We start from the raw sequence: 57,671 nt of genomic DNA on the forward strand, positions 1-57,671 counted from the left end.
AGGATAATTGATACCTATATTAAAAACTGTTTTAGAAAGGTTCATATCTTTCAGCCATCTTTGTGCATATTCTTTAGCTGGATTGTAGGCCTTGAAACCGAAGTCGCCACGAATTACAAAGAACCCGAAATCATATCTAAGCCCAAAACCAGTACCTAAAGCAAGCTCTTGAATGGATTTTGTTCCTTTAAATTTTAATTTTTCATCTTCTACGTTATCTGAAACATTCCAAATATTTCCGGCATCTGTAAATAAAGCCCCGTTTAAACTATTAAAAATATTAAATCGGTATTCTAAATTTAGAGAAAGTTTTAAATTGGCTTCATTAAAATCATTTACACTTAAACTAGATCCGGGACCTAATGAATACGCTTGCCATCCTCTATTATCATTACTTCCACCAGCAAAATAACTTCTTGAAAAAGGCACCGAATTTGAATTTCCATAAGGAACGGCTACTCCTCCAAAAAACCTAAATGCTAGGGAACTTTTCTTATATAAATGTAAATGTTTGATGTATTCAAATTCCGTTTTAAGATATTGGGCATATTCAACTCCAAAAACAGTTTGATTGTCATTACTATTTAATGCTTCTTTTTTTTGTTTAGAAATGATACTTAAAAGATTTCCCGAACTTTCAATTTTGGCTTTAATATTATAAAACTGTACGTCATTAACGCTTCTTTTGGTACTTAAATTATAAGAAAAACTTGATGATAAAATTAAGTTATTTTCAATCAATCTTTTTCTTCTTTCACCAATGGTATTGATGGCTTTAAAATCGATTTCATCTGCTACAGGGATACCGCCACTAGTAACTTGATTAATAAAATCTACTGCTCCTGAAAAAGTTAAATTTCCAGCTGCATCTTCAAAACTAGAATTTGTATTATACACTTGTGCTAAATTATTTAACGTATTGTATGAATAATTATACACGTTAAAATAATTGTCAATATTTAAATTTTTAACAAATTGTAAGTTAAATAAATCCAATTTAAACTTTTTAGTTTCATCTTTATTTAAACCCCAATCGTAATAAAAACTTCCATAATAATTTTCTTTATCCAAACCAATATTTGTTTGTTTAGATAAACCTAAAGTGATAGAAGTACTAGGTAACGATTTTTTTCTAATAATTTTACTCGTATTAATAGGAAAGAAAATTCTTGGAAAACTTAATTTTACATCAGCACCATATTCAAGTATGTTAAAAAAAGCATCCGTACTATTTTTTATGCTGGCATCTTTAGAGGAACCCAAATTACCTCGTAACGAAAAATCTAAAATTTCGGCCCCTTTAAATAAATTCCTAAATGTAATTCCTGTAAAACCTGAAATACCAAAAAGCTGAATGTTAGACTGTGTAAAATCGCCTTTAATGTTGAACTCGTATTTTTTTAATGGTGTTAAAACGATATTAGCAATTAATCCATTTCCAGTAGCATCTTCAACATATTGAATTCGAGGATATGCAAATACTTTTAAGTTAGATAAAGCCCTAGTTGTTAATGTTTTATCTTGATCGCTAAATAATTTTCCTTCTTCAATAAATATAGCATTTACTAATGCTTTAGGTTTATATTTTAGTTTTCCTGAACTATAAAAATTAAATTTTTTATAAGAAATACTATCAATTCCGATAGCTTTTTCCTTTACTTGTTTGTCTGTAAAAATATTTACTTTGTTAATTTTATATAACTTAAATGGCTCCGTATACGTAGAATCTGCATTTTTAACAATTCTATTTCCAATGTTAAAGGTAATATTTAATTTGTTTTTTTTGCCAATCGTATCTATATCTGGTCTTTTAATGTAATTTTCTTGAAAATGATACAAGCCTCTGTTTCTAAATTCTGTTGCAATTCGTTTTTTCTCATTGCTGATATTTTCTGCAGTATAAGCTTCACCAGATTTTAGTAACGAATTTCCAGAAATATTTTGATATAACGAATCCACAATTGGCGTTTCAATATTTCTAAAAATACTATCAATAATATAGGGTTTTCCTGTGTTTATTTGATATGTAACTTTTACTTTTTTATTTTTTAATGAATCGATTTTAGAAGCCACTTTCACATCAAAAAAACCTCTATTAAATTGATACGAATACAATCTTATTATTGATTTTCTAACCCTAGCCGTATCTAGTATAGCAGGTGCTTCTCCAACTTTCTTAAAGAAATCACTATAACCAGAAACCAAAAACGATTTACCCAAACGATTTACTTGCTTTTTAGAATACAATTTTATCAGTCTATCTAATCGGTTTGGTTTTTTTTGCAACCAGGCTTGGTAAGTAGAATCTGCATTTTTTTTACTCAAATTGTACAATTGCAAACGGGGTTTAAAACCTAATAATTTACTGTTGGGTTTTTGATACAATTGATTTTGCAAATCTTCAGAGTTAACAGCGTTGTTATTCACTATAATTTCGTTGTCTTGAATAAGCAATTGTTTCTTTTGGAGCTTCCTTACTTCAGAACAGGAGTAAAAAAGTAGTCCTAAAAGAAAAAATAGTACTATTTTTGGAGTGAGATTCTTCAAACGCTTAATTTTTATCAAAAATACAATTTTTTATGGTTAGCAAAAACCAAATTAAACTAATTAATAGTTTACAACAAAAAAAGTACCGTAAGTTACACAATCTTTTCATAGCAGAAGGGAAAAAAGTGATTCAAGAACTTATTGACGCTAATTTTAGTTTGGTACATTTATTTGTAACCCAAACAGATTTGTTTGATAAAAAACACGCAGCTACGCTTATTTCAGATAGTGAACTTAAAAAAATATCAGCTTTAACTTCTGCAAATGATTGTTTAGCGGTTTTTAAAATTAAAGAATATAGTTCCAGTGCTAATTCTGGTTTAGAATTGGCTTTAGACAATATAAAAGACCCAGGAAATATGGGAACTATTATTAGATTATGCGATTGGTTTGGTATTTCTAAAATAGTTTGTTCTGAAGAAACTGTAGATCTGTATAATCCAAAAGTAGTTCAGGCTACTATGGGAAGTTTGGCTAGAGTAGAAGTAGAATATACCAATTTAGCCGCTTATTTAAAAGCTACTGATTTGGAAATTTTTGGAACATTTATGGAAGGCGAAAACATCTATAAAAAGGTAGTACCCGACAGTGGTATACTTGTAATGGGAAATGAAGCCAATGGCATTTCATCAGAAATTGAGAAATTAATTACTCAAAAAATTGCTATCCCCAGATTTGGAAATTTACAACAAACCGAAAGTTTAAACGTAGCTACAGCCACCGCCATATTTTTATCGGAATTCAAAAGAAGTGAATAAAAAATAAATTTTTGACTTTTGACATTTGACTTAATGAAACGTGAAGTTTACAAAAACAGCTCTTGTTTGCATCGATTTAATATTTCCGGTCCAAGCTGAATTTGGATCCAAATCGCGAATTAATTCATCACCCGTTCCAAAAACACCACGAATGGATGGAGAAAATTTAAAATATTCCAAATATAAATCCAATCCAAAACCAACTTCGTAATTTTGCGTCCAGGTTTTTACTCGGAATCTATTTGCTGAATTATCGTCTGTTGCTTTTTCATTACTTCCTAAATTTAAAGTAGAGGAAACGCCTCCAACCAAAAACGGTCTCACATTTCCAGTTCGTAATGCAGAATATTTTAACAGCAATGGAAAATGTAGGTTTGACGCTTTTACTTCTCTTAATCGATCTACACGATCTTCAATATTTGGGTAAATTAAATTACGTTGTGTGGCGTAAAAACCGGGTTCAAATCGTAAATCAAAAAAATCTATTAATCTTAAGTTTACCACCAAACCAACGTTAAAACCAATGGCTGGCTTTAACTCGATATCTTTTCCAACGGTTTTGTAATTAAATTGATAATTATAACTACTAAATCCTAAATAATACCCAAAATGAATTTTTTGTTTTTCAAAATTTTGATCATTTATAATTGGATTTTTACCAAAGATACCACCCTGAGCAAATGATTTCAGCGCGAATAATAAAATAAAAATAAGATATCTAACTTGCATATTTACTTTTTTGATGCTTTATAAATTGTAGCCACACCCATGGTTTGTGGTTCGTGCTTTACCTCTATAAACCCAATTTTTCGTAAAATATTGTTTAACGCTTCTCCAAAAGGGAAATTTTGTGCAGAAGTAGACAAATATTTGTACGCGGCTTTATCTTTAGAAAACAGTTTTCCAATGGTAGGCATAATAAAATTGGTGTACACATAATAGCCCTGTTTAAAAGGAAATGTTGTTGGCACAGAAGTTTCTAAAATTATAAAAGTTCCATTTGGTTTCAATACACGAAGTATTTCAGAAAGTCCTTTTTCTAAATTTTCAAAATTTCTTACACCGTATGCCACGGTTATTACATCAAAATAATTATCCGTGTAGGGAATTTTTTCTCCATCACCTAAAACCATTTGAATTTTTGAATCTAAGTTTTTGTCTGAAATTTTTTTCTTACCCATGTCAAGCATGCCTTGTGAAATATCTAAACCGATAATTTCTGTGGCTGTGGTTTCTGCAAACAATATGGCTAAATCTCCTGTTCCGGTAGCAATATCTAAAATAGAGGTTGGTTGTTGAAGTTTTACCATTTGTAAAATCTTCTTTTTCCAAGTAGCATCTGTTCCTAACGAAATTATTTTATTTAATCCATCATAATTTTCGGAAATGGTATCAAACATTTGAGCTACTTGCTCTTTTTTACCTGTTTCGGAATCTTGATACGGTTTTATGGTTTCAGACATTGTTTTGATTTTGAAGTACAAAAGTAATTGAAAATTATGAATTACAATTTACGAATTACGATTTGCTTTAATAAAAGTTTGAAACGTAAAATCAAAGGCGTGTTTTTCATCTTTTGGATGCAGTTCTTCAAAAATAAGATTCCAATGTGTCGGATTTATTTCCGGGAAAAAAGTATCCGCTTCAACAGTTGTATGAACACGAGTAAGTTCAACTTTATCAGCCCTATCGATAGCTTGTTTGTAAATTTCGCCACCGCCAATAATAAAAACTTCTTCGTTTTTTGGACAAACTTTTATAGCTTCTTCTATACTTGAAACCACTATACATCCTTCTGGTGCTATATAATCCTTTTGACGAGTAATAATCACGTGTGTTCTGTTTGGTAAGGGTTTTGGAAAACTTTCAAAGGTTTTTCTTCCCATAATGATATAATGCTCTGAAGTTAACGCTTTAAATCGTTTAAAATCATCTGGTAAATGCCAAACCAATTGGTTGTCTTTACCCAAAGCATAGTTTGTAGATGTTGCGGCGATTAGTGTGAGCATAAAAAATAATTTGAAGGGCTAAGTTAAGAAATTTGAGTGAAATTAAATTTAATGCGTTTCTAAACCGAAACCGCTCCTTTAATATGTTCGTGTGGGTCGTAGCCTTCCAACGTGAAATCGTCAAAAGTGAAATCGAAAATATTGGTTACATTTGGGTTCAATTTCATTATTGGTAATTTTCTTGGCTCACGGCTCAATTGTAAATTTACTTGTTCTATATGATTATTATAAATATGTGCATCCCCAAAAGTATGGATAAATTCACCCGCTTCTAATCCGCAAACTTGTGCTACCATCATGGTAAATAAGGCATACGAAGCAATATTAAAAGGCACGCCCAAGAAAATATCAGCACTACGTTGGTACAACTGACACGATAATTTTCCATCTGAAACATAGAACTGAAAAAACGCGTGACATGGCGGTAAAGCGGCTTTTCCATTAGCCACATTTTCCGAAAAAGAAACAGTAGTATCCGGTAATACCGATGGATTCCAAGCCGAAATTAACATTCTACGACTATTTGGATTGGTTTTTAAGGTTTCAATTAATTCGGTTATTTGATCGATTTCTTCGCTATTCCAATTTCTCCATTGGTGCCCATATACGGGTCCTAAATTTCCATTTTCATCTGCCCAAGCATCCCAAATTTTTACGCCATTTTCTTGCAAATAGGCAATATTAGTTTCGCCTTTTAAAAACCAAAGCAATTCGTGAATAATCGATTTTAAATGTAATTTTTTGGTGGTTACCATTGGAAATCCTTCACTTAAATCAAATCGCATTTGGTAACCAAAAACACTAATGGTTCCTGTTCCTGTTCGGTCTCCTTTTTGAGTGCCGTTTGCTAATACGTGCTTTACTAAATCGTGATATTGTTTCATATAAAGTTTGTTTCAAACCTGACAGGTTTTAGAAACCTGTCAGGTTATTATTTAATGACTAAATGATTCTACGTCTTTTGGATTGTGTTTGTGTTTAAATAATATTGCAAATGCAACAGTAATAATTAAAGCATAAACTGCAAATGTTAGCCAGATGTTGTGCCAGTCTTTTCCGTTTGCAGTGGTAAAATAGGTATCAATTAAAAATCCGCTTCCTAAACTTCCTAAAATGGCACCAAATCCGTTGGTCATCATCATAAATAATCCTTGTGCAGAAGATCGAATTTTAGAATCGGTTGTAGTTTCTACAAATAAAGAACCCGAAATATTAAAGAAGTCAAACGCCAATCCGTACACGATATTCGACATAATAATCATCCATAAACTTCCAATTGGATCGCCATAAGCGAAAAATCCAAAACGCAATACCCAAGCAATTAAACTAAAAAGCATTACTTTTTTAATTCCATATCGTCTTAAGAAAAACGGAATGGCTAAAATGAAAATCGTTTCAGAAATTTGAGAAATAGACAATACAATATTTGCCGATTTTACTACAAAAGTTTCTGCATATTTGGGTATGTTTTCAAAATCTTTAATATACGTTTCGCCATACATATTTGTCAATTGTAAAGCGGCTCCTAAAAACATACTAAAGATAAAAAACATAGCCATTTTAGATTCTTTAAAAAGCATAAAAGCATCTAACCCAAAAATTTGAGAGAATGTTTTGTTTTTACTTTCGTCTTTTATTGGTTCAATTTTAGGCAGAGTAAAAGAGAAAATTCCTAATAGAATTGCGAAAAAAGACGCCATATAAAACTGATTGCATTCTACAGGCATATTGGTTATTGAAGCAATAGCTTTTCCAACTCCAATCCCGAAAGAAAACGGCGGATTTACATTACTAAACAAATTGGTACACCACATAGCTACTATAAAACCAATGGTGCCCCAAACTCGAATGGGCGGAAAATCTTTAATGATATTAAAATTGAATTTTTTCAAAACGGCAAAAGTCAGAGAACTCGACAAAGATAATGTTGGCATATAAAAAATCATACCTAAAAGTAACACCCAAAAGAAAGTTGAAGGACTATCAATGATAGGTAAGAAAAGTAATATAATCCCATATAAAATATGATGAACACCGTATAATTTTTCTAAATTCAAATATTTATCTGCGATAATTCCTGAAATAGGAGGCATAATAATGGAACCTAAACCTAAAGTTGAAAACACAATTCCAAACTCGGCACCAGACCATTGTTTAAAACCAAATCCATAACTTGCCAAAGTAGTTAACCAGGCACCCCAAACAAATAATTGTAAAAAACTTACAATTGTTAATCTTAATTTTATGCTCATTTTTTGTAGTTAGATTGGTAATTTTATTTTTTATCCATTTCCTCTTTTATTTGAGCGGCTTTCTCGTACTCTTCATTTTGTATGGCTTCTTCTAACATGTCAAGTAACTCTTGATTGGAAAATTTTGAATATATGTTTTGCGTTTCTTCTTCGCCAAATACTTCAGGTTCAGAAAGTATATTGTCGTCATCTATTTCTTCTTCTGAATGTAATTCTTGCTTGTTTTTATTTAAGTAAATTCCGGCTTTATCTAATATATTTTTATAGGTAAATATAGGTGCATTAAATCGTAAGGCTAACGCTATTGCATCAGAAGTTCTCGCATCAATTACTTCTTCTTTTGCTTCTTTTTCACAAATAATACTGGAATAAAACACGCCATCAACTAATTTATGAATAATCACTTGGGTAATTACAATTTCATATTTATCCGCAATAGTTTTAAACAAATCGTGCGTTAAAGGACGAGGCGGTGTTATTTCTTTTTCCAATGCTATAGCAATAGATTGTGCTTCAAAAGCACCGATAACTATCGGTAATTGCCTGTTACCATCTACTTCATTCAAAATTAAAGCATAGGCCCCATTTTGTGTTTGACTGTACGATATTCCTTTAATGGTTAATTTAACTAAACTCATTTTGTACTTAAACTTTATTCAAATGTACTATAAAAATATTTTCTATAAAAAAAAGGCCCTCTAAATTGGATATTTCTATCGTATTTAGATAGCCTTTTTAGGAGGCACAATATATAAAAAATTATGCGTTTGCCGCTTTAAAAGCTTTTAATTTTTCAATCAACTTTGGTACTACATCAAAAGCATCTCCTACAATACCATAATCGGCTACTTTAAAGAAAGGTGCTTCGGCATCTGTATTAATTACCACTTTTACTTTAGAGGAATTGATTCCTGCAATATGCTGAATAGCACCAGATATTCCAACTGCAATATATAAATTAGCTGCAACTGGTTTTCCAGTTTGCCCTACGTGTTCCCCATGAGGGCGCCATCCAATATCCGAAACAGGTTTAGAACAAGCAGTTGCTGCACCAAGTACAGTGGCTAATTCTTCAATCATACCCCAATTTTCAGGACCTTTTAATCCACGACCTGCAGACACCACAATTTCAGCATCAGCAATGGTAACTTTACCTGTTGTTTTTTCAGAATTGATTACTTTTACAACAAAATCTGCATCTGATAAAGCGGGTGAAAAATCTTCTTCCGTAACTGAAGTTGCATTTTCAATCAATCCGAATGAATTTTTTGAAATTCCTAAAACTTTTACGTCTGTTGCAATCTCTGATATATTGAATGCTTTGTTTGAAAAAGCGCTTCTTTTTACTTGAAATGGAGTCACGCTTACAGGCGCCTCAATTACATTTGAAACAAAACCTGCATTTAAATTTACGGCAACTAATGGCGCAATGTGTAAACTATCTGTAGTTGAAGCTAAAATTACAACTTTAGCTCCTTCTTTTTCAGCAGCTTGCTTTATTACATCTGCGTAAGCTTTTGCATTAAATGACGTTAATTTATCATTTGTTACTTTTAATACTTTACTAACTCCGTAAGCTGATAAAGCATTATTTTCTGTAGCATTAATTGAAACCGCAGTAACAGTTGTTCCAAGCATATCGGCTACTTTTTTTGCATATGAAGCAATTTCAAAAGCTACTTTTTTGAATTTACCTTCGTTTGATTCTGTATATATTAAAACTGACATATCTTTTTATTTACGATTTACGTTTTGCGATTTACAATTATATTACTTTAGCTTCGTTGTGTAATAAATTAATTAATTCATCTAAATTATCTGCGCTAATTAATTTTACTGCTGATTTTGCTGCGGGTTTTTCAAATTTTATGGAAGACGTAGCATTAGCATCTGAAGTTGGTTCTACAATATTCAATACTTTTGTTCTCGCAGTCATAATGCCTCTCATGTTTGGAATTCTTAAATCTTTTTCTTCCACCAAGCCTTTTTTACCAGCAATAATTAATGGTAAATTTGATGTAGCTGTTTCTTTACCTCCATCAATTTCTCTAATTGTAGTGGCTTCAGTTCCAGAAATTTCAATTCCGATACAAGCATTTACAAAATTAAATCCTAATAATCCGGCTAACATTCCAGGTACCATTCCGCCATTATAATCAATAGATTCTGTACCGGCAATAATTAAATCGTAACCCCCTTGCTTCACCACGTTTGCCAATTGTTTCGCAACAAATAAACCATCTTTTGGTTGTACATTTACACGAATGGCTTCATCTGCACCAATGGCAAGCGCTTTTCTTAAGGTAGCTTCAGCATCAACACCGCCTACATTAACCACAGTTACATGAGCACCATTTTGTTCTTTTAAAACAATGGCTTTGGTTAAACCAAATTCATCATTTGGATTAATAACATATTGTACACCATTTGTATCAAATTCGGTATCGTTATTAACAAAATTAATTTTTGAAGTAGTATCAGGGACATGACTGATGCAAACTAATATTTTCATTTTTATACTTATTTATATTGATGGTACGAAATTACAAAAAATGTTTTAAAAAAATATTATGCACGCATATAAAATGTTGTTTTTTCGCAAAAATTAAATATATTTTATGAATTGTTGAATTTATGTAGCTAAAAATAAGAATTTGATAAGATATTATTAAAGAAATCGATTGAGTAAAAATATTAAATAATAATGAGCGTACTCATTAAAATTTATTATTTTTGCCATTCACTAAGTTTTAGAATTAATTTTATGAGAACAATACAGTTTAGAGAAGCTATTTGTGAAGCAATGAGCGAAGAAATGCGTCGTGATGAAACGGTGTACTTAATGGGAGAAGAAGTTGCAGAATATAATGGAGCCTATAAAGCTTCAAAAGGTATGCTAGATGAATTTGGACCAAAACGAGTTATTGATACACCAATTGCAGAATTAGGTTTTGCAGGTATTGCAGTAGGTTCAGCCATGAACGGATGCCGCCCAATTGTAGAATACATGACCTTCAATTTTTCATTAGTAGGAATTGATCAAATAATAAATAATGCAGCAAAAATGCGTCAAATGTCAGCTGGACAATTTCCTATGCCGATGGTTTTTCGAGGACCAACAGCATCTGCAGGGCAATTAGGCGCTACACACTCACAAGCTTTTGAAAACTGGTTTGCCAATACTCCAGGTTTGAAAGTAGTGGTTCCAAGTACCGTTTATGACGCAAAAGGTTTGTTAAAAGCTGCTATTCGTGATAACGACCCTGTTATTTTCATGGAATCAGAACAAATGTACGGTGATAAAGGGGAAGTCCCTGAAGGTGATTATATCATTCCACTTGGTGTAGCAGATATTAAACGCGAAGGAACTGATGTAACTATCGTTTCATTTGGTAAAATTATCAAAGAGGCATTTATTGCAGCTGAAGAATTAGCCGAAGCAGGTATTTCTTGTGAAATTATCGATTTAAGAACCGTTCGTCCAATGGATTACGACTGTATTATTAATTCGGTTAAAAAAACAAATAGATTAGTCGTTTTAGAAGAAGCATGGCCATTTGCCTCTGTAGCTTCAGAAATTACTTATATGGTTCAAGAACGTGCTTTTGATTATTTAGACGCACCAATTCAACGTATTACAACCGCTGACACACCTGCACCTTACTCACCTACACTATTAAAAGAGTGGTTACCAAATAGTAATGATGTAGTAAAAGCAGTTAAAAAAGTAATGTATAAATAAAAAATAATTTAGGCACAAATTGTAATTTGTGAAGCAATTAAAATACTATTGTTTTTTTAATATCAATAGTATTCCATTTGCCTACTACTTTAAAATAAAGTATATTTGAATCCCGATTTTGTCGGGATTTTTTTATGAAATAACCGAATGAAAAACCTATTAATACTCGTTATACTAATTTCATCGCTTGCTTTTTCCCAAACAAAAGTTAGCGGTATTGTTTTAGACGATGCCAAACAACCCGTTTCTTACGCAACGGTTGCGTTTAAAAATTCTGCAGAAGGCGTAATTGCCGATGAAAACGGTAAATTTTATCTGGAATCAAAAAAAACATATCCTACATTAATAGTTTCATTTGTAGGGTATAAAGACAAAGAAATAGCTCTTTCTGGCACGTTTAATTACGATTTAAAAATTAGTTTAGAAAACGCAAACGAAATTGCCGAAGTGAAAGTGTATGGCGGAAAAACTTCAAAAAAAAACAATCCTGCTATAGATATTCTTAGAAAAATTTGGGAAAGAAAAAAGAAAAATGGATTGCGTCAATTCAATCAGTATGAGTACGATAAGTATGAAAAAATTGAATTTGACATTAATTCTATAGATAGTACCTTTATGAAAAATAAAATCTTCAAAAATGTAGAATTTATTTTTCAACATGTGGACACTTCTGCCATTACAGGTAAAAATTTCTTGCCAATTTTTATAAATGAAACCAAAAGTAAAGTATATGGCGACAATATAAAAAACAAAACAAAAGATGTTTTAGAAGCCAATAAATACTCAGGATTTGGTAACGCAAATAATGATGGTGTAAATGCCTTTTTAAAAGATTTATACGCCGATTATGATATTTATAATAATTACCTGAAATTTTTCGATAAAGATTTTGTAAGCCCGTTATCTCGAACTGGAATTCAAGTATATAATTATGTTTTAGCAGACAGTACATTTATTGATAAAAAATGGTGCTACAATATTGTATACTATCCACGAAGAAAAAACGAGTTGACTTTTAAAGGGGATTTTTGGGTAAACGATTCCACTTTTGCCATAAAAAGCATTAATATGGAAGCTAGCAAAAGTGCTAATATTAATTGGGTTCGGGATATATATATTGAACAAGAATTTGATGTGTTAAATGATTCCGTTTTTTTATTGAAGCGCGATCACATGATGACGGATTTTGCCTTAACCAAAAAAGAAGGTTCAAATGGAATGTACGGAAAACGAACAACCATGTTTAAAAATCATGAATTCAACCGAAAAAAAGACGAAAAATTTTATCGTGAAGAAGTCAACAACTTCAATAAAGAAGCATTTACTAAAACAGAGGAATATTGGGAAGAAAATCGGTTTGAAAGTCTAAATTCTAACGAAAAAGGAATTTATGAAATGCTCGATACCCTAAAAACAGTTCCTAAAATTAAACGATTTTACAATTTAGTTTCTATTCTAGGAAGTGGTTATATACAAGTTGGAAAATTTGATATAGGACCTATTTTCTCTACTTTTGGATACAATGATGTAGAAGGGCAACGTATTAGATTAGGTGGAAGAACGTATTTCGGACCTAACGACCCATGGCGTATTCAAGGATACACTGCTTATGGATTTAAAGACCAAAAAATAAAATACGGGATCAATGCCCGCCTAATGCTGGATAAGAAAAATCGATTTATTGTATCTTTTGGTAACCGCAGAGATGTAGAACAAATTGGGGTAAGTTTAACCACTTCGAATGATGTTTTAGGTAGAAGTTTTGCATCTTCTTCTTTTTTTTCCAGTGGTACAAACAATAAACTAACGAATGTAAATTTAACTAACTTAGGTTTTGAGATAGAACCAGTTAAAAATTTGGTTTTCGAAAGTAGTTTTTCATACAGAACGCTATCTTCTGCCTATCCAGAATTTAAATTGGATTATTTTACTGATGATACTTTTAGTCAAACTTCCAACAAAATAACCCAATCTGAAGTCAATTTCTTAATCAACTATACACCAAATAGAAAAATGATTGGCTATGGGGTGGATCGAATGGAAGTAGATTTAAATTATCCCAGAATTTTTATGAGTTATTCTCAAGGATTAAAAGGCGTTTTAAATAGCGATTTCAATTATTCTAAATTACAGTTTTTTTATCGTCAACCTTTATTAATTGGCGGTTTTGGCCGATTATTTTCGACTTTAGAAGTTGGGAAAACTTTCGGGACAGTTCCACTATCTTTAATGGGAATTATTCCTGGTAATCAGTCGTATTTTATTATTGATAATACCTATAACTTATTAAACTATTACGATTTTGTAGCCGACCAATATACATCCCTTCATTTGGAACATAATTTCAATGGAAAATTATTTTCCAGAGTGCCTTTACTTAGAAAACTAAATTGGCGTGAAATCATAGGTGTAAAAGCCGTTTATGGTTCCGTTTCAAATAAAAACAAAGATATAAATGCTTCTGGGCAAGTCTATCAAGCACCTATAAATGGGTATTACGAATATGCTGCCGGAATAGGTAATATTTTTAAAGTAATGCGAGTAGATGCCTCTTGGCGAGGCAGTTATTTTAATATTCCGGATGCACGTAAATTTACAATCCGAGTGGGTTTTGGGTTTTATTTTTAAATTGATAGGCAAAAGTGAATTTCATTAATTTATTTATGTTAGTTAAAAATCTATAAAAAAAATACAGGCCTCACTAGCTTCTATCTTTATTCTTACTTTTCCGTCGAAAAAAACACATAAACCGGCATGAACGCTTCTTTAAAGTATTTAAAGATTTGGTAAATAAAATAGAGGATGTAAAAGGCTATTGAGATGTAAATGAAGTCCGTACTATCTCAAAAGAATGCACAAAACGTTTTGAAAAAATTGAAAATAAACCAGAAGGATTATTTAATATAAAATAAAAAAAAATCTAATTTTAGTAAAAAAGGCAATTATCGTTAGAATAATTGTCTTTTTTGTTTATTTTTGCTCGATTAAAATAAAATAAACTATTTACAAGAAACTATGAATAATTTTATGATTTACTTGCCAATTGTTATGGCAGTTATTGGTTTGCTTTTTATGGCAATGAAACGTGCATGGGTATTAAAACAAGATGCTGGAGACGGTAAAATGAAGGAAATTTCAGATTACATTTATGAAGGTGCATTGGCTTTCCTAAAAGCCGAATACAGATTATTAACTGTATTTGTAATTCTAGCTAGCATTGTATTAGCGGGAATTACTTTTATTCCAGGAGTAAAAACACATTTATTTATTGTTGTAGCATTTATTTTCGGAGCTTTCTTTTCAGCATTAGCAGGAAATATGGGTATGAAAATTGCTACAAAAACAAACGTAAGAACTACACAAGCCGCTCGTACTAGTTTACCTCAAGCATTAAAAGTATCTTTTAGTGGAGGAACAGTGATGGGCTTAGGAGTAGCAGGTTTAGCTGTATTGGGTTTAACCGGTTTCTTCATATTATTATTTAGATATTTTATGCCAGGTGGTATTTGGACTAACACCGAAGACATGACAATTGTTCTAGAAACCTTAGCTGGTTTCTCTTTAGGTGCTGAATCTATTGCATTATTTGCACGTGTAGGTGGTGGTATTTATACCAAAGCTGCAGACGTAGGTGCTGATTTAGTAGGTAAAGTGGAAGCGGGTATTCCAGAAGACGATCCAAGAAATCCAGCAACTATTGCGGATAATGTGGGTGATAACGTAGGAGATGTGGCTGGTATGGGTGCCGATTTATTTGGTTCTTATGTAGCAACGGTTTTAGCAGCTATGGTTTTAGGAAATTATGTAATTAAAGATATGGGTGGTAAAATCGAAGACGCTTTTGGCGGAATCGGACCTATTTTATTACCAATGGCAATTGCTGGTTTTGGAATTTTATTTTCTATCATCGGAACAATGTTAGTTAAAATTTCAAGCGATGACGCTAAAGAAGCACAAGTACAAAAAGCATTAAATATTGGAAACTGGGTTTCTATTCTTTTAACTTTAGTAGCGTGTTACTTTTTAGTAGAATATATGTTACCAACTACAATGAAAATGGAATTTTACGGAGAAGGATTGAAAGATATTTCTTCTATGCGTGTTTTCTATGCTACAATTGTAGGATTAATTGTTGGTGGAGCCATTTCATCAGTTACTGAATATTATACAGGATTAGGTACAAAACCAGTTTTGGCAATTGTACAAAAATCATCAACTGGGGCAGGAACTAACGTAATCGCTGGTTTAGCTACTGGTATGATTTCAACTTTCCCAACAGTAATTTTATTTGCTGCCGCAATTTGGGCTTCTTATGCTTTTGCAGGATTTTATGGTGTGGCTTTAGCTGCTTCTGCTATGATGGCTACAACAGCTATGCAGTTAGCCATTGATGCTTTCGGACCTATTTCTGATAACGCAGGAGGTATTGCTGAAATGAGTGAATTACCAAAAGAAGTGCGTACACGTACCGATATTTTAGATTCAGTTGGTAACACAACTGCTGCAACTGGAAAAGGATTTGCCATCGCTTCTGCAGCGTTAACTTCATTAGCTTTATTTGCTGCTTATGTAACATTTACAGGAATTGATGGAATTAATATTTTCAAAGCGCCAGTATTAGCGATGTTATTTATTGGAGGAATGATTCCTGTAGTATTCTCTGCATTAGCCATGAATTCTGTAGGAAAAGCAGCCATGGATATGGTATATGAAGTACGTCGTCAGTTCAAAGAAATTCCAGGAATTATGGAAGGAACAGGTAAACCAGAATATGGAAAATGTGTGGAAATTTCAACTAAAGCCGCTTTACGCGAAATGATGTTACCAGGTATTTTAACGATTGGTTTTCCAATTGCAATTGTACTTTTAGGAAAATTAGTTTATGCAGATAACAACCAATTAATCGCTGAAATGTTAGGTGGTTATATGGCAGGAGTTACAGTTTCGGGTGTACTTTGGGCTGTATTCCAAAATAACGCTGGTGGTGCTTGGGATAATGCTAAAAAATCTTTTGAAGCAGGAGTTATGATTAATGGAGAAATGACATACAAAGGTTCTGATGCGCACAAAGCAGCTGTAACTGGAGATACTGTTGGAGATCCATTTAAAGATACCTCTGGTCCTTCAATGAACATCTTAATTAAATTAACGTGTTTAATTGGATTGGTAATAGCACCAATTTTAGGAGGTCATTCAGAAGGGACTAAAAAAGAAATGAAATACACAATTATCAAAATGAATGGTGATAGTATTTCAGAAATGGGTAAATGCGATATGACAAAATGCGCAACTATGACAAAAGATGAATGTGCGAAAATGTGTGATTCTTTAGGTTGTACAGCAGAAGAAAAAGAAATATGTATGTCTCATTATGATGCTAATGGTAAATTCGTTGCAAAAGAAGGAGAAAAATCTTGCTGCGCTAAAGACGCTGATAAAAAGGTTAAAGTAGAAATTAAAAATATAAACGGAAAAGCAAAAGCAACAGTTACAACTTCTATTAACAAAAGTGTAAATGTTCAAACTTTTGAAGGTTCATTAGAAGATGTTAAGGCTAAAGTTGAAGCTTTGAAATAAAAGATTCTTTATTAAATAGAAAACCGCACAGCACTGTGCGGTTTTTTTTATGCATTTATTTTGTATATTTATCCTGTACATAAATATTTACTTATGAAAACTACCCATACATTTCTATTATTTTTATTAATCTCGTTGAGTTTTTCTCAAAACAATAATGCAATTATACCAAAACCACAAAACACTTTAGTAGGAAAAGGTAGTTTTTATATTAACACAAAAACGTATATTCAAGCCAATGAAAATTCATTTGAAGCTAATTATTTAAAAGAAGCTATACAAATTCAAACAGGATTACATCTAAAAATAACTTCAAAAAATAATCCTAAAAACATCCATTTGGTTTTACTAGAACCTAAAATTGCAACTTTCAACAAAGAGCAATATGAAATAGTTGTATCTGATTCGAAAATAATTATTTCAGCCTTCACTAATCAAGGACTTTTTTATGGTATTCATACATTATTACAAATGGTTCCGTTCGAGAATAAAAACGAAATTGCGATCCCTTGTATAAAAATATCAGATGCCCCAAAATACGCTTGGCGTGGAATGCATCTTGATGTTTGCAGACACTACTTCCCTATTAGCTTTATAAAAAAATACATTGATTATTTAGTACATTATAAAATGAATACTTTTCATTGGCACTTAACCGAAGATCAAGGTTGGCGTATTGAAATCAAAAAATATCCAAAATTAACAGAGGTTGGAGCGTGGAGAAATGGTTCAATGGTTGGACGATATGATGACAAAAAATTTGATGACATAAAATATGGTGGCTTTTACACGCAAGAAGAAATTAAAGAAGTAGTTGCTTATGCATTACAACGCCATGTAACTATTATTCCAGAAATCGAAATGCCAGGACATTCACTTGCTGCGTTAGCTGCTTATCCAGAATTATCTTGTACGGGCGGTCCATTTGAAGTAGGCAAAAAATGGGGCGTTTTCGATGATGTATATTGCCCTAAAGAAGAAACTTTTACATTTTTAGAAAATGTGCTTTCTGAAGTACTGGCTTTATTTCCATCCGAATACATTCATATTGGTGGTGATGAATGCCCAAAAACTAGATGGAAATCTTGTTCGCATTGTCAAAAATTGATTAAAGAAAAAGGATTAAAAGACGAACACGAATTACAAAGTTATTTTATCCAACGCATTGAAAAATTTGTAAATAGTAAAGGGCGAAAAATCATTGGCTGGGATGAAATTCTAGAAGGCGGATTAGCACCAAATGCAGCTGTTATGAGTTGGCGCGGAACTGAAGGCGGAATTGCAGCAGCCAAGCAAAAACATTATGTAGTCATGTCACCGGGTTCACATTGTTACTTTGATCATTACCAAGGAAAACCTGAAAACGAACCGTTAGCCATTGGTGGATTTACTTCTTTAGAAAAAGTATATAATTTTAATCCAATGCCAAAAGAACTTGATTTAGAAGAACAAAAATATATTTTAGGTGCGCAAGCTAATGTTTGGACGGAATACATTCTGACTCCAGAACAGGTAGAATATATGATTATGCCAAGAATGTCTGCGCTGGCTGAAGTTTTATGGGGAACCGCAAATCCAGAAAATTATCTTGATTTTAAAACTCGTATACAAGCACAAGAAAATTGGCTGAAAAGCAACAACATCAATTATAGAAAAACTTCTTTCACTGAATAAAATAATATGACGAACAGACGAAATTTTTTAAAAAAAACCGCTTTAGCCACTGCTGGATTGGCGCTTGCAAGTTTCAAAAACGCGACTGAAACGGCTGAAAATAAAATTGAATTAAAACCTTCACAAAAACCAATTGTTCTTTCTACATGGAATTTTGGAATTAAAGCAAATGAAGCCGCATGGGAAGTTTTAAGCAAAAATGGTCGTGCATTAGATGCCGTAGAAGCTGGCGTCAAAATACCTGAAGGCGATCCTACAGAACGCAGCGTAGGTTATGGCGGTCGTCCTGACAGAGACGGAAAAGTAACCCTTGACGCTTGTATTATGGACGAGTTTTCAAATATTGGTTCAGTCGCTTGTTTAGAACACATCAAACATCCTATTTCTGTAGCTCGCGCGGTTATGGAAAAAACACCACACGTAATGTTGGTAGGAAAAGGAGCATTACAATTTGCGCTTTCACAAGGATTTAAAAAAGAAAATTTATTAGTTGAAGAATCTGAAAAAGAATGGAAAGAATGGTTAAAAACAAGTCAATACAAACCCATTGCTAATATCGAAAATCATGACACCATTGGCATGATTGCTTTAGATGCGAATGGAAATTTATCAGGCGCGTGTACAACCAGCGGCATGGCATTTAAAATGCACGGTCGTGTAGGCGATTCCCCAATCATTGGCGCAGGGTTATACGTAGATAACGAAATAGGTGCCGCTACAGCAACAGGCCATGGCGAAGAAGTCATCCGAATCTCTGGATGCCATTTGGTAGTAGAATTGATGCGACAAGGTTTATCTCCTCAAAAAGCTTGTGAAGAAGCCGTAATGCGAATTGTAAAACTAACTCAAAATCGAGGTAAAGAATTAAAAGACATTCAAGTTGGATTTATTGCTTTGAATAAAAAAGGAGAATATGGTTCGTATTGCATTCAAGGTGGTTTCAATTATGCCGTTTATGATGCAACTGGAAACAAATTAATAGATGCCAATTACTTTTTGAAATAATGAAAAAATTCGAAATCGCTTGTTTCAATCTCGAATCAGCAATACTAGCTCAAAAAGCAGGTGCGGATAGAGTCGAATTATGTGCTAATCTTTCGGTTGGTGGCACAACACCTTCTGTTGAAATGATTCAAAAAGCTAGAGAGCATTTGACAATCGATTTATATATTATGATTCGTCCAAGAGGTGGGAATTTTGTTTATTCAGAAGCCGAATTTAATCAAATGAAATCGGAAATCGAGAGCATCAAAGAACTTGGCGTCAACGGATTTGTTTTCGGAATTTTATATGAAGATGACACCATAAATATCGAACAAAACAAAAAGTTAGTAGCTGAAGCTTATCCTTTTCCTTGTACATTTCATCGTGCTTTTGATGCTGTTTCTAATTATGAACAAGCTTTGGAAGCTGTTATTTCTTGCGGTTTTTCTACGATTCTTACATCTGGAGCATTTTCCAATGTTATGGAAGGCAATGAAGTATTAAAAAAATTAGTCTATCAAGCCAAAAATAGAATCGAAATTATGCCAGGTGGCGGTTTGCGATCAACTTTTATTTCTGAATTGAATAAAATCATTGGTGCAAATTGGTATCATTCATCTGCAATTACCGATGGAAGTGAAATCGCGGATCCAAAGGAAATTATCCAACTAAAGGAAAAGTTGCAATCATAAATGAGTTGCTATGTATAAAAAAATAACATTATTTCTAATTTTTATCTGCTATTCCGTTTTGGGACAAACTTCTTATCGGAATTTGTCATCAGAAAATTGGACATTCAATAAACAAAATGAAATTAAAAAACACAAAGCTACCATTCCTGGAACCGTTCATACCGATTTATTTGACAATCAATTAATTCCTGATCCTTTTTTTGGAGACAATGAAAGACAATTGCAATGGATTGAAAATGAAAACTGGGAATATGAAACCACCTTTTTATTATCGGAAAAAGAAATTTCCAATGAAAATATCGAATTAGAATTTGAGGGTTTAGACACTTATGCAACTGTTTACTTGAACGGGAAAATAGTTTTAGAAGCAGATAATATGTTCCGAAAATGGATAATTTCAGCAAAAAATCAGCTAAAAAAAGGAAAAAATCATCTAAAAATTGTATTTCAATCGGCAGTTCAAAAAGGAAAGGAAGAAGTCGAAAAATTATTGTATACGTTACCTGAAAAAGAACGTGTTTTTGTTCGAAAAGCACAATATCAATTTGGTTGGGATTGGGGACCACGATTTGTAACTGCCGGTATTTGGAAAAAAGTGCAATTTAAATTTTGGAATTCGGCTACATTCGAAAATATAAAATACAGTCAAGTTGAATTGAATGACCTTAAAGCAATTTTAGAATTTACAACTGAAATTCGTGTTTCGGAAGTAAAAACAATTCAACTAAAAATTAATGAAAAATCAGAAACATTTAATCTTAAAAAAGGAACGAATAAAGTAAAAATGCATTATGAAATTTCGAACCCAAAACGCTGGTGGTGTAATGGTTTAGGATTTCCTCATCAATATGAATTTCATTTTTCATTGGAACAAAATCGTAAAATCTTAGATAACAAAGAACTAAATATAGGCCTTCGAACCATTGAATTAGTTCAAGATAAAGATACTTTTGGCACAAGCTTTTGTTTCAAATTAAACGGAAAACCTGTTTTTATGAAAGGAGCAAATTATATTCCGCAAGATAGTTTTATTCCAAAACAAACGCCATCAAGCCATTATGAATTAGTTCAAAACGCTAGAAAAGCCAATATGAATATGTTACGAGTTTGGGGTGGTGGCATATATGCCGATGACCAATTTTACAATATTTGTGATGCTAATGGGATTTTAGTTTGGCAAGATTTTATGTTTGCTTGCGCGATGTATCCCGGAGATGAAAAATTTGTAGAAAATATAAAACAAGAAGTAATTGACAACGTAAATCGTTTGCAAAATCATCCAAGTATTGCACTTTGGTGTGGCAATAACGAAAATGATGAAGGTTGGCACAATTGGGGTTGGCAAAAGCAATTTAAGTATTCAAAAGCCGATTCAACAAAAATTTGGAACGACTATAAAAAAGTATTTCATGAAGTCATTCCTCAAACATTAGATAGTCTTTTATCCAAAGAAAAAAATCTGTATTGGCCTTCTTCGCCTTCTATAGGTTGGGGAAGAAAAGAAAGTTTAACCCAAGGCGATTCGCATTATTGGGGCGTTTGGTGGGGCAAAGAACCTTTTGAAATGTATAAGAAAAAAGTAGGCCGATTTATGAGTGAATATGGTTTTCAAGGAATGCCAAATTTGGAAACTCTAGAAAAAGTAATACCTAAAGAAGATTTTAATTTTACTTCCGAAGCATTTAAAAATCATCAAAAACATCCTACTGGGTTTGAAACCATAAATGAATATATGGCACGAGATTTTGCGGTACCTAATTCATTAGAAAAATACAATTATGTTTCGCAATTGTTGCAAGCGTATGGTATGAAAACCGCCATTGAAGCGCACCGATTAGCAAAACCCTATTGTATGGGCTCTTTGTATTGGCAATTAAACGATTGCTGGCCTGTAACTTCTTGGAGCACTTTGGATTACTATGGAAATTGGAAAGCCGCACATTACCAAGTAAAAGAAAGTTTTGCTCAGATACTTTTAGCGGTTACAGAACATGCTAACGGACTTTCCATAATAGGAAGTAACGATAATCTAAAAGCAATCTCTGGAACTTTAGCTATTAAATTGATTGATTTTTCTGGAAATGAACTTTGGTCTACTACAAAAGAATGTACTTTGGACGTAGAAAAAAATACAACTTGTATGCAGATTTCTAATGCCGAATTACCAAAATTTGAAAAAGAAAAAACGGTATTAATTATAGCATTTACTAGCAACCAGAAAAAAGTTGTTACGCATCATTACTTTGTAAAACCAAAAGAGTTGCAACTAAAAAAACCAACTATTGAAATTAAAATTGTAGGTGAAACACTTATCGAACTTAAAACAAATACGCTTGCAAAAAATCTGTATTTACAAGCAAATAATGCTTTTTTTGAAGAAAACTATTTTGATTTAATTCCAGGTTTTCCAAAAATAATTAAAACACAAAAACCTACTCAAGAAACTAAGGTAATGTCTTTATTTGATGCAATGAATAAATAAAGCATAAAAAAACGCCTTGGATGAGGCGTTTAAATTTTTAAAATAATCCGTTTAATTCGGCATCTATTCGGTTAATGATGTTTCCTAAATCTTCAGGGTTGTTTACAAAATCAATATCGTCCACATCAATAATTAATAACTTCCCTTTTGTGTAAGTTGTAACCCAAGCTTCATAACGTTCATTTAATCTACTTAAATAATCAATAGAAATAGAATTTTCATATTCCCTTCCACGCTTATGAATTTGCCCTACTAAATTTGGGATGGAACTTCTTAAATAAATAAGCAAATCCGGCGCACCAACTAAACCTTCCATTAAATCAAATAGTAATTTATAATTGGTATAATCTCTATTTGACATTAAGCCCATGGCATGTAAATTTGGTGCAAAAATAAAAGCATCTTCATAGATGGTTCTATCTTGTATCGTTTTTTTACCTAATTTTCTTATTTCTAAAATTTGTCTAAAACGACTATTTAAAAAATAAATTTGCAGGTTAAAACTCCAACGTTCCATGGAATGATAAAAATCATCCAAATACGGATTATCATCTACATCTTCAAAATGAGCCTCCCATTTAAAATGTTTAGATAATAATCTAGTAAGAGAGGTTTTTCCTGCGCCAATATTTCCAGCAATTGCTATATGCATATATTATTTTTTAATTTGATAGGTGACTAATTGATAGCCCGTAAAAATAGAAAAAAATCCATCGGAATAACAAAAATTTTCTATCAATTTTTCATTAATATTTATTCTAGTCGATAACTCATTTTTAAAGGTATAATAATACATTTTATTTTCAAAAAGATAAAACAATTCGTTTGGACTTAAAAAAAATACTTTTTCATAAGGTGCTATTTTTCCTAAACTTATTATTTTTCCAAATTTAGAAATTGAATAACAATTGTTTTCACTATCTATCCAATATAAATAATTATAATCGGACTGAGAATACTTAATATTTTTGATGGGGTTAGCCAGAAACCTAGATTTTTTCGAATTCAAATTAAACAACCCTATTTGCTGGCTTATACTATCATAAAACCACAATTCATTTTGTGAAGCAGGTTTTAAAAATTCGCAATTAATTTCTGAAAAAATAGTAGTCTTTATTTCGTTAAGCTGAGTATCTAACAAAACAAAAGCGTTATTTTCTTTATAAAAAACAAGCGTTTGTAACATATTAAACGTTTCTACACTTGAAATTTTTCCAAAGTTATTATTTGCGTAGTTTAACGTGTCAATTTTATTAATTTTATACAAGTTATTACTTGTAGAAAAATAGGTGTTCCCAGATAAATCATTTCCCAAAAAAGAATTATATTTACATGGCTTTGCGCCTACTCTTTCCGCATCAATATTTTGAGCAGAAGAACAACAAACCATTAAAAGAAATAAAAGAAAAATTCGCATAAAATGAATATTAACACAAAAATAACAAATAATAATGTAACTAATAGCTATTTTTAGAGTCTAATCTTTTTTAAAATTAACTAATATATGAAAAAAATATTTTTAGCCGTACTGAGTTTAACTGCATTTATGGCCACTGCACAGAAAGATTTCCAAGGAATGGCGGTTTACGAATCTAAAACGTCTACATCAGAATTTGCTAAAAATTTTGACGGAAACAAAGACATGACTCCAGAAATGAAAAATCAAATTATGGAAAGAATGAAAAAAATGTTTGAAAAAACATACGTTCTGAATTTTGACAAGTCAGCTTCAATTTATAAAGAAGAAGAAAAACTTGATGCGCCAGGTCAACAAGGCGGCGGAAGAATGATGGCGTCTTTTATGGGCGGTGGAGGAACGTATTTTAAAAACGTTAAAGAAAAACTATATACTGTTGATAAAGAAGTTTTTGGAAAAGAATTCTTAATTAAAGATTCTTTACCAAATTTAAAATGGGTACTAAGTGACGAATCTAAAAAAATTGGAGATTATACTTGTTTTAAGGCTACAGCTGTAAAAGAAGCCAGTAAAACTGACTTTAGAAATTATAGAAGAAAAAAAGAAGAGCCAAAAAAAGAAACAGAGGAAGGAAAAGTTGACGAAAAAGCAATCGAAGTGAAAAAAACAGAAAATAAAACCAACTTTTTTGCCGAAATAGATATGCCAAAAGAAGTTACTGTAACTGCTTGGTATTGTCCAGAAATTCCTGTAAACCAAGGACCTGATGAATATTGGGGTTTACCAGGATTAATTATGGAAGTTAACGATGGTAAAACCGTAATTATGTGTTCGAAATTAGTATTGAATGTAAAAGAAAAAATTGAGATTAAAGCCCCAACAGGCGGAGACAAAGTAACTCAAAAAGAATACGACGATATTATGATGAAAAAAATGAAAGAAATGAGTGAAATGGGCGGCGGACCTGGATCAAGAGGTGGTATGCAAATGAGATTTTCTAGATAAGATAAAAGCCTAAATGAAAAAAATAATTTTAGTATTAAGCTTATTTCTTGTTGGGATAAGTTACTCGCAATCAGTAAAGGTTTCAGGAATTCTTAAAGATAGTGACAATCTGGTTATAGAAACAGCCAATGTAATGGCTATTAACCAAGTCACAAAAGCCATGGATGCCTATAACATTACCAGTGAAAAAGGGGAATTTTCATTAAACTTAAAACCCAATACAGAATATATTATAAAAGCTGGTTATATTGGGTATGCACCATTTGAACAAAAAATTACGACTACAAAAGAAAATCAAATTTTTAATATTGTATTATCAAGTTCTAACACTATTGAAACGGTTGAAATTGTTCGAGAAATGCCTGTCAGAATTAGTGGTGATACGATTATTTACAATTCCGATTCATTTACCAACGGAACCGAAAAAAAGTTAGAAGATGTTCTAAAAAAACTACCTGGCGTATCTGTAAACAAAGATGGTGAAATTTCTGTAGAAGGTAAAACAGCACAAAAATTAATGGTTAATGGAAAAGATTTTTTTGATGGAGATACTAAATTAGGTGTAAAAAATATACCTGCAGATGCCATTGATAAAGTACAAGTTTTAAGAAATTATAATGAAGTTTCTAATTTGAAAGGATTGGAAAATAACGAAGAAAATATTGCCATTAATATAAAATTAAAACAAGGAAAAACAAACTTTTGGTTTGGAGACGTACTTGCTGGTGAAGGCATTATCGATTCGAAAAATAGAAGTATTGTTAATCCAAAACTATTTTATTACAGTCCTAAATACAGTGTAAATTTAATAGGAAACTTAAATAATATTGGTGAGTTACCGCTTACCACGCAAGACTATTTTAAATTTACAGGTGGATTTAGAAATATGATGCGGAAAGGAGGTTCTAGTTTCAATGTTTCTTCAAACGATTTAGGAATTGGTGGATTGAGAAACAATCGTGCAAAAAATATAGATACGAAATTTGGAGCGGCAAACTTCTCTTATAATCCATCAAAAGTATGGACAATTAGTGGATTTGGGATTTATTCGTACAACAAAACCGATTTACAAACCGATAATATTTACAATCGTGTAGATAGATTGCCAAATGGATCAACCGATATTATTACAGAAACACGTCAAGACATTTCTAGACAGAGAAACAATTTAGGATTGTTTAAATTAAGTAGTAGCTACGTCCCTTCTACTAAAATGCACCTGGATTACGATGCGTTACTAAAAACATCTGATCAAATGGAAAATCAGAATGTGATATCCAGTTTACAAGGAACTATTTATACACAAAAAAACCAACAACCTATTTCATTAAATCAAAACTTAAACTACTATTATACGCTAAATGATAAAAATGTATTTGCTTTTGAAATGCAAAATTTATTTCAACAAGAAGACCCACTTTATCAAGCTAATCTAGCAAAGTTTAATGGACAAGGAATTCCCGTTTTTTCTATTTTTCAACAATTAAATGGATATAATACAACCCAAACACGTAATGATGGCAACCAAAACCGATTTATAAAAACAAATAAAACGGATACAAAATTTGATTACTATTATATGGTAACTCCAAAAAACAATATAAACATTACTATTGGAAACACGTATTCGTATCAAAATTTTAACTCAAACATGTTTCAAATTTTAGATAATGGGTCTCAAAATAATTTATCCGATAGTCAAAACACCAATAGAGTAAATTATGTATTTAACGATGCTTTTGTTGGCTTACATTATAAAATGTTGGTTGGAAAATTTACTTTTAATCCAGGAGTTACTTTACATCAATTTAATACCAGTGACACCCAATTGAACAGCGTAAATAAAATGAGTTTCAATAGAGTTTTACCTGATTTCTTTGCATTATGGCAAATGAAAAAATCACAAACATTATCTTACAATTTCTCATTAACCAATAATTTTACAGATGTCGTAAAATTGGCACAAGGGTATGTGTTTTCAAATTATAACAGTTTATTTAGCGGAAATAGATTCTTAGAAAATTCAATTTCACAAGTACACTCTTTACGTTTCTTTAAATTTAGTATGTTTAATATGGAAAATATTTCTGCCTTTATTACCTATACAAAACAAACTGAAATTATTACCAACCGTGCTTTATTAACAGGTATTAATCAAGTTTCAAGTTCGGTAAATATTAATTCAAATTTTCCAAATGAATCACTCACAGGATTTTTTAGGTATGAAAAATCATTTGCTCGTTATTTCAAGGCGAATGGAAGTACTAACATTAGCTGGAGTACAAATAACAATATTCGTGTAAATCCAGATAATTCTGAGTTTATTCAGAACACTGAATCATTTACACAAAATTATAAAATTGGATTTTCAACTAATTTAAAAAAATTACCAAATATAGAATTGGCATATGATTATACGGTTAATGATTTTCAAAATCAGATAAATTACGTAGATAGTCCTTCAGTATCATTAGAATATTTCTTTTTAGATGCCTTTTCATTTACATCTGAATACAGTTTCTTTCACAACAGAGACAAAGCGAAAACTTTTGATACTGAGTATGATTTCTTAACCGCATCATTATCATATCAAAAAAGAGATAGTAAATTTGAGTATAAAGTTAGCGCTACCAACTTATTAAACACAACTGCATTAAACGATAACAGCTTTAATGCATTAGGTGGTTCTACAAGTTTTACGAGTTTTTATGTACAACCTCGTTTTGTAGTGTTTAGCTTGAAATATGTATTATAATTTCATTTAAATATTTAAGCACAAAAAAGCCGATTTGAAATTCAAATCGGCTTTTTTATTTATATTTATTATTACATTCCTGTACGAATGGCTTCTACTGGATCTAATTTGGAAGCAGAAATAGCAGGCAAAATTCCAGAAATTAATCCTATAAGTATTGATAAACTTGAACCCAATAAAATATTAAACGAACTCAAAACAAACTCAAAATCTAATACGTTTGTTAAAATTAAAGCAATTAACCAAACCAAAACAATCCCAATTAATCCGCCAAACATAGCTAAAATAACCGCTTCAAACAAAAACTGAAACAAGATAAATCGATTTTTCGCTCCCAATGCTTTCTGAATTCCAATTAAATTGGTACGTTCTTTTACAGAAACAAACATAATATTTGCAATTCCAAATCCACCTACTAAAAGTGAAAAAATACTAATTCCCCAACCTGCAAGATTCATTTTACCAATGATATCATCAATAAAATTGGTAAAACCAGACAAAATATTTACAAAAAAACTATTAATTTCTCCCGCTCGTAAACCTCTAAAACTTCTCATTTTATTGGTTAATTCTGCTTTAAACTCTTCAATATCAACTCCTTCTTTTGGTTTTATTAATATGGCTGGTGTAAAAATAGTGCTGTTATCGCCATATAATTTTCTTAAATTATTTACTGGTAAAAAAACCGCTACATCATTAGAATCGCCAAAGGCGTTTTGACCCATTTTTTTTAATACGCCAATAACAGTATATCGTTGCCCGTATAACCTAATTTGTTTTCCAATAGGTTCGTTGCCTTTAAATAAACCATCCGCAACCTCACTTCCAATTACAATTACTGAGGTTCCAGAATTGGATTCGGATTCATTAAACATCCTGCCTTTATCGACTTTAAACGGTTCAATTTCAAAAAATTCATTAGTAGAAGGTTTCACTCTAATAGAATTTACGGTATTGTCGTCATATTTTATACTTTGATTATTCGTGAAAAAATTAAATGAAATTTTATCAATATCAGCCATGCTTTTTTGCAAATACTGATATTCATCATATTTTACATGTGGGAATTGATCTCGTTTCCATTCTTCCACATCTGTTGGACCAAATGAGTATTTAAACAAATAAATGGTATTTTTATCCATGCCATCTAAACTATCTACTATATTTTTTTTCAAAGAATCTACAGCTGCTAAAACGGCAATAATGGAAAAAATACCCACCGTTACCCCAAGTAAAGAAAGTAATGTTCTTAATTTATTACTTCTCAAGGCATTAAAGGCAAAAGCAAAACTTTCTTTTAGTAAACGTACGTATAGTATCATAAAATTAATATCTAAAATATTTGTAGCATTAAACCTATTTTTGTTACAATTTTTATAGATAATTAATAATAAAAAGGCTTTCGATTAAAGTAGTGACTTTTGGATTTTCTTAATCAAATTGTTACTTTTGCAGTTCAAAACAAACATCAACATAATGACTCACACAAAACAAATCAAATCGGCATTAATTTCTGTATTTGACAAAACCGGTTTAGAACCAATTATTAAAGCACTTCATCAAAATAATGTAACTATTTTTTCTACAGGTGGAACCGAAGATTTTATTAAAAGTTTAGAAGTTCCTGTTGTGGCTGTGGAAGATGTAACTTCTTATCCTTCTATTTTAGGCGGAAGGGTAAAAACATTACACCCAAAGATATTCGGTGGAATTTTAAACCGTCAGGATCATGAAGGCGATGTGGCACAAATGACAGAATTTAATATTCCGCAAATTGATTTAGTAATTGTTGATTTGTATCCGTTTGAAAAAACAGTTGCTTCAGGAGCTAGTGAAACAGAAAGTATTGAAAAAATTGATATTGGTGGAATTTCATTAATCCGCGCTGCAGCCAAAAATTTTAAAGATACCGTTATTGTTGCTTCTGTAGATGAATATGCTACTTTCTTAAATTTTTATACTGAAAATCAAGGGGCTACTACTATTGAACAAAGAAAACATTTAGCAACAAAAGCCTTTCATACTTCATCAAATTACGATACTGCTATTTTTAATTATTTTAATACCGAAGAAACGTATTTAAAAATTAGCGAAGAAAAAGGACAAGTATTACGATATGGTGAAAACCCTCATCAAAAAGGATTTTTCTTTGGAGATTTTGATAAAATGTTTACAAAATTACACGGAAAAGAATTATCCTACAATAATCTATTAGATGTTGACGCGTCGGTTAATTTAATAAATGAATTTAAAAATAATGAACCTACTTTTGCAATTTTAAAACACAATAACGCTTGTGGTTTAGCTACTAGAGCTACTATGAAAGAAGCCTATCTAGATGCTTTAGCAGGCGATCCAACTTCTGCTTTCGGTGGTGTTTTGATTGCAAATGGAAACATTGATGTTGCTACAGCTGAAGAAATAAATAAGCTATTTTGTGAAGTGGTAATTGCTCCTTCTTATGACCCAGAAGCTATTGAAATTTTAGAAGAAAAAAAGAATCGAATCATATTGATAATAAACGATGTTGCTTTACCAAACAAAAACATTCGTACTTGTTTGAATGGAATATTAGTACAAGAAAAAGACAATATTACAGATTCAGCTGAATTATTAAAAATAGTTACAAAAACAGCACCAACAGCAGAAGAAATTGAAGACTTATTATTTGCTTCAAAAATTTGTAAACATACCAAATCGAACACAATAGTTTTTGCCAAAAACCGCCAATTATGTGCATCTGGAACAGGACAAACCTCTAGAGTAGACGCCTTAAACCAAGCCATTGAAAAAGCAAAGACTTTTGATTTTGATTTGACCGGAGCTGTTATGGCAAGTGATGCCTTTTTTCCATTTCCGGATTGTGTAGAAATTGCAAATAAAGCTGGAATCACTGCTGTAATTCAGCCCGGTGGTTCTATTAAAGACGAATTAAGCATTAACTATTGCAATGTTAATAATATGGCTATGGTAATGACTGGAGTGCGTCATTTTAAACACTAGAAATAACATAAAAATATTGCTATTTTATAACGCATTAAAGAATATTTTTTTAATGCGTTTTTATTATAAATAATTCCAATTTATTTTTATACTTTTGTTAGTTGAATAGATTTACACAAAATACTAAACCCTTCAAATAAATATGGGATTTTTTGACTTTATGACTGAGGACATTGCAATTGACCTTGGAACCGCAAATACTTTAATAATTCACAACGATAAAGTTGTTGTAGACTGCCCTTCAATTGTTGCTAGGGACCGAATAACTGGAAAAATAATTGCAGTTGGCAAAGAAGCCAATTTGATGCAAGGAAAAACCCACGAAAATATAAAAACAATTCGTCCTCTAAAAGATGGCGTAATTGCTGATTTTGATGCCTCTGAAAAAATGCTTCAAATGCTAATTAAAAGTATTCCTGCATTAAAGAAAAAACTTTTTACTCCCGCACTTCGTTTAGTAATTTGTATTCCTTCTGGAATTACTGAAGTAGAAATGCGAGCCGTTAAAGAATCTGCAGAACGTGTTAACGGAAAAGAAGTATATTTAATTCATGAACCAATGGCTGCTGCAATTGGAATTGGAATCGATATTATGCAACCCAAAGGAAATATGATTGTAGATATAGGTGGTGGAACTACAGAAATTGCCGTAATTGCATTAGCAGGTATCGTATGCGATAAATCTGTAAAAATTGCTGGAGACGTATTTACCAACGATATCATTTACTACATGAGAACACAACACAACTTATTTGTGGGGGAAACTACGGCTGAAAAAATTAAAATACAAATTGGCGCCGCAATAGAAGACTTAGAAAGTCCACCGGAAGATATGTCAGTTCAAGGACGTGATTTATTAACTGGAAAACCAAAACAAGTGGATGTTTCTTACAGAGAAATAGCTAAAGCTTTAGACAAATCAATACAAAGAATTGAAGACGCTATTATGGAAACGTTGTCTCAAACGCCACCAGAATTAGCTGCAGATATCTATAACACTGGTATTTATTTAGCCGGAGGAGGATCAATGCTTAGAGGCTTAGATAGACGTATTTCATTAAAAACAGATTTACCGGTATACATCGCTGAAGATCCATTAAGAGCTGTTGTGAGAGGAACTGGAATGACGCTTAAAGACTTAGCAAAGTATAAAAATATTTTAATTAAATAAGCACGTAATACATGCAGCAAATAATAATTTTCCTAATTAAAAACAGCTATAAATTGCTGTTTTTGCTGCTTTTGGGTATTTCATTAACACTTACAATTAAATCCCATTCCTACCATAGGAGCCAGTATATTAATTCATCAAACGCTTTTTCAGGTTATACCTATAGTAAAATAAATAATGTAAAAGAGTACTTTGGCCTTCAACAAAAAAATGAAGATTTAGCGAGAGAAAATGCAAGATTAAAAGAAATTTTATTCAATAAAAAAGATACTATTTTAGAAAGTAAAATTATAGTTCCAAATATTTTATCAGATTTTGTAGTAAGACAAGCTAAAGTGACTAAAAATTCTTATACAAAACAAGAAAACTTTTTAACATTAAATAAAGGTTCGTTTGAAGGACTAAAAACCGATATGGCTGTGATTAGTGATAAAGGCGTGGTTGGAATTATAGAGAAAACATCTAAAAATTACGCCACAGTTATTAGTATTCTTCACACGAAAAACCCATTAAACGGAAAGATTAAAAATTCAGATCATTTCGGTTCAATAACTTGGGATGGTAAAAATGCTGGTTATGTACAACTAATTGATGTACCCAAATTAGCAACATTAAAAAAAGGCGATACTATTGTAACTGGTGCACAATCTGCAATATTTCCTGAGAACATTCCAATTGGAAAAATTGAACAAATTTTTGCAGAAAAAACAAGTAATAAATTTGTAATAAATGTGAGACTTTTTAATGACATGACAGCACTTGGTTATGTGTATATAATTGAAAATAAAAAGAAAAAAGAGAGAGAAACTCTAGAAGCAGAAACAGAAAAAGATCCAACAAAAGAATAATGAATAGTAACTTCATTTTAAATTTTATTCGATTTATTGTTTTACTAGCAATACAAATTGTAGTGCTTGAACAGGTAAAATTTGGAGGTTGGATTAATCCTTATTTGTATATACTTTTTATTATTTTATATCCAATTAACTCCAACAAATCTGGTTTTATTGCTGCAAGTTTTTGTTTGGGTTTAATCATGGATTTATTTTGTGATAGCGGCGGTGTTCATGCAACTGCCTCATTACTTTTAGCCTATTTTAGACCTTTTTTCTTAAAATTTGCATTTGGATTAAGTTATGAATACCAAACCATCAGAATAGCTGATAAATTATCTGTAGACCGGTTTACCTTAATCATGTCTGCAATAGTATTTCATCACTTAATACTCTTTTGTCTAGAATTATACCGTTTCGATTTGTTTTTTGAAATTATCTCGCGTACGTTTTTAAGCACCATTTTCACATTTACATTATGTGTAATTAGTATTTACTTGATTAAACCAAATAAACGATGAGAAAGACATTATTACCAACCCTTATCATTATATCATCTATCCTGTTATTGGTTCGTCTTTTTTATTTACAAATTATTGATGATACATTTAAAATAAAATCGGAAAATAATGCCATCAAAATAAAATTCGATTTCCCCGAAAGAGGTTATATTTATGATAGAAACGGAAAGCTTTTAGTTGCCAATCAACCCTCATATGATATCATGGTTGTTCCTAATGAAGTAAAAGAAATTGACACGCTTGAATTTTGTAACATTCTTCAAATTACGAAAGAAGAATTTACAGAAAAAATAGAAAAGGCAAAAATATATAGCCCAAGATTGCCTTCGCTTTTTCTGCCGCAATTAAATAAAATGGAATTTGCTGGTTTTCAAGAAAAAATTAGAAAATACAGTGGTTTTTATATTCAAAAACGATCTTTAAGAGAATATCAAACAAAACATGGTGCCAATATTTTTGGATTTATTACGCAAGTAAATGATGCTATTATTAAAGATAATGCTTATTATAAAAGTGGTGATTTAATTGGCAGACAAGGTGTCGAAGAAGCTTATGAAGAAATATTACGAGGTGTAAAAGGAGTAAAATACATTTTAAAAGATAAACACAATAAAGAAATTGGTTCTTACAAAGATGGTAAATTTGATACCATAGCAAAACAAGGTAGCGATGTAACTTTGTCTATAGATGGTGAACTACAAAAATACGGAGAAGAATTAATGATTAATAAGCGTGGCGGAATTGTAGCTATTGAACCGAGTACAGGAGAAATTCTAGCTTTAGTAACTGCACCATCTTATGATCCAGCTTTATTGGTGGGTAGACAACGTTCGAAAAATTACACAAAATTATATAATGATTCTATTGCAAAACCTTTATTTGACAGAGGATTATTGGGTGAATTTCCTCCTGGTTCTCCATTTAAAATTCTTACAGGTTTAGTTGGATTGCAAGAAGGTGTAATTACTACGCAAACATCATTTACTTGTAGCCATGGATTTTCTTATGGGCGAGGCGCATTTATGCGATGTCACTGTCCTGGAGGAGTCGTGCAATTAAATTTTGGTATTTATAAATCTTGTAATACTTATTTTGCAAATGTATATAAACGAACCATAGAAAAATACAAAAGACCTAAAGATGGAGTTGATGCCTGGGCTAATCATTTAAAAAGTTTTGGTTTAGGAAAATTTATGGGATACGATTTGCCTCCAGGTCGAAAAGGACACATTCCTACATCAAAATTCTATGAACATTTTTATCCCAATGGCGGATGGCGTTCTACTACCATAATTTCAAATTCAATTGGTCAAGGTGAGGTTTCCATGACGCCTATACAATTAGCAAATATGATGGCTACTATTGCAAATAGAGGTTATTACTACACCCCTCACATCATAAAAACAATAAAAGGTAAAAAAATTGATTCAAAATATACCACAAAACATGTTACTACGATTGACAGAAGACACTTCGATCCTGTTGTAAATGGTTTATTTGATGTATACAACAAAGGAACTGCTTTTGGTTTAGGTGTTGAAGGTTTAGAAATTTGTGGAAAAACTGGTACTGCCGAAAATTTTGCTAAAATAAACGGAAAACGAGTGCAATTAGAAGATCATTCTGAATTTGTAGCGTTTGCACCAAGAATTCGTCCCAAAATTGCCATTGCAGTAATTGTAGAAAATGGGCATTTTGGAAACACATGGGCTGGACCGATTGCCACACTTATGATTGAAAAATATTTAAATAAGAAAATTACTCGAACCGATTTAGAAAAGCGAATGTTAGAAGGAAATTTAAATTATCAATATCGAAAATTATATCCAAGTAAAGATTCCATTCACAAGCCTAAGTTAGACAAAGCAGATTCGCTTCGAATGAAATTAAAATCGAAAAAAGAAACGGACGCAGAAAAAAAGAAAAAAGAAGCAGAAAAGAAAATATAATTTTTTATTTTTAACATCCTAGTCGTTCCAAATAAAGAGGAAAATTAAGTCAAATGAAAAACCAAGATATAAGTAATTCCATCGATTGGATAAGCATTTTGTTGTACTTCATACTCGTTGTTTTTGGATGGATGACTATATATTCTGTTACGGTTCCTGCAAATCAAGAATATTCTTTTGATTTTAGTTTGAATTATGGAAGGCAAATGATTTTTATGCTAATTTCTATACCCATAATATTTTCTATACTATTTATAGATTCAAAAATTTTTGAACGATTTTCTTCTGTATTTTATGGCATTGGAATTGCCTTACTTTTAGGGTTGTTTGTGTTTGGAGTAAGCAAAAAAGGACAAACTAACTGGTACCAATTTGGCGGATTTGGATTTCAACCTTCAGAATTTGTAAAAACTGCTGTTGCTTTGCTTTTATCAAAATATTTGAGTGATGCTCAGGTAAATTTAGCGGAAAAGAAATTTCAATATATTGCGTTTATAATTATTGGATTTCCTGTTTTACTAATTTTATTACAACCGGATACAGGTAGTGCCATGATTTTTTTATCCTTGATATTTGTCTTATTTAGAGAAGGATTACCTGGATGGTATTTATGGACTGGAGCCATAGCAATTGCTACTTTTCTTTTAGCGCTAGTAATAAAACCCATTTATTTAATTTCATTTATTGGAATTTTTATGGTAATTCATTTTATTTTTAATCGCCTAATTTCTAGAAATCCTATTGTGTATGGTATGATTTTTATTCTAATTTCAGTTTTTTCCTTTTCTGTTAGTTATATGTATGATAAAGTATTAGAACCGCATCAAAAAGATCGTATTAATGTACTTTTGGGAAAAGATGTAAATATGAAAGCGGAAGGATACAATTTAAATCAATCAATGATAGCCATTGGTTCTGGCGGATTTTTCGGTAAAGGGTATTTAGAAGGCACACAAACAAAAGGTGGTTTCGTACCTGAGCAACATACCGATTATATTTTTACAACAGTTGGAGAAGAATGGGGATTTGTAGGAAATGTAATAGTTATTGGATTATTTGTAAGTTTATTTTTACGAATATTATTCCTAGCAGAACGACAAAAAACCCGATTTAGCAGAGTATATGGGTATTGTGTAGCCACCTATTTATTTACGCACTTTTTTGTAAACATTGCTATGTTAATTCGACTATTTCCAACAATTGGAGTGCCATTACCTTTTTTCTCTTATGGTGGTTCTAGTTTATGGGCATTTACTATTATGCTTTTTATTTTTATTAAATTAGATGCGAATAAAGTTAATGAATGGTAAGAAATATTTAAAACATAATAAGAAAGCCATTCAAAATTTGAATGGCTTTCTTATTATAAATATTAAACTATTTTGATGCTAATTTTTCTTTTACCTTCTTTTTTTTCTTACTTTTAATTGAAGTGGTATTTATATCATCTGAAGTTAAATCTGTTAAAACATTTAATGTTTCAGTCATGTAAACATCTTTCACTAATTCGGCATGCCATCTTTCACGTTTTTCTTTTAATAATTCATCTTTTGCCATTAATTCTAATTCGTATGGCAAAGAAGTAAATAATAAATTACTTTTATACTTTTCAAGACTCTTAAACTTTTTTGTTTGCTCTTCAATTTCAGACAACTCTTTTTTGTAAGCATCGTAATTTAAACTTATTGTATTGTCCTCTTTTCTTCCGTTAATCCACTTTGCATTTTCAGAAATTAGATTAAAATTATCATTTATGGCAATTCTTTTCTTACTATTTGCAATTACTTTTTCAAAGTTTAGATCTAAAGGCGTATAAATTGCTGGCTCAATTTTATCCCAAGGTAAAGCACTTTTTTCATCTTTCTCACCTGTTTGCATAAAGCTAAAACGATCTGGCATTACAATATCACTTTTTACGCCTTCTAATTGCGTAGAACCACCATTTACTCTATAAAATTTTTGAGTGGTAGTTTTTAAAGCACCCAAATCGCCATATTGATTTCCACGTACAAACTCGTTTAATTCAAATACATTCTGAACCGTTCCTTTTCCGTAAGATTGCTTGCTTCCAATTATAATTCCTCTATTATAATCTTGAATAGCAGCAGCAAAAATCTCTGAAGCGGAAGCTGAATAATTATTGATCATTACTACTAAAGGACCATCCCATTGTACTTTAGGATCCGAATCTGGTAAAACTTGTGCTTTTCCTCCAGCTGGTTTCACTTGAACCACTGGACCTTTATCTATAAACAAACCTGTCATTTTAACTACCGTTTCTAATGAACCTCCTCCATTATCGCGTAAATCCATCACAATTCCTTGTACATGCATAGCTTTTAATCTTTCCACTTCAATAGCTACATCTTTAAAGGCGTCTCGATTTGATTTGTTTTCAAAAGATTGGTAAAATTTAGGTAAATAAATCACACCAAATAACTTCCCGTCTTTTTCCACCACGGTAGATTTTGCAAACGTTTCTTCTGTTTCTACTTCATCTCTTACAATTGGCACGACTTTTACTGTACCATCTACTTTTTTTACCGTAAGTTTTACCAAAGTCCCTTTAGGCCCTTTAATTTTTTTAATTACATCATCTAATCGCATACCTGCAATATCAATTGGTTCTTCATTTGCTTGTGCTACCTTAATAATAATATCACCTTGTTCTAATAATTTACCACGCCATGCAGGACCTCCACTAATTAATTCCGAGACTTCAATGCCTTCATTTTTCTTTTGTAAACGTGCACCAATACCTTCAAATTTTCCGCTCATACTTACATCAAACTTCTCTTTGTCTTCTGGAGAAAAATAATAGGTATGCGGATCGTATTGCGTTACAATCGCATTGATATATACAGAAAACCAATCCTCACGTGTTAATTCAGCAATGAAACTAAAATTATTATTTAAATTACTTTCAGTTGTTTTTCTGGCTGTTTTTTCTAATTCTTCAAAAGTTTTTGGTTCGGTTTTTTCTGCCTGTTTCTCTTCTTTATTTTCACTTGTTTCTTTTGAAGTTCCAGAATTCATGGCGTTTTGTATAGCTTCTTTATCTGTAATATCACTTAAAACAGCAAGTTCTAATTGCTTTCTCCAACGCTGCTCTAAGTCTTTCATCGTAGCTGCATAAGGCAGTTTTTCATAATCTACATTGATGGTTTCGTTGTCGTTTAAATCCAAAGGATTAGAAAGAATGTTGGTATAAATTACTTTTGATTCTTTCATTCTTTGCATTAGTCTTTTGTATGTAAGATCAAAAAACACCAAATCTTTGCTTTTAATCATATCGTCAATGGCCAATTCATATTTTTGAAATTCAGCAATATCAGATTGAATAAAATAACGTTTAGTTGGATCTAGTGATTCAATGTAAGCGGCATATGTTTTTTTTGAAAAATCGTCATTAATTTCAATAGGTGAAAAATGACCTTTATTTAACACAAAAGACAACAAATCAATTAACATTTTATCTTTATCGTCGCCCGTTATTTTTTTTGAAGGAATAAAGCTCCATAATCCGGCAACTACAATCCCTACAACCAATAAAACCTTATAATTTCTTTTCATAAATTCTATACTTTTTTTCATTTTTAACTTCTAAAATCGTGCCAAATAGTTTTTGGATTACTTGTATAAAAAACAAGATAACAAATTTAATATTTTAATCTGCAAATAAATCATAAATTATAATAATTTAGCAAATAATTTAACACAATTTTAAAATGAAAAAAATTCTAGTTACAAATGACGATGGTATTGCTGCTCCAGGCATAAAAGCATTAACAGAAGTCATGCATGAATTAGGAGAAATTTATATTATTGCTCCAGATAGTGCTCAGAGTGGAATGGGACATGCCATAACTATAAATAGCACATTAGAATTGAAACATATCCCTAATTTTTTAGGTTCAAATAACGCATACAGCTGTTCTGGAACACCAGTAGATTGTGTTAAAATGGGCGTACATGAAGTGTTAAAAAGCAAACCTGATTTATGCGTTTCTGGTGTAAATCATGGGTCAAACTCCTCTATAAATGTTATTTATTCTGGCACAATGAGTGCTGCTGTGGAAGGTGGTATTGAAGGCATTCCGTCTATCGGATTTTCATTGTGCGATTACAGTTGGGATGCAAATTTTGAATACATCAAGCCATTTATTAAAAAAATAGTTTTACAAGTTCTAGAAAACGGATTGCCTGAAGGCGTAGTTTTAAATGTAAACTTTCCAAAAACAAACCAAATTAAAGGAATTAAAATTTGTCGTCAAGCAAAAGCCACTTGGGAGGAAGAATTTGACAAACGTACCAACCCAATGGGAAAAGAATATTATTGGTTAACCGGAAAATTTGTAAACCACGACAATGGCGAAGACACAGACGAATGGGCGTTAGCTAATGATTACATTTCTATAGTGCCCGTTCATTTTGATTTAACAGCCTATCATGCCATACAGCAATTAAATAGTTGGAATTTTTAAACTCAAAATATTATTTGTTTAAACTTCTTTTCTGACCGAATCTCTTTTTCTTAATTCTGTTTTAATAACCACTGTTTCGAAAATTCTTTCAGATTCAGAATCTGGAATTTCTTCAATTCGTTTGATGATTAATTCGGCTGTTTTTTGACCGATTTCTGGTGCGTGTTGACTTACCGTAGACAAACTAGGTGTCATTCTTCTTGACCATAAACCATCAGCAAATCCTATAATTGAAATCTCATTTGGCACATGAAACCCATTTTTTAAACAAAATTTCATTGCTGTTACTGCGGCATACTCATCAACAGCAAAAATTGCATCTGGCTTTTTATCTAAAATAAGCGCACCCATTTTTTCATCAAAACCTTCATCTGAATCTCTCAACAAAGCTAAAGTTGCATCAAATTTCATATTATTTTTTTGCAACGCTTCTTTGTATCCATTTTCTCTTAACTTCCCAACACTCAAATTATTAATTGTAGACAATAATGCAATTTTTTTACAACTTGAATCTATTAAATATTGGGTTGCTTCTACTGCCGAGTCAAAATCATCAACTATAACTTTATCGCATTTAAGTTCTGGGGCAATTCTGTCAAAAAGAACTATTGGTGTTCCATCACGTAATACATTATATATATGGGTAAAATTATTTTCTTTCTGAGTTTCTTCTGCTAAAGCCAAGATAAAACCATCAATGGCTCCATTATCCAACATTTCAAGCATCTGTTTCTCTTTTTCTAGCGATTCATTAGAGGTACAAGTAATTAAATTATACCCTTTTTCGTTAGCATATATTTCAATTCCAGAAAATACTTTTGCAAAAAAAGGATTTAATATATTTGGTAATATCACACCTATAGTATAGGAACGTTGATTTTTTAGGTTTTTAGCAATACTATTTGGCTTATAATTTTTAAGTTGTGCAAACTCTTTAATCTTAATTTTAGTTAGTTCGCTAATTTCGGGACTATTACTTAATGCCTTAGATACCGTAGAGGTAGAAACGCCTAATTCTTTGGCTAATTCTTTTAATGTGGCTTTAGATTTCATTTTTTATACTATTTTCAAATTCAAAAATATAAAAAATCAGCGAAAGGAACCTTATAAATTGAATATATTTTTGGGTCACTAGTAAAGAGTTCAAAATCAATCTAAAAGAATTTTAGTTTAGAGTTTGTAATTTTAATAAATAATTGTACTTTTGCACCCCTAATCCCTAAGTTCGGGAATAGGAATGGAATGTTTAATTAAAAATTAGTATTGTGAACACATTAAGCTACAAGACAATTTCGGCAAACAAAGCTACTGCAGACAAGCAGTGGATTGTTGTAGATGCTGAAGGTCATAACTTAGGTCGTTTTGCTTCTAAAGTAGCTATGCTATTAAGAGGTAAGTACAAGCCAAGTTATACGCCGCATGTTGACTGTGGAGATAACGTGATTGTTATTAACGCAGAAAAAATCAATCTTACTGGAAACAAATTGGATGAAAAAACGTACATCCGTCACACAGGTTATCCAGGAGGACAAAGAAGTCTAACTGCAAAAGTAATGCAACAAAAAAATCCTGCATTATTAGTAGAAAAAGCAGTTAAAGGAATGTTGCCTAAAAACAAATTAGGAGCACAATTATTCCGTAATTTAAATGTTAACGTAGGAGATGCGCATAAACATGCTGCTCAAACTCCTAAAGCTGTTAACCTAAACGATCTTAAGTAATGGGAGTAATTCACAAAATCGGAAGAAGAAAATGTGCAGTAGCACGTGTTTATGTTTCAGAAGGAACTGGTAACATTACAGTTAACAAAAGAGAATTTGCTGTATACTTTCCAACTGCTACTTTGCAGTACAAAGTAAAACAAGCCTTAACATTAACTAACAACGAAAACAATTTTGATGTTAAAATTAATGTATATGGTGGTGGAGCAACTGGTCAAGCTGAAGCTGTAAGAATGGCAATTGCAAGAGCAATGTGCGAAGTAGAAGCAGAAAACAGATTGGTATTAAAACCAGAAGGATTACTAACAAGAGATCCAAGAATGGTAGAACGTAAAAAATTCGGTCAGAAGAAAGCACGTAAGAGATTCCAATTCTCGAAACGTTAATATTCGATATTTATTAGAATATATTTTCAGAACATTTTTTACAATTAAATTAGAAATTATTAACAAGTTGTCGATATTTCTTTTTATTGAAAAAGAAATTAGTTTAGCATCTAAATGAAGCCTTAAGCGAAAGCCAAAAGGAACATTGCTAGAACACGGAACGTAAACTATTACAAAATGGCAAACAAAATTGACGTTAAAGAGTTACTAGAGGCTGGTGTACATTTCGGACACATGACTCGTAAATGGGATCCAAACATGGCTCCTTACATTTATATGGAACGTAATGGTATTCATATCATTAACCTATATAAAACTGCTGCAAAAATTGAAGAAGCAAATAATGCTTTAAAAAGCATTGCAGCATCTGGTAGAAAAATACTTTTCGTAGCTACCAAAAAACAAGCAAAAGATATTGTTGCTGAAAAAGCAGCTGCTTGTAATATGCCTTACATCACTGAAAGATGGCCAGGTGGAATGTTAACCAACTTTATCACTATCAGAAAAGCGATTAAAAAAATGGCTTCTATTGATAGAATGAAAAAAGACGGTACTTTCATGACACTTTCAAAAAAGGAGCGTTTACAAGTAGATCGTTTAAGATCAAAATTAGACAAGAACTTAGGTTCAATTGCTGACATGTCAAGAATTCCTGCTGCATTATTCGTAGTAGATATTAAAGCGGAACATATCGCGGTAAAAGAAGCAAAAAAGTTAAACATTCCAGTTTTCGCAATGGTTGATACAAACTCTGACCCTCGTTTGGTTGAGTACGTTATTCCTGCTAACGATGACGCTTCTAAATCAATCGATAAGATTTTATCTTTAGTAACTGCTTCAATTACAGAAGGTTTATCTGAAAGAAAATCAGACAAAGATGAAACTTCAACTGAAGAAACTTCAACTGAAGAAGTTAAAGCTAAAGAAGTTAAAGCTGAAGAAACATCAACTGAAACAGCTCCAGTAGCTGAAATTCAGGCTGAAGAAACTTCAACTGAAGCATAAATAATAAAAATTCCGAAAGTTAAATTCCAAATTCCAAACTAATTTATTAACCATTTGTTATGAATTATATAAAACTAGAATTTGGAATTTTACAATTGGAATTTCTTTTTTTACATTAATAATCTAAAATAAAATAAAATGTCAAATATAACTGCTGCTGAAGTTAACAAATTAAGAACTACAACCGGTGCTGGTATGATGGATTGCAAAAAAGCTTTAGTTGAAGCTGAAGGTGATTTTGAATTAGCCATTGAAATTTTAAGAAAAAAAGGTCAAAAAGTTGCCGCTAACCGTTCGGATAGAGAATCTACCGAAGGTGCTGTTATTGCTGTTGTAAATAGCGATAATACCGCTGGTGTTGTAATTTCTTTAAATTGTGAAACAGACTTCGTAGGAAAAAATGAAGGTTTCGTAAAATTAGCAAATGATTTTGCAAACTTAGCTTTAAATTTTACAGATAAAGAAGCTTTCTTAGCTTCTGATTTTGGTGGAATTACTGTTGCTGAAAAATTAATTGAGCAAACTGGTGTTATTGGTGAAAAAATTGAAATTGGTGCTTTCGAAAGATTAGAAGGTGCGTTTATCAATTCATACATTCACGCCGGAAACGGAATTGCTACTTTAGTAGCTTTATCTGCAAATGTTGATGGTGGTGCTGAAGCTGCAAGAAACGTGGCTATGCAAGCTGCTGCAATGGCACCAATCGCTTTAGACGAAGCGGGTGTTGATGCTGATACAATTGCCAAAGAAATAGAAATTGCTAAAGATATGTTACGTCAAGAAGGTAAACCAGAAGCTATGATTGAAAACATCGCTAAAGGAAAATTAGGACGTTTCTTCAAAGATAACACTTTAGTAAATCAAGATTATATCAAAGATAGTTCAATGAGTGTGGCTGCTTATATTAAATCTGTAAATTCAGATTTAAAAATAACTGGTTTCAAAAGAGCCGCTTTAGGATAATAATATATCTTAAAAATAATTATACCTTTAAGGCTGTCAAATTTGGCAGCCTTATTTTTTTACACCTATTTATGAGAGAAAAAAATTCAAAATGGTTTATCTTACTAGTATTAGCAACAGTCTGGGGAAGTTCGTTTATATTAATGAAAAAAGGCTTAGATGGCGGTATGAATCCGTATCAATTAGGCGCGTATAGAATACTTTTTACCTCCGTGTTTTTACTAGTAATAGCAGGAAAAGAACTATTTAAAATAGAAAAAAAGAAAATGAAGTACATTATTATTGCCGGACTATTAGGTAATTTCTTCCCTATTTTTCTTTTTGCAATAGCACAAACGCAGATAAGTAGTTCTATTAGTTCGACATTAAACTCGTTTACCCCATTAAATACTTTGATAATTGGAAGTGTGTTTTTCGGACTCACATTTAAAAAGAAACAAATTTATGGGTTACTATTAGGAATTATTGGTTGTTTAATGTTAGTTTATGCGGGAGCTTCAGGAAATCCTTCAAAAAATTATTGGTTTGCTTTATTGGTTATTATAGCTACTTGGTGTTATGCCGCTAATATTAATATGGTGAAAAAATATTTATTTGACGTTTCGCCAATTGGCATTACAGTTGGAAATTTTGCTTTTCTACTTATTCCTGCTTTGTTGATTTTATCTTTTACTGGTTATGATTTTCAAACCATTCAAAACACAACAGATGGTTTCGGCATTTCAAACGATTTACATCCTTTAGTTTACGTAGCAATTTTGGGAATTGTGGGCACAGGATTGGCAAATATTTATTTTTACAAACTCATACAAATGTCATCTCCTATTTTTGCTTCTAATGTAACGTATCTGATACCTGTTGTGGCTACAATATGGAGTGTTATTTTTAACGAAGGCGTTACTTTATTACAAGTTTTAGGAACTGTTATTATTTTGTTTGGCGTTTATATTACAAATAGAAAATAAAATTTATTGCATAAAAAAAGGATTGCTTTCGCAATCCTTTTTCATTTTCAAAAAATAAATTTATTCGAAATCTTTTTCTGTAACTCCTTCATTAATTTTTACATCTTGTGTAATAAACTCTAAAGGCATTCCTACATCCATTGTCATTTTATATGGAAATTTAATTCCTTTAACCTCTACATAATCAGCATAATAAGTCATTACTTTACGTTTTTCTGCTCCTTCACCTGATTCGTTTTCAGTAGCTACTCTTAATCCAGTTTTTACATCATAAAAATATTTACTTGTACCAACTTGGATTGCATAAGCATCTTGACCATTAAGTGATTCTATCCCACTTAAAACAATTGTTTTATCTGTTAACATTTTTAATTCTACAAACGGAAAAGATTGTTGTTTCATTGTAGCAAACTCTTCACCTTCAAATGCCTTTTTTTGTCCTTGTGCTTCTTGATAACCTGTTTTATCTCCAACAACTTGTTTCATAACTGTCATTCCCATCATGTTCATTGTAATCAAGTTTTTATTTGAAACAGATGACTTGGCCAACATTTCAATTTCACGACCTTGAATTTTAGCTTTTGCAGTTATTAAAGTAGTTTTAACGGCTTTTAAAGCTTTTTCTCCACCAATAGCATCAATATAGTTTTTAACAACTGTTTGCGCCGTAACACCTGCAGGAACATCTTTTTTCACAACTGGTTTGTCAACTTTGCTTCCGTATTTATCAAAGTAGAAAATTGGCATTTTCTCTTTTGCACTCATGGCTTCTAAACCTGGTAAAACGTCAGCTGCTTTTCCAACAATTACAACTCTAGTGTTATTTGCTAAGAAATATTTATTAGCCGCATTTCTAACATCTTCAGGCGTTACTGCATTGATGTTTTTTACATAATTTTCGTAAAAATCTTCTGGTAAACCTAATGTTCTAATGTTTAAAGCATAACGAGCAATAGTCGCTGGTTTTTCAATTTGCATTACAAAGTTTCCAATGTATTTTGCTTTGGCATTTTTTAAATCTTCTTCAGATACTAAATCGGTTCTGATTTTGTTCAATTCATTAAAAATTTCTACAACCGCACTATCTGTTACAGCATTTCTAACTGAAGCTGTAGAAGAAAATTTTGAAATATATTTACTTGCTCCTAAATTAGAATACGAACCGTATGTCCAACCGTGTTTTTCTCTTAGGTTTAAGAACAAACGACCTTCTCCACCACCACCAAGAATTTGGTTAGCTAAAATAGCAGCGAAATAATCTTTATCCGTCATTTTTAATTTTGATAAGTTGATTAATGCAATTTCAGATTGAACTGCATTAGGCACATCAACAAAATTAATTTGAGAATATTGTAAATCTGTTGGGTCATTGTAAGTTAAATTTGGTGCTGTAGCTGTTTTCCACACATCGGCTCCAAATAATTGTTGTACTTTTTTCTTAACGTCTTTGGTTTTTACGTCCCCAATTACTACTAAATAAGCATTAGCTGGAACGAAATACGTGTTGTAATGATTGATTACATCTTGTAACGTTACATTTTTTAATGTTTCTTCAGAAGTGAATTCACCATTATAATGTTCTTTTCCGTACGTTAAAACATTTTGAACACGGCCTGCAATTGCAGAAGCGCTTTTTTCATCAGCTTTTAATCCTTCAATTAATTTAGCTCTTTCTGCATCAAAATCTTCTTGTGTAAATAATGGATTCAAAGCGCCATCAGCTAATAATTCTAAAATTCTAGCCGAATATCTTGACAAACCATTTGCAGAAGCACCAGATTCGTAAAAATTAATATTAGCGCCTAAGAAATCAATTTCTTCATTAAATTTATCTTTAGAAATAGATTCTGTAGCATTTCCAATCATCGAACTTACCAAATCTGTAACTCCTTTTTTGCTTCCTTCCGCAAAAGGTGCATTGTCTAAAGTTAAATTAAAAGAAACTCTTGGTAGTTTATTGTTTTCAACAACTAATACTTTTAAACCATTTTCTAATACAAATGATACTGGTTTTTTAATATTAATTGATGGTGCTGGCCCTTGTTTAGGCATTGGTCTGTCTTGTGCTTGCATAGTTATTGTTACTAATAAACTGGCTGCGATGTATAAATACTTTTTCATGGTAAAATTATTTAGCTGTTTTTTCTTTTGCAGGACCATAATTTAATACCAAACGTTGGTTTGGATTTAAATATTTTTTAGCCACTTCTTTAATATCTTCTCTTGTAATAGAACGGTAAATTTCAATTTCAGTATTCACTAAATTAATATCACCATATAATAAATAGTATGAAGCTAAATTTTCTGCAATACCTTCTACAGTTGCATTTGAACTTACATAGTTGTTTTCAAATTTATTTTGAAGTTTTTGAAAATCGTTCTCAGAAATTAAATTAGTTTGCATGTTTACAATTTCTTCATCAATTTCTTTTAATAAATTATCTGAAGAAACATCACCTAAAGGCAAACTGTAAATAATATATTGTCCGTAATCTTCTTGCGAATTACTAAACGCTCCAACTTGAAGTGCGACTTTTTTATCATCTACCATTTTTTTGTATAATTTAGAACTTTTACCATCCGATAAATAAGTAGAAATCATATCTAAAACACGCGCATCTTTTGTTTTCATTGAAGGCGTTCTATACGCTGCTAAAGTCATTGGTAATTGAACGTTTGGATCTTCCCAAGTAGCATTAATAGTTGTAGTAATTGGTGCTTCTTCAAATTTTTGTCTAGCAACTGGTGCACCTTTTGGAATGGATCCAAAATATTTTTTAATCCAATCTTTCGCTTGTGTAACATCAAACTGACCCGCAACTACTAAAACAGCATTGTTTGGCACATAAAACTTTTTATTAAACGCTTGAAATTCTTCTAAAGTAGCCGAATCTAAATGTTCCATTTCACCAATTGTAGTCCATCTGTAAGGATGATTTTTAAATAAATTTTGTTTAATCGCTTTAAAAATATTTCCGTAAGGTTGGTTGTCAATTCGTAAACGTTTTTCTTCTTTTACTACTTCATTTTGGGTATCAACACCAATTTGATTAATTACAGGGTGCATTAATCTTTCCGATTCCATCCAAATGGCTAACTCTAAATTATTTGATGGGAAAACTTCGTAGTAATACGTTCTATCATCAGATGTATTGGCATTATTTTGTCCACCATTTGCGGTTACAATTTTAAACCATTCCCCTCTTTCGATGTTTTTGGTACCTTCAAACAATAAATGCTCAAAAAAGTGCGCAAAACCCGTACGATTTGGTTGTTCATCTTTTGCACCTACGTGATACATTACTGATGTAATAATAACTGGTGCAGAATTATCTTGATGAAGAACCACGTGTAAACCGTTATCTAAATCAAACTCTTCAAATGCTACTTTCTGAGCATTTGCTGTGCTTCCTAACATTGCTATTGTTCCTAAAGCCATTAATGTTTTTTTCATAATTAATCTTATAATAATAAATGATAAGTATTGGTAGGCGAAAGATATAAATTGTTACACAGAAAATGAAAAATATTTCAAATTTTATTTTATTCGTATAAAAAAGAAAAGTAATGTTGCAGATTTAATAAATAGTTATATATTTGCAGACTTAAAAAATAATAATTTAAACACATTGTTATGTACGCAATCGTAGAGATAGCAGGGCAACAATTTAAAGTAAGCAAAGACCAAAGGTTATTTGTTCACCGTTTAGCAAGTGATTTAGACGCAAAAGTTTCTTTTGAAAAAGTCTTATTAATTGATAACGGCGGAGCATTAACATTAGGCGCCCCAGCTATAGAAGGAGCTTCTGTTGAAGCCAAAGTAGTAAAACACCTTAAAGGTGATAAAGTAATTGTCTTCAAAAAGAAAAGAAGAAAAGGTTACAAAAAGAAAAACGGTCACAGACAAGCATTTACTCAAATTATCATTGAGAATATTGTTGCATCTGGCGCTGCAAAAAAAGAAGTAGCTCCTAAGAAAGAAGCAGCTCCAAAAAAAGAAGCGGCTCCGAAAGCAACAAAAAAAGCTGCTATTGAAGTAGAAACGGTTACTGAAGAAGTAAAACCTAAAGCTACTAAAGCAAAAAAACCAAAAACTGAAGAATAACATTTAAAATATAACGTCATGGCTCATAAAAAAGGTGTCGGTAGTTCGAAGAATGGTAGAGAATCAGAATCAAAACGTTTAGGCGTTAAGATTTATGGTGGTCAAGCTGCTATTGCAGGAAATATCATTGTTAGACAAAGAGGTTCAAAACACAACCCAGGTGAAAATGTTTACATGGGAAAAGACCATACTTTACATGCTAAAGTAGATGGAGTTGTAAAATTCCAGAAAAAAGGTGAGAACAAATCTTGGGTTTCTATACTTCCATTCGAAGCATAATAATCCTAAAATTACAAATATAAAATCCCAAAAACCAATATGGTTTTTGGGATTTTTTTGTATAATGCAATATCAAAAAAAACCCTCGCTTTTCAGCAAGGGTTTCTAATTATCTAAAAAATCTAACTTTCTAAGATGTCTAGATTAATATCTGTAATATTCTGGTTTAAATGGTCCTTGAACCCCAACACCAATATATTCTGCCTGATCTTGACGTAATGTCTCTAATTCTACTCCTAATCTTGAAAGGTGTAAAGCCGCTACTTTTTCATCTAAATGTTTTGGCAACATATAAACTTCATTTTTATAGTTAGCGCTATTTTCCCATAACTCTAATTGTGCTAAAGTTTGGTTTGTAAACGAGTTACTCATTACAAAACTTGGGTGACCAGTAGCGCAACCTAAGTTTACTAAACGTCCTTCTGCTAAAATAATAACTTCTTTACCGTTTACGGTGTAAATATCAACTTGAGGTTTCACTTCGTTTTTAGTGTGACCAAAATTTGAATTTAACCAAGCCATATCAATTTCATTGTCGAAATGTCCAATATTACAAACGATAGCCTTGTCTTTCATAGCCTCAAAATGACGACCTTGAACGATGTCTTTATTACCAGTTGTAGTAATCACAATATCTGCATTAGCAACTACTGTATCTAATTTTTTAACTTCAAAACCGTCCATTGCAGCCTGTAAGGCACAAATTGGATCAATTTCAGTAACCGTTACAATAGAACCTGCGCCACGGAAAGAAGCTGCAGTACCTTTACCAACATCTCCGTAACCACAAACTACTACTCTTTTTCCAGCTAACATAGTATCTGTTGCTCTACGAACGGCATCTACTGCAGATTCTTTACAACCATATTTGTTATCAAATTTAGATTTAGTTACCGAATCGTTTACGTTGATCGCTGGCATATATAAAGTCCCTGCTTTCATTCTTTCGTATAAACGGTGAACTCCTGTTGTTGTTTCTTCAGACAAACCTTTAATTCCTTTAACTAATTCAGTGTATTTATCAAACACTAAATTTGTTAAATCGCCACCATCATCTAATATCATGTTTAATGGTGCACGTTCTTCACCAAAAAATAACGTTTGCTCAATACACCAATCAAATTCTTCTTCATTCATTCCTTTCCATGCATAAACTTGAATTCCAGCGGCAGCAATTGCAGCTGCAGCGTGATCTTGAGTAGAAAAAATATTACAAGAAGACCAAGTCACATCTGCACCTAAAGCTACTAACGTTTCAATTAAAACTGCTGTTTGAATTGTCATGTGTAGACATCCAGCAATACGCGCTCCTTTTAAAGGTTGACTCGCGCCAAATTCTTCTCTAAGGGCCATTAAACCTGGCATTTCAGCTTCAGCTAATAAAATTTCTTTTCTTCCCCATGCTGCTAAAGAAATATCTTTAACTTTGTATGGTACGTAAGGAATTGTTTTTGTACTCATTATATTTGTATATTTATTTTTATTTAAGAGTGCAAAGGTACAATATAAGTTTCAAATTAGAAATTAATTTTAACTAAATAAGTTTAGTTCATGCCTTTAAACAACTGAATGACAAGAAAATAAAATGTACTAAATTTAAAATATAACATGCCTTTTTATAAAAAAATAAAAATTAACGAACATACAATAGCATACTTTTGGAAAATTTCCGAAGATATTTCATGGTTCAATGAAAAGTCAGAATTAAATGATAATTCAGTCTCAAGACTTAAAAGCATGCAGTCTGTGGCACATAAAAAGGGTTATTTGGCTGTGAGAATGCTACTTCAACATATTGGTTTATCCGATTTTGATTTGTTTTACAACGAATTTGGAAAACCATATCTAAAAGTCGAAAATCTTGAAGTAGGCATTAAAAAACACATTTCAATATCGCATTCGCATGAATTTTCTTGCATTTGTATTAGCAATAAGGCTGTAGGAATTGATATTGAAAAGTGTAAAGAAAAAACATTAAAAATCGCCTCAAGATTCATGGAAGTTTCACATATTGAAAACTTATCTATGGCAGATAAAATAACTAAAGCAACTATAATTTGGGGTATCAAAGAAAGTATATTTAAATTAAAAAATGAAAAAGGAATCAGTTTTCCAAAGCATATTTTCGAATCGCCTTTTAAGTTAGCAGATAGAAAAGGAAATGCAAAATTAATATTTAATAATACTATTGAAGAATTTCAATTTCAGTTTGACATCATAGAGGATTATGCTTTTGTTTGTACTTTAACTAAATAAATATGTTCGAAACCATCATCAATCAGTATAAAAGTATTCCGAATTGGCAAATTGGCATAGAAATTACAGTATTTATTTTTGGAATAATAAGTGTGTATTTTGCGAAAAAAGAAAATATATTAGTATATCCTACTGGAATAATTTGCACCATTTTATCCGTATATCTAATGTTTTATGCAAAATATTATGCCGATATGAGCATCAATATCTATTACTCTATAATGAGCTTTTACGGTTGGTTTCATTGGAAAAAAATCACAAACGGAGAAGTACTTTCTATTTCTAGGACTAATACAAAAGAGAAAATTATTGGCATACTACTTTTTATTATAACGGGCATAGTTTGCATACTTATTTATAATTTTTTTAGTCATAAGTTACAGACTAACAATTATTTAGATATTTTTACCACCTCATTATTTTTTACTTCCATGTGGTATATGGCACGGAAAAAAATCGAAAACTGGATCCTCTGGATTATTGGTGATGCTATTTGTGTGTATATGTTTTTCGACCGACAACTGTATATTATTGCAATACAATACATAATTTTTACTATTTTAGCCATCTCAGCATATATAGAATGGAAAAAATATTTAGCGAAATAGATTTACAACAAATCGTTAAAAGAGGAAACTCTTTAGAAAAAATTATGCAACAGTTGCATTATTTTAAAAATGGCTTCCCAACGATTAACTTATTAAAAATTGCATCTATAAACGATGGCATTTTTCAATTTTCAGAAAAAGAAGTTGCTGATTATTGCAGCTATTTTGATGCAAATAAAGGCAACTATTCCATTGAAAAATTTGTTCCTGCAAGTGGCGCTGCTACTAGAATGTTCAAGTCGTTAAATGAATTTTTAACTAAATTTAATCCTGAAAAAGATACTATAAATTCCTATATAAATTTAAATAAAGAAAGAGATTTGTCCTTATTTATTGTTGGCCTAAGAAGTTTTCCTTTTTATAACGAATTAAAAGAAAAAACTAAAGCAATTTTTACGGATTATTCTAATTTCAATGCCGATAAAAAGGTATATGCCATTGTAAAAACATTGTTAACTGAAAAAGGTTTAAATTTTGCCAATAAACCAAAAGGGATTTTACCATTTCATGTTAAAGATAATGAAATTGTAACACCTATTGACGAACATGCCTTTGAAACCGATTTTTATAAAAAACCCAATCAAAAAGCAAAAATTCATTATACGATTTCTAAAGAATTCAAAACCGATTTTTTAAAAATTACAAATAAATATACTGATTTAGAAATCACATTTTCTTATCAAAGTGAAACTTCTGATACTATAGCCGTTAATGCAGATAATACGCCTTTTAGAACTCCTGAAAACGAATTGCTTTTTCGACCAGGTGGTCACGGTTCTTTGATTGAAAATCTAAATCAATTACAATCAGATATTATTTTTATAAAAAACATTGATAATGTATCTCAAAACAATAGAGAAGTTATTTTTAAATATAAAAAATTATTAGGTGGTATTCTTTTGTACACAAAACAGGAAGTAGATGCTGCCTTAAAAAAGTTTCAAAAAAAGGAAATCAACGAAAATAACATGAAAGAGGTTATTCATTTTATAGAAACAAAAATGTCAATTCCTTTGCCGTTAGAGTTTAAAATGTTTCAATTTGAATATCAAAAAAAGTATTTAATTAATATTTTAAATAGACCCATTCGTGTGTGTGGAATGGTAAAAAATGAAGGGGAGCCTGGTGGCGGACCATTTTGGGTTCAGGATGACAAAGGACGTCATAATTTACAAATAGTGGAATTATCGCAGATAAATATAACCAACGAAAATCAACACGCTATCTTTAAAAGTTCTACACATTTTAACCCTGTAGATATTGTTTGTAGCATAAAAGATTTTGAAGGAAACAAATTTGACTTAAACAATTTTATTGACCCTAAAACAGCGTTCATTACAGAGAAAACAAAAGAGGGAAAAAAAATAAAAGCTTTTGAGTTACCTGGATTATGGAATGGCGCCATGGCAGATTGGAACACTATTTTTGTAGAAGTTCCAATTGAAACGTTCAATCCGGTTAAAAAAGTGACCGATTTATTAAAACCTGCACATCAGCAAAATAATTTAGACATCAATTCTGTTTTATAATGAACGCGGAAGTGATTTTATTTGAACTAAATTTTAAAGCAGTAAGAAGCAGTGGCGCTGGAGGCCAACATGTAAATAAAGTGTCTTCTAAAATAGTATTGATTTTCGATGTAGCAACTTCTCAAGGCTTAAATGAGAATGAAAAGTTATGGCTTCAAAACAAATTAAAAACAAAAATATCGCAAGAAAACTTACTTATTTTAACTTGCGATGAAGATAGAAGTCAATTCAAAAACAAAAAAATTATTATCAAACGTTTTTTTGAAATGTTAGAAAAAGCACTTGTACTACCAAAAGTTAGAAAAGCAACTAAAATTTCAAAAGGAGCCAATGAAAAACGCATTCAAGAAAAGAAAAAAGCAAGTGAAATCAAAGCTGGAAGAAAAAAATTAGATTTCTAATTGACCAATGTAAACACATTCAAATAACACCGATTTAAGAAATTTTAAAAATTATATTAATTTCTGAAATCTGTGTTCCAAATCAAAATTGTATTACTATATTTGCAACATCTCAAAGGGGTGCTTGTTTTTCAGGCTGAGAGTATACCCATAGAACCTGGGCGGGTAATGCTGCCAAGGAAAACCGAGAACTACATAGGTTTCTGAATTAGTTTCAGAATCGAAATTCTCAAAATCAATTTATTAATTATTTTTAACCAAGAGTAATTACCCCTTTTATTCGTATGAATTTACGAAGTATGAATTTATTTTTAAAAAGGCAAAAGGCAAAAGGCAAAAGGCAAAAGATTTATAAATTAAGTCTATTTTCTATTCTCTTTTCTCTCTGTTCTTACAGTCAAGAACAACCAAAAGATTCTGTAAAATCAATTGAAGAAGTCTTAATTTCTGGAGTTCGAGCAAAAGACAAAAATCCAATTACATTTACAAATGTGTCTAAAACACAAATTGCCCTTAGAAATTTAGGGCAAGACATTCCAATTTTATTAAATTATCTACCTTCTGTTGTTACTACAACAGACGCCGGAGCAGGAATTGGATATACCTATATGCGTGTTCGTGGATCGGATGGTTCAAGAATTAACGTAACTTTAAACGGAGTGCCTTTCAATGATAGTGAAAGTCAAGGCACTTTTTTTGTCAACTTACCTGATTTTGCTTCCTCCTTAGAAAGTATGCAATTACAACGCGGGGTTGGTACCTCAACAAGCGGTGCTGGTGCATTTGGTGCCAGTTTAAATTTACAAACTAAAGCTGCCCAACAAAAAAGTTATGCAGAAATAGCCAATTCTATTGGAAGTTTTGGAACCCGAAAACATTCGCTTGCATTCGGAAGTGGTTTGCATAATAATTTCGAAATGAACGCTCGTATTTCAAAAATAACATCTAATGGATTTATAGATAGAGCTTCCTCTGATTTATTTGGATATTATTTTGATGCTAATTACATTACAAAATCATCAATTATAAAAGCAATTGCATTTGGCGGTAAAGAAAAAACCTATCAGGCATGGAATGGTTTGGAAGATGAAGAAAAACTAAAAAATGACAGAACCTACAATTCAGCTGGGCAATACACAGACGAATTTGGGAATACTCAATTTTACGATAATGAAACTGATAATTATTGGCAAAATCATTTTCAATTGCATTGGAATGAAAAACTAACTTCAAAATGGCAATCGAATCTGGCTTTGCATTATACTTCAGGAAAAGGCTATTTTGAGCAATATAGAGAAGACGAATTCTTTTCTGATTATTTATTGCCCGATTTTAATGGAAATAGTTTTACCGATTTAGTCAGAAAACGTTGGTTGGACAATGATTTTTTTGGAACAACTTTTTCTTTAAATTATAAAACTGAAAAAACAGATATTATAATTGGTGGAGCCGCAAATAAATACAAAGGAAAGCATTTTGGCGAAGTCGTTTGGACACAATTTTACGTTCCAACAACTAACAAATATTATAACAATTTCGGAAATAAAAATGATGTGAATTTCTACTCGAAAGCATCGCAACAATTAGGAAAATTCAATGTTTTTGCCGATTTACAATATCGAATGGTTTTCTATCAAGCGAATAGTATCAAATTTAATGACGTGAATGATACGTTCCGTTTCTTCAATCCAAAAGCTGGAATTACATATAATTTTAATAATGCTAGTTCCGTTTATGGTTATTTCGGAATTGCAAATAAAGAACCTCGTAGAGATGATTATGAAAGTGGAAGTGTAAAACCAGAACGTTTAGAAGATTTTGAATTAGGTTATAAATTCAAAAGCAACAAAGCAATACTAAACATTAATGCATTTTATATGAAATATAAAAATCAATTGGTAGCCACTGGTGCTTTAAATGATGTGGGAAGTCCTGTTTTTGAAAATAGCGGAAAAAGTTATCGCGCAGGTATAGAAATAGAAGGATATATTAAAATAATCCAGAAAGTAATGTTACAACCAAACATTACTTTAAGTACCAATAAAAATGAAGATTTTTATTTTGAAAGAAATGGCGTTTTAACCAATTTAGGAAATACAAATATAGCATATTCACCTAATGTTGTAGTTGGAAACGCAATAACGTATTCACCAATAAACGCGTTACAAATTTCTTTTTTAACCAAGCATGTTGGCAAACAATATATGGGAAATATTGATGCAGAAAAATCAATTTTACCCGATTACACCACATCAGATTTAAATATTAACTACGAATGGAAAATTAATAAAGGCATCAAATCGATTGTGCTTTCGGGATTAATCAATAATATTTTCGACAGCACTTACGAATCAAATGGCTATTTTTACACCTATAATGATGATTTTAGTAATCCACCAGCCATCACTACCATTGAAGGTGTTGGATATTATCCACAAGCGGGAATCAATTTCTTAGCGGGAATCAATTTGAAGTTTTAATTTTTTTGGTAAGCAGATTTTACAGATTAAAATTTTAAAAATCCGTTTAATCTGTGTACCTATTTTTCAATCCAAGCTGTAATACTTCTATCGTCTGGTTGTGTTTTTGGTGATATGACTTTTTCTAATTCGCCATTTTCGTTAAGAAGAAATTTTTGAAAATTCCATTTTACGGCAGCGTCTTTTAAGCCATTTTTAGATTTCTTAGTTAAGAACTCATAAATAGGATGCATGTTTTTTCCTTTTACAGCTATTTTTTCCATTATAGGAAACGTTACACCATAATTTACACTGCAAAAATTTTCAATCTCTGAAGCATTTCCGGGTTCTTGCCATAAAAAATTATTCGCGGGAAATCCTATAATTTCAAAGTTATGATTTTTATATTTATCGTAAATCTTCTGTAATTTTTCAAATTGAGGTGTTAAGCCGCACTTTGATGCGGTATTCACGACCATTATTTTTTTACCTTTTAAAGTTGAAAAATCAAACTGTTTTCCTCTTAAATCAGTCACAATAAATGAATGAATAGAACCTTTAGGATAGGTTTTTGTGTCTTTTTTAAAAAAAGAAAATATAGAATGTAGCATTAATTATACACTTTTATGGTGGTGGCATCAATCATTTGTACACGATAGGCTTTCATTGGATATTGTTTTCCAGCCGCCAATCCTGTAAACAAACTATATTCGGCATCGTCACACGGACATTTTGCATTAATCCCATTAATTGTCATCGTAGAACAATCGGCTAATGCTTGATTTGGGCAAGCGGCATCATAAGCCAAAAAATTACCACTTCCTGCATTAAAAACAATTAAACCTCTTATTCCAGCACCTGCCGAATTTACATAAACAGCACTAGAAGGATAAGCTAATACCGAATATTGAGGAAAACTCATATTTAGTATTACTTCAAAGGAATAATTTGGCAAATATGGATTGTTATTATTAGCCTGTGTATCTCTATCACAAGAAAAAAAGACTGTAAACAAAATAAGAAAGTAAAAAATTCTTTTCATTTTTTATATTTATTTGAATTATCAAAATTAATTTATTTATATTTGACAAACTAATATAGTAAACGAAAAATAGTTAAATAAATTATATCTTTGCAAA

Annotated in this window: 47 protein-coding genes and 1 pseudogene (1 of these 48 only partly in view); 29 read left to right on the top strand and 19 right to left on the bottom strand. The window is 31.4% G+C overall.

The window, feature by feature from the left end:
* Positions 1-2,565 carry the 5' portion of a translocation and assembly module lipoprotein TamL gene (tamL, locus tag ABWP60_RS06845; RefSeq protein ID WP_502904813.1) on the bottom strand. Its footprint begins 6 nt before the window's first position, so the window shows 2,565 of its 2,571 coding nt (coding positions 1-2,565); its start codon is at positions 2,563-2,565; its stop codon lies beyond the left edge, outside the window.
* A gap of 14 nt (positions 2,566-2,579) precedes the next feature.
* On the opposite strand from tamL, the gene ABWP60_RS06850 reads away from it, so the two are divergent.
* Positions 2,580-3,305: an RNA methyltransferase gene (locus ABWP60_RS06850; RefSeq protein WP_353150397.1), complete on the top strand. Its 726-nt coding sequence runs from the start codon at positions 2,580-2,582 to the stop codon at positions 3,303-3,305.
* Positions 3,306-3,335: 30 nt separating this feature from the next.
* On the opposite strand, the gene porT is transcribed toward ABWP60_RS06850, so the two are convergent.
* The 8 genes from porT to ABWP60_RS06890 all read right to left on the bottom strand — a co-directional run bounded on the left by porT (position 3,336) and on the right by ABWP60_RS06890 (position 10,078).
* On the bottom strand, positions 3,336-4,034 hold the full coding sequence (gene porT, locus ABWP60_RS06855; RefSeq protein ID WP_353150400.1) for a type IX secretion/gliding motility protein PorT/SprT: 699 nt from the start codon (positions 4,032-4,034) through the stop codon (positions 3,336-3,338).
* A 2-nt stretch (positions 4,035-4,036) separates the two neighbouring features.
* Positions 4,037-4,768, bottom strand: a complete 732-nt coding sequence (gene ubiE, locus ABWP60_RS06860; RefSeq protein ID WP_353150403.1) for a bifunctional demethylmenaquinone methyltransferase/2-methoxy-6-polyprenyl-1,4-benzoquinol methylase UbiE — start codon at positions 4,766-4,768, stop codon at positions 4,037-4,039.
* A 48-nt stretch (positions 4,769-4,816) separates the two neighbouring features.
* Positions 4,817-5,314, bottom strand: coding sequence for a dihydrofolate reductase (locus tag ABWP60_RS06865; protein ID WP_353150406.1), 498 nt, complete (start codon positions 5,312-5,314; stop codon positions 4,817-4,819).
* A gap of 59 nt (positions 5,315-5,373) precedes the next feature.
* On the bottom strand, positions 5,374-6,198 hold the full coding sequence (locus ABWP60_RS06870) for a thymidylate synthase (RefSeq protein ID WP_291240924.1): 825 nt from the start codon (positions 6,196-6,198) through the stop codon (positions 5,374-5,376).
* Between the two features lie 51 nt (positions 6,199-6,249).
* Positions 6,250-7,566, bottom strand: a complete 1,317-nt coding sequence (locus ABWP60_RS06875) for a nucleoside permease (protein ID WP_353150409.1) — start codon at positions 7,564-7,566, stop codon at positions 6,250-6,252.
* Between the two features lie 23 nt (positions 7,567-7,589).
* The gene (locus tag ABWP60_RS06880; RefSeq protein WP_353150412.1) at positions 7,590-8,204 is read right to left on the bottom strand and encodes a bifunctional nuclease family protein; all 615 of its coding nucleotides are present in this window, start codon (positions 8,202-8,204) and stop codon (positions 7,590-7,592) included.
* A gap of 121 nt (positions 8,205-8,325) precedes the next feature.
* Positions 8,326-9,294, bottom strand: coding sequence for an electron transfer flavoprotein subunit alpha/FixB family protein (locus tag ABWP60_RS06885; protein ID WP_353150415.1), 969 nt, complete (start codon positions 9,292-9,294; stop codon positions 8,326-8,328).
* A gap of 37 nt (positions 9,295-9,331) precedes the next feature.
* Positions 9,332-10,078, bottom strand: a complete 747-nt coding sequence (locus ABWP60_RS06890) for an electron transfer flavoprotein subunit beta/FixA family protein (RefSeq protein WP_353150417.1) — start codon at positions 10,076-10,078, stop codon at positions 9,332-9,334.
* 252 nt (positions 10,079-10,330) lie between these two features.
* On the opposite strand from ABWP60_RS06890, the gene ABWP60_RS06895 reads away from it, so the two are divergent.
* The 7 genes from ABWP60_RS06895 (at position 10,331) to ABWP60_RS06925 (ending at position 22,717) form a co-directional block, all read left to right on the top strand.
* On the top strand, positions 10,331-11,308 hold the full coding sequence (locus tag ABWP60_RS06895) for a pyruvate dehydrogenase complex E1 component subunit beta (protein ID WP_353150419.1): 978 nt from the start codon (positions 10,331-10,333) through the stop codon (positions 11,306-11,308).
* A gap of 147 nt (positions 11,309-11,455) precedes the next feature.
* Positions 11,456-13,936, top strand: a complete 2,481-nt coding sequence (locus tag ABWP60_RS06900) for a DUF5686 and carboxypeptidase-like regulatory domain-containing protein (RefSeq protein ID WP_353150422.1) — start codon at positions 11,456-11,458, stop codon at positions 13,934-13,936.
* A gap of 387 nt (positions 13,937-14,323) precedes the next feature.
* Positions 14,324-16,885, top strand: coding sequence for a sodium-translocating pyrophosphatase (locus ABWP60_RS06905; RefSeq protein WP_353150425.1), 2,562 nt, complete (start codon positions 14,324-14,326; stop codon positions 16,883-16,885).
* Between the two features lie 93 nt (positions 16,886-16,978).
* Complete coding sequence (locus ABWP60_RS06910; protein WP_353150427.1) at positions 16,979-18,559, top strand: beta-N-acetylhexosaminidase; 1,581 nt, start codon at positions 16,979-16,981, stop codon at positions 18,557-18,559.
* 6 nt (positions 18,560-18,565) lie between these two features.
* Positions 18,566-19,564, top strand: a complete 999-nt coding sequence (locus ABWP60_RS06915; protein WP_353150429.1) for an isoaspartyl peptidase/L-asparaginase family protein — start codon at positions 18,566-18,568, stop codon at positions 19,562-19,564.
* Positions 19,564-20,235, top strand: coding sequence for a copper homeostasis protein CutC (locus tag ABWP60_RS06920; protein WP_353150431.1), 672 nt, complete (start codon positions 19,564-19,566; stop codon positions 20,233-20,235). The genes ABWP60_RS06915 and ABWP60_RS06920 overlap by 1 nt, the downstream gene beginning before the upstream one ends.
* 10 nt (positions 20,236-20,245) lie before the next feature.
* Entirely contained in the window at positions 20,246-22,717 is a 2,472-nt protein-coding gene (locus ABWP60_RS06925) for a beta-mannosidase (RefSeq protein ID WP_353150434.1), read from the top strand.
* Between the two features lie 37 nt (positions 22,718-22,754).
* Here the strand turns inward: ABWP60_RS06925 and ABWP60_RS06930 are convergent, their stop codons facing one another.
* Together ABWP60_RS06930 and ABWP60_RS06935 are read right to left on the bottom strand one after the other, a co-directional pair.
* Positions 22,755-23,369 carry a deoxynucleoside kinase gene (locus ABWP60_RS06930; RefSeq protein ID WP_353150436.1) on the bottom strand — a complete coding sequence of 205 codons (615 nt, stop codon included), beginning with the start codon at positions 23,367-23,369 and terminating at the stop codon, positions 22,755-22,757.
* Positions 23,370-23,372: 3 nt separating this feature from the next.
* Complete coding sequence (locus ABWP60_RS06935; RefSeq protein WP_353150439.1) at positions 23,373-24,134, bottom strand: hypothetical protein; 762 nt, start codon at positions 24,132-24,134, stop codon at positions 23,373-23,375.
* An 87-nt stretch (positions 24,135-24,221) separates the two neighbouring features.
* Between ABWP60_RS06935 and ABWP60_RS06940 the strand changes: the two genes are divergently transcribed.
* Complete coding sequence (locus ABWP60_RS06940; RefSeq protein WP_353150442.1) at positions 24,222-25,139, top strand: GLPGLI family protein; 918 nt, start codon at positions 24,222-24,224, stop codon at positions 25,137-25,139.
* A 13-nt stretch (positions 25,140-25,152) separates the two neighbouring features.
* Positions 25,153-27,894 (top strand): carboxypeptidase regulatory-like domain-containing protein, encoded by a 2,742-nt coding sequence (locus tag ABWP60_RS06945; protein ID WP_353150445.1) that lies wholly within the window; start codon positions 25,153-25,155, stop codon positions 27,892-27,894.
* A gap of 71 nt (positions 27,895-27,965) precedes the next feature.
* Here ABWP60_RS06945 and ABWP60_RS06950 read toward each other — a convergent pair whose 3' ends face one another.
* Positions 27,966-29,216 (bottom strand): ABC transporter permease, encoded by a 1,251-nt coding sequence (locus ABWP60_RS06950; RefSeq protein ID WP_353150448.1) that lies wholly within the window; start codon positions 29,214-29,216, stop codon positions 27,966-27,968.
* A 154-nt stretch (positions 29,217-29,370) separates the two neighbouring features.
* Between ABWP60_RS06950 and purH the strand changes: the two genes are divergently transcribed.
* The 6 genes from purH to rodA all read left to right on the top strand — a co-directional run bounded on the left by purH (position 29,371) and on the right by rodA (position 36,681).
* Positions 29,371-30,897, top strand: coding sequence for a bifunctional phosphoribosylaminoimidazolecarboxamide formyltransferase/IMP cyclohydrolase (gene purH / locus ABWP60_RS06955; protein WP_353150451.1), 1,527 nt, complete (start codon positions 29,371-29,373; stop codon positions 30,895-30,897).
* 142 nt (positions 30,898-31,039) lie between these two features.
* The gene (locus ABWP60_RS06960) at positions 31,040-32,068 is read left to right on the top strand and encodes a rod shape-determining protein (protein ID WP_353150454.1); all 1,029 of its coding nucleotides are present in this window, start codon (positions 31,040-31,042) and stop codon (positions 32,066-32,068) included.
* An 11-nt stretch (positions 32,069-32,079) separates the two neighbouring features.
* Entirely contained in the window at positions 32,080-32,916 is an 837-nt protein-coding gene (gene mreC, locus ABWP60_RS06965) for a rod shape-determining protein MreC (RefSeq protein WP_353150457.1), read from the top strand.
* On the top strand, positions 32,916-33,422 hold the full coding sequence (locus ABWP60_RS06970; protein ID WP_353150460.1) for a rod shape-determining protein MreD: 507 nt from the start codon (positions 32,916-32,918) through the stop codon (positions 33,420-33,422). Before mreC ends, ABWP60_RS06970 begins: the two co-directional genes overlap by 1 nt.
* Positions 33,419-35,371, top strand: a complete 1,953-nt coding sequence (gene mrdA / locus ABWP60_RS06975) for a penicillin-binding protein 2 (protein ID WP_353150463.1) — start codon at positions 33,419-33,421, stop codon at positions 35,369-35,371. Before ABWP60_RS06970 ends, mrdA begins: the two co-directional genes overlap by 4 nt.
* A 53-nt stretch (positions 35,372-35,424) precedes the next feature.
* A complete protein-coding gene (gene rodA, locus ABWP60_RS06980; RefSeq protein ID WP_353150466.1) occupies positions 35,425-36,681 on the top strand; it encodes a rod shape-determining protein RodA in 1,257 nt (418 codons plus the stop codon).
* 67 nt (positions 36,682-36,748) lie between these two features.
* Here the strand turns inward: rodA and ABWP60_RS06985 are convergent, their stop codons facing one another.
* Complete coding sequence (locus tag ABWP60_RS06985) at positions 36,749-38,965, bottom strand: carboxy terminal-processing peptidase (RefSeq protein ID WP_353150469.1); 2,217 nt, start codon at positions 38,963-38,965, stop codon at positions 36,749-36,751.
* Positions 38,966-39,099: 134 nt separating this feature from the next.
* On the opposite strand from ABWP60_RS06985, the gene surE reads away from it, so the two are divergent.
* Positions 39,100-39,855: a 5'/3'-nucleotidase SurE gene (surE, locus tag ABWP60_RS06990; RefSeq protein WP_353150472.1), complete on the top strand. Its 756-nt coding sequence runs from the start codon at positions 39,100-39,102 to the stop codon at positions 39,853-39,855.
* 18 nt (positions 39,856-39,873) lie between these two features.
* Here surE and ABWP60_RS06995 read toward each other — a convergent pair whose 3' ends face one another.
* A complete protein-coding gene (locus ABWP60_RS06995; protein WP_353150475.1) occupies positions 39,874-40,908 on the bottom strand; it encodes a LacI family DNA-binding transcriptional regulator in 1,035 nt (344 codons plus the stop codon).
* Positions 40,909-41,120: 212 nt separating this feature from the next.
* Between ABWP60_RS06995 and rplM the strand changes: the two genes are divergently transcribed.
* From rplM to ABWP60_RS07020, 5 genes are all read left to right on the top strand, one after another.
* Positions 41,121-41,576, top strand: coding sequence for a 50S ribosomal protein L13 (rplM, locus tag ABWP60_RS07000; RefSeq protein WP_353150478.1), 456 nt, complete (start codon positions 41,121-41,123; stop codon positions 41,574-41,576).
* Positions 41,576-41,962 carry a 30S ribosomal protein S9 gene (gene rpsI / locus ABWP60_RS07005; protein WP_091310242.1) on the top strand — a complete coding sequence of 129 codons (387 nt, stop codon included), beginning with the start codon at positions 41,576-41,578 and terminating at the stop codon, positions 41,960-41,962. The genes rplM and rpsI overlap by 1 nt, the downstream gene beginning before the upstream one ends.
* 177 nt (positions 41,963-42,139) lie before the next feature.
* Entirely contained in the window at positions 42,140-42,967 is an 828-nt protein-coding gene (gene rpsB, locus ABWP60_RS07010) for a 30S ribosomal protein S2 (RefSeq protein WP_353150480.1), read from the top strand.
* A gap of 138 nt (positions 42,968-43,105) precedes the next feature.
* Positions 43,106-43,930: a translation elongation factor Ts gene (gene tsf / locus ABWP60_RS07015; protein WP_353150483.1), complete on the top strand. Its 825-nt coding sequence runs from the start codon at positions 43,106-43,108 to the stop codon at positions 43,928-43,930.
* Positions 43,931-44,001: 71 nt separating this feature from the next.
* Positions 44,002-44,895: a DMT family transporter gene (locus ABWP60_RS07020; protein WP_353150486.1), complete on the top strand. Its 894-nt coding sequence runs from the start codon at positions 44,002-44,004 to the stop codon at positions 44,893-44,895.
* Positions 44,896-44,955: 60 nt separating this feature from the next.
* On the opposite strand, the gene ABWP60_RS07025 is transcribed toward ABWP60_RS07020, so the two are convergent.
* Both ABWP60_RS07025 and ABWP60_RS07030 read right to left on the bottom strand, forming a co-directional pair.
* On the bottom strand, positions 44,956-47,016 hold the full coding sequence (locus ABWP60_RS07025; protein WP_353150488.1) for a M16 family metallopeptidase: 2,061 nt from the start codon (positions 47,014-47,016) through the stop codon (positions 44,956-44,958).
* Positions 47,017-47,023: 7 nt separating this feature from the next.
* The gene (locus tag ABWP60_RS07030) at positions 47,024-48,349 is read right to left on the bottom strand and encodes a M16 family metallopeptidase (protein WP_353150490.1); all 1,326 of its coding nucleotides are present in this window, start codon (positions 48,347-48,349) and stop codon (positions 47,024-47,026) included.
* 180 nt (positions 48,350-48,529) lie between these two features.
* On the opposite strand from ABWP60_RS07030, the pseudogene rplU reads away from it, so the two are divergent.
* Positions 48,530-48,976 (top strand): annotated as a pseudogene (gene rplU, locus ABWP60_RS07035) (50S ribosomal protein L21); the annotation flags it as partial.
* Positions 48,977-49,018: 42 nt separating this feature from the next.
* Positions 49,019-49,279, top strand: coding sequence for a 50S ribosomal protein L27 (gene rpmA / locus ABWP60_RS07040; RefSeq protein WP_291242975.1), 261 nt, complete (start codon positions 49,019-49,021; stop codon positions 49,277-49,279).
* Between the two features lie 144 nt (positions 49,280-49,423).
* Here the strand turns inward: rpmA and ahcY are convergent, their stop codons facing one another.
* Positions 49,424-50,740, bottom strand: coding sequence for an adenosylhomocysteinase (gene ahcY, locus ABWP60_RS07045; protein ID WP_353150493.1), 1,317 nt, complete (start codon positions 50,738-50,740; stop codon positions 49,424-49,426).
* A gap of 147 nt (positions 50,741-50,887) precedes the next feature.
* Here ahcY and ABWP60_RS07050 point away from each other — a divergent pair, with 147 nt between their 5' ends.
* From ABWP60_RS07050 to ABWP60_RS07070, 5 genes are all read left to right on the top strand, one after another.
* Positions 50,888-51,535: a 4'-phosphopantetheinyl transferase family protein gene (locus ABWP60_RS07050; protein ID WP_353150495.1), complete on the top strand. Its 648-nt coding sequence runs from the start codon at positions 50,888-50,890 to the stop codon at positions 51,533-51,535.
* 2 nt (positions 51,536-51,537) lie between these two features.
* A complete protein-coding gene (gene pnuC, locus ABWP60_RS07055) occupies positions 51,538-52,143 on the top strand; it encodes a nicotinamide riboside transporter PnuC (RefSeq protein ID WP_353150497.1) in 606 nt (201 codons plus the stop codon).
* The gene (locus ABWP60_RS07060; protein WP_353150500.1) at positions 52,119-53,672 is read left to right on the top strand and encodes a DUF4301 family protein; all 1,554 of its coding nucleotides are present in this window, start codon (positions 52,119-52,121) and stop codon (positions 53,670-53,672) included. Before pnuC ends, ABWP60_RS07060 begins: the two co-directional genes overlap by 25 nt.
* The gene (gene arfB, locus ABWP60_RS07065; protein ID WP_353150503.1) at positions 53,672-54,073 is read left to right on the top strand and encodes an alternative ribosome rescue aminoacyl-tRNA hydrolase ArfB; all 402 of its coding nucleotides are present in this window, start codon (positions 53,672-53,674) and stop codon (positions 54,071-54,073) included. Before ABWP60_RS07060 ends, arfB begins: the two co-directional genes overlap by 1 nt.
* Before the next feature lie 299 nt (positions 54,074-54,372).
* Positions 54,373-56,553, top strand: a complete 2,181-nt coding sequence (locus tag ABWP60_RS07070) for a TonB-dependent receptor (RefSeq protein WP_353150506.1) — start codon at positions 54,373-54,375, stop codon at positions 56,551-56,553.
* 59 nt (positions 56,554-56,612) lie between these two features.
* On the opposite strand, the gene ABWP60_RS07075 is transcribed toward ABWP60_RS07070, so the two are convergent.
* Both ABWP60_RS07075 and ABWP60_RS07080 read right to left on the bottom strand, forming a co-directional pair.
* Positions 56,613-57,143, bottom strand: a complete 531-nt coding sequence (locus ABWP60_RS07075; protein ID WP_353150508.1) for a glutathione peroxidase — start codon at positions 57,141-57,143, stop codon at positions 56,613-56,615.
* The gene (locus ABWP60_RS07080; protein ID WP_353150510.1) at positions 57,143-57,574 is read right to left on the bottom strand and encodes a Rieske (2Fe-2S) protein; all 432 of its coding nucleotides are present in this window, start codon (positions 57,572-57,574) and stop codon (positions 57,143-57,145) included. Before ABWP60_RS07080 ends, ABWP60_RS07075 begins: the two co-directional genes overlap by 1 nt.
* Positions 57,575-57,671 lie beyond the last annotated feature (97 nt).

Source organism: Flavobacterium sp., from assembly GCF_040402895.1.
In the GTDB taxonomy this organism is placed as follows: Bacteria; Bacteroidota; Bacteroidia; order Flavobacteriales; family Flavobacteriaceae; genus Flavobacterium.

Coding starts and splice junctions, on each gene's coding strand:
- ABWP60_RS06850 (WP_353150397.1), top strand. CDS start 2,580: ATGGTTAGCAAAAACCAAATTAAACTAATTAATAGTTTACAACAAAAA.
- rpmA (WP_291242975.1), top strand. CDS start 49,019: ATGGCTCATAAAAAAGGTGTCGGTAGTTCGAAGAATGGTAGAGAATCA.
- ABWP60_RS06925 (WP_353150434.1), top strand. CDS start 20,246: ATGTATAAAAAAATAACATTATTTCTAATTTTTATCTGCTATTCCGTT.
- purH (WP_353150451.1), top strand. CDS start 29,371: ATGACTCACACAAAACAAATCAAATCGGCATTAATTTCTGTATTTGAC.
- ABWP60_RS06905 (WP_353150425.1), top strand. CDS start 14,324: ATGAATAATTTTATGATTTACTTGCCAATTGTTATGGCAGTTATTGGT.
- ABWP60_RS07030 (WP_353150490.1), bottom strand. CDS start 48,349: ATGAAAAAAACATTAATGGCTTTAGGAACAATAGCAATGTTAGGAAGC.
- porT (WP_353150400.1), bottom strand. CDS start 4,034: ATGCAAGTTAGATATCTTATTTTTATTTTATTATTCGCGCTGAAATCA.
- ABWP60_RS06945 (WP_353150445.1), top strand. CDS start 25,153: ATGAAAAAAATAATTTTAGTATTAAGCTTATTTCTTGTTGGGATAAGT.
- mreC (WP_353150457.1), top strand. CDS start 32,080: ATGCAGCAAATAATAATTTTCCTAATTAAAAACAGCTATAAATTGCTG.
- ABWP60_RS06895 (WP_353150419.1), top strand. CDS start 10,331: ATGAGAACAATACAGTTTAGAGAAGCTATTTGTGAAGCAATGAGCGAA.
- ABWP60_RS07020 (WP_353150486.1), top strand. CDS start 44,002: ATGAGAGAAAAAAATTCAAAATGGTTTATCTTACTAGTATTAGCAACA.
- ABWP60_RS06890 (WP_353150417.1), bottom strand. CDS start 10,078: ATGAAAATATTAGTTTGCATCAGTCATGTCCCTGATACTACTTCAAAA.
- ABWP60_RS06875 (WP_353150409.1), bottom strand. CDS start 7,566: ATGAGCATAAAATTAAGATTAACAATTGTAAGTTTTTTACAATTATTT.
- ABWP60_RS07070 (WP_353150506.1), top strand. CDS start 54,373: ATGAATTTATTTTTAAAAAGGCAAAAGGCAAAAGGCAAAAGGCAAAAG.
- ABWP60_RS06870 (WP_291240924.1), bottom strand. CDS start 6,198: ATGAAACAATATCACGATTTAGTAAAGCACGTATTAGCAAACGGCACT.
- ABWP60_RS06880 (WP_353150412.1), bottom strand. CDS start 8,204: ATGAGTTTAGTTAAATTAACCATTAAAGGAATATCGTACAGTCAAACA.
- rpsB (WP_353150480.1), top strand. CDS start 42,140: ATGGCAAACAAAATTGACGTTAAAGAGTTACTAGAGGCTGGTGTACAT.
- ABWP60_RS06940 (WP_353150442.1), top strand. CDS start 24,222: ATGAAAAAAATATTTTTAGCCGTACTGAGTTTAACTGCATTTATGGCC.
- ahcY (WP_353150493.1), bottom strand. CDS start 50,740: ATGAGTACAAAAACAATTCCTTACGTACCATACAAAGTTAAAGATATT.
- ABWP60_RS06915 (WP_353150429.1), top strand. CDS start 18,566: ATGACGAACAGACGAAATTTTTTAAAAAAAACCGCTTTAGCCACTGCT.
- ABWP60_RS06885 (WP_353150415.1), bottom strand. CDS start 9,294: ATGTCAGTTTTAATATATACAGAATCAAACGAAGGTAAATTCAAAAAA.
- ubiE (WP_353150403.1), bottom strand. CDS start 4,768: ATGTCTGAAACCATAAAACCGTATCAAGATTCCGAAACAGGTAAAAAA.
- ABWP60_RS06910 (WP_353150427.1), top strand. CDS start 16,979: ATGAAAACTACCCATACATTTCTATTATTTTTATTAATCTCGTTGAGT.
- ABWP60_RS07050 (WP_353150495.1), top strand. CDS start 50,888: ATGCCTTTTTATAAAAAAATAAAAATTAACGAACATACAATAGCATAC.
- ABWP60_RS06985 (WP_353150469.1), bottom strand. CDS start 38,965: ATGAAAAAAAGTATAGAATTTATGAAAAGAAATTATAAGGTTTTATTG.
- mrdA (WP_353150463.1), top strand. CDS start 33,419: ATGAGAAAGACATTATTACCAACCCTTATCATTATATCATCTATCCTG.
- tsf (WP_353150483.1), top strand. CDS start 43,106: ATGTCAAATATAACTGCTGCTGAAGTTAACAAATTAAGAACTACAACC.
- pnuC (WP_353150497.1), top strand. CDS start 51,538: ATGTTCGAAACCATCATCAATCAGTATAAAAGTATTCCGAATTGGCAA.
- ABWP60_RS07080 (WP_353150510.1), bottom strand. CDS start 57,574: ATGAAAAGAATTTTTTACTTTCTTATTTTGTTTACAGTCTTTTTTTCT.
- ABWP60_RS06970 (WP_353150460.1), top strand. CDS start 32,916: ATGAATAGTAACTTCATTTTAAATTTTATTCGATTTATTGTTTTACTA.
- ABWP60_RS07025 (WP_353150488.1), bottom strand. CDS start 47,016: ATGAAAAAGTATTTATACATCGCAGCCAGTTTATTAGTAACAATAACT.
- ABWP60_RS06865 (WP_353150406.1), bottom strand. CDS start 5,314: ATGCTCACACTAATCGCCGCAACATCTACAAACTATGCTTTGGGTAAA.
- ABWP60_RS06930 (WP_353150436.1), bottom strand. CDS start 23,369: ATGCATATAGCAATTGCTGGAAATATTGGCGCAGGAAAAACCTCTCTT.
- ABWP60_RS06995 (WP_353150475.1), bottom strand. CDS start 40,908: ATGAAATCTAAAGCCACATTAAAAGAATTAGCCAAAGAATTAGGCGTT.
- ABWP60_RS07060 (WP_353150500.1), top strand. CDS start 52,119: ATGGAAAAAATATTTAGCGAAATAGATTTACAACAAATCGTTAAAAGA.
- arfB (WP_353150503.1), top strand. CDS start 53,672: ATGAACGCGGAAGTGATTTTATTTGAACTAAATTTTAAAGCAGTAAGA.
- ABWP60_RS06950 (WP_353150448.1), bottom strand. CDS start 29,216: ATGATACTATACGTACGTTTACTAAAAGAAAGTTTTGCTTTTGCCTTT.
- ABWP60_RS06935 (WP_353150439.1), bottom strand. CDS start 24,134: ATGCGAATTTTTCTTTTATTTCTTTTAATGGTTTGTTGTTCTTCTGCT.
- rpsI (WP_091310242.1), top strand. CDS start 41,576: ATGGGAGTAATTCACAAAATCGGAAGAAGAAAATGTGCAGTAGCACGT.
- ABWP60_RS06920 (WP_353150431.1), top strand. CDS start 19,564: ATGAAAAAATTCGAAATCGCTTGTTTCAATCTCGAATCAGCAATACTA.
- surE (WP_353150472.1), top strand. CDS start 39,100: ATGAAAAAAATTCTAGTTACAAATGACGATGGTATTGCTGCTCCAGGC.
- ABWP60_RS06900 (WP_353150422.1), top strand. CDS start 11,456: ATGAAAAACCTATTAATACTCGTTATACTAATTTCATCGCTTGCTTTT.
- ABWP60_RS07075 (WP_353150508.1), bottom strand. CDS start 57,143: ATGCTACATTCTATATTTTCTTTTTTTAAAAAAGACACAAAAACCTAT.
- rodA (WP_353150466.1), top strand. CDS start 35,425: ATGAAAAACCAAGATATAAGTAATTCCATCGATTGGATAAGCATTTTG.
- ABWP60_RS06960 (WP_353150454.1), top strand. CDS start 31,040: ATGGGATTTTTTGACTTTATGACTGAGGACATTGCAATTGACCTTGGA.